The sequence below is a fragment of the Kitasatospora sp. NPDC086801 genome (assembly GCF_044745805.1).
Classification (GTDB): Bacteria; Actinomycetota; Actinomycetes; order Streptomycetales; family Streptomycetaceae; genus Kitasatospora.
In genome coordinates this window covers 115344-172371 of record NZ_JBIVAX010000015.1, presented here as the reverse complement: position 1 = coordinate 172371, position 57028 = coordinate 115344, and the positions used below count along the sequence as shown (strand labels likewise).

The window sequence follows — 57028 nt, the reverse complement described above, 5'->3', positions numbered from 1 at the left end:
CGCCACAACGCCACCGCGTCCGCCCGGAACTCCGGGGTGTACTTCCGCCCTGCCATATGAACCATCTTCCCGGACCATCAAGATCCGCCATCAGACTGTCCACATCACAGGGGTCACCTCAGCATCACGTGCCCCCAGGGCCGGGGACAGAACGAGACCACCCGAGCATGCCTTCCCACATGCGGGATCCGGTCCTGTTATGTGTTAGCCTCCGTGTTTTGGTTCGCGTCGGCTGATCTGGGGTGATCCCTGTGTCGAAGGTCGCGGGGCTGCCGTCGGATGTTGGGCATGCCGAGGGCCCGGCGCGATGGCCGGGTGCTCCTGGGTCCTGGGTCGTTGGTGGTCAGGGGCGGCTTCGTCTGTCAGGTGGCCGGTCGGGGTAGTGCCACCAGGCGGCTGAACGCCGCGGTCAGTTCGTGACGCCAGGGCCAGGTGGCGGCGATCCGTAGGCGTAGGCGGCGGGCTCCGCGCGTGATCCGGGCGGCAGCGTGCAGAAGGCGGTAGCGGAGCTTCTTGGGCTCAGCGGTGGCCAGCTCGCCGTCCAGCAGCAGGGTTCGCGTCCAGGCCAGCAGGTCGATCGCGGTCAGGGACAGTTCCAGCCAGGCCTGGTTGATGGCGAAGTGGCGGGAGGGGAAGCGGCCGAAGCCGGTGGTCTTGCCGCAGCGGATGTGGTCCTCGACCCGGGCGTGAGCCCGGTGGCGGACCTCCAGGTACTGGATCGAACCGCCGCCGGCGAGGGGCGTATCGGTGAGGAAGACCTGGTGGCGCATGCCTTCGTCCTGGTCGAACAGCGACAACTGGGCGCCCGGATGGGGACGCTCGCGGCGGACGATGATGCGGGTGCCGTCCGGGTATCCGGTGAGGTCGACCAGGCCGGACAGCTCAGCGACCTCGGCGCCGGCACGAAGGGCCCCGTCCTGCTCCAGTGCGGGATGCCAGGCCTGGTCGGGCAGGACTCGGATGGCCTTGCGGACCTGTTCGGTGACGGCGTGCCCGACGGAGAAGGTGGTCTGGATCCCGCGTTGTCGCAGGGCGCGTAGGTGGGCGAGGAAGGCTTTCGCGCTGCCCGCGCTGTCGGCGCGGATGAGGACCGGGGTGCCGTGTCGGTGGGCGTCGGGAATCTGCGCGAGGGCTTGATCGAGGACGGTGATGTGGTCGGCTGCGGTGTTCGCCCCGGCGTTGCCCGGCCGCAGGACGCCCGCGAGGGCCTCTCCGGTGTTGTCCAGGAAGCAGAGCATCGGGTGGTAGCCGAAGCCGCGTTTGTAGGTGGCGGCGGACTGTTCCTTCTCGGAGTGGCAGGTGACCAGGGTGGCGTCGATGTCCAGGACCAGGCCCGGTAGTTCACGCCCTCCGGCATGTGATGGGGGTATGGGGTGGGCGGTCTCGTCCGCTTGCAGCCAGGCGACCTCGCGGGTCCTGGCCCTGGCTGCCCGCAGTGCGTTCAGGGCGGCGGCGTCGATACCGGCCAGCACTCGCCAGGCGGTCGGGGTGGAGGCGACGGGGCCGAACACGTCGCGCTGGTCGCGCAGCACGGCCAGATCGGCGATCGCCTCGCCTCCGTCGGCGAGCATCACCGCCAGGTCCACCGCGACGCGGCCGGGATCATGCCCGGTCCTGCGCGGCCGCAACCGGTGCAGGGCATCGCTGAATGCGCTGGTCAGCGAGGTGGCGTCGGCCAGATCCGCGAGCAGACGCGAGCCGGCGTGATTGACCACCCCCTGCCCGTCGGCGCTGACGACGAGCTTGGGCCGTGACCGGGTAGTGTGCACGCAGAAAGTGCCTTCCTGCTGGTACGACTGGGACCTTAGACAAGCCTCATCGTTGCAGCTCAGAAGGCACTTTCGCTTTTCCGATCATGATCCGGACGCGACCCCGGATGAAACGCGCAGGCTAAGCGGCATTGGGTCTTGGAGCGTCGCGTAGAGGTAAATGCCATGCACCGGCGTGACGTACTGTTCCGGCGACGAGGGAAGCAGCGCGACGCGCTCTGCGCTCAGTGTCCGGTCGTCATGTACCTGGAGTTCGTAGTCGCGAAGGTCATGGTTCCAGTCCCGGGCCATGTTGCTGACCGGCACGAGCAGTTCGCGCCAGTCGGTCGACACGATAAGGGCACGGATGCGGCCAGGCGCGACCTGCTTGTCACGCTGGAGCAGCTCAGCGTACTTCGCGACCTCGTGCAACGCCTCACGCGACGTGGACGTCGCACGCTTCAACTCGATGATTACCCACAGGCCGTGTCGATCGCGAGCGAGGATGTCAATCCAACCCCTCGTACGGAGCGGCGCGTCGCTCAGCGCAAACTCGCAGCGGACCAGGGCCAGTCCTGATTCGAGAACGTCCAGCAGTTCCGCCAAGAAGTCCCGGAGCTGATGTTCGAGTAACGCGGTCATGAGCGAAGACAGTAGCGGGCTGACAAGGAGCCCGAGGCAGCGGCAACTCGCCCCCGCCGACGCTGCTTGTCATCCTGGCTGGGGTGACGACCCTCTGGCTGCGAACTCTAGTGGTGTGAGCGCGGGCTTGGGAGCTCGATAGGCCCGGCGGAGGTGAGGGCGCGGTCGACGGCGTCGCGGGCGGCCTGGGTGGTGAGGTGGCCGTGGATGTTCGCGGTGGTGGACAGGGTTGCGTGCCGGAGCGTCTTGGAGACCACCGTGAGGGGGACGCCGACGGTGATGGAGATGGTCGCGGCGAGGTCGTGGACGGTGGCCCGGGGGCGCCGAACTCGCTGCACAGGTAGTGGAAATGTCTGAGGACGAAGGCCGGGTGGCGGGGGCCCAGCACTCGGTCGCCCGCCGGTGGACAGCGGTGGAGCCCAGCCGATTGTAGGCCCGCCGCTGGCATAGGACCGGCCACAGGCCTCGTCAGCGGGTGCGGGTCCACCAGTTGACGAGGTCCAAGACCACCGTTGGGAGGACAGCGGCCAGCCCGAGGACAAGCCGACGCATCGCCAGCTCCCAGATCGAGGCGGTGCGCGGGGCAGGCTTGCGGACGGAGGGCTGGTCGGTTCGGGGCTGGAAGGTAAGGCTCATGGGAAGTCTCCTTGGTAGACGCGGGGTTTGGTCTGCCGGGCCCGGCGGGATTGAACTCTGCCGCTAGCGGTGCACCGCCGTCCGAGGTCGCGGGTGCATCGGGCAGACCGAGGCTCTACGCTGCTGGTGACGCGTCTGTCGGCCCGCTGCCCGCTGTGCCCGAAGCGGGCAGCACCGGCCGGCGCCAGTGGCGGGAGCGAGAGGGGCGACCCAGGTGGGTGTGGAGCAGGACGCGCTGTACGGGCGCCTTCGCAGGCTGCAGGCAACTGCCCGCAAAGCCAGGCGGGCCCAGCAGCGGCCCTACAGCCAAGTTGCCCTGGAGAAAGAGGTACGCAGGAGCGGTCACCCGGGCGCCGAACAGTTCGTTGGCAAGCGGGTCAGCGACTGGGCGCCGGATGACCAGGACAAGTTCAAAGTGCCGCAGGTGGGGAGCGATGACGCCGTATTGGCCCTAGTCTGCGTCTGGTCCATGTGGGCAGGCGAGAAGCTGGACACGCGCGAGTGGCGCAAGCTGTTGGAGTCGGCCCGCACCGAGCACGTCGCGGAACGCGATTCCCGCAGGGCCAGCACCGCCGCCCGCCCCGAGGCGCCGCACGAGGACTCCCTGCTCAGCGTCGGGCCGACGCTGCTGGAGGTCCACCCTGCTGTCCTGCCCGGCACAGGCAGCGCACAGCACCCGTTGCTCACCCCGTACCTGTCACGCAGTCATGACACGCTGCTGCGCCAAGTGCTCGCCCCGGCCCTGGAGGCCGAACTGTCCGTGCTGGTGATGCTGACCGGAGAGTCCTCGACCGGCAAGACCCGCGCCAACTACGAGGCCGTCCTGGAGCTTGCGCCCGCCCGGCCACTGCTGCGCCCCGCTACCGCTGACGACCTGCTTGCTCTTGTGGCGGATGGTCGGATCACCACCGGGACGGTGCTGTGGCTGAACGAAAGCCAGCGGTTCTTCTACGACTCTGCCGGCGCGCGGGCGGCTGCGGCCCTGCGCGGGTTGCTGGAGCGGCAGCCCGGCATCGTAGCCGTGGGAACCCTGTGGCAGGACCCCTACTGGGACGAGCTCACCAGGCAGGGAGTGTCCGGGGACCCAAACGCCCAAGCGCGCGCACTGCTCACCGGGCCACACACCCGTCGGATCGCGGTGGCCGCCGAGCTGTCGCAGGATGACCGAGCTGCCTGGCAGGTGCTGGCTCGACAGCACTCGGACGACCGGCTGAGCCGCGCTCTCGCGGCCGGTGTCAATGACGGACGAGTGGTGCAGCACCTCTCTGGAGGGCCGGAGTTGCTGGCGGCATACCTGGATGGTCCTGGTCACTCCTTCACCCATACCGAACACGCGCTGCTCACCGCAGCACTGGATGCCCGCCGGCTCGGCCACAAGTCGCCGCTTCCCGCCATGCTGCTGGCCGACGCTGCAGACGGCACACTGTCCGCCCGGCACCGCTCCGAGGATCCGGCCTGGGCGCAGCACGCACTGTCCGCTCTCAGCAAGGGAGTTCGTGCGGACGGCAGCCGCACTGACATCCGGTGTGCGCTCTCCGCGCTGACAGCCCTACGCGCCCGTTCCGGAACCACAGCCGTCTACGACCCCGCCGACTACCTGGACCAGCACATCCGGAGTCAGCACGCCGACCAGTTGGGCAGCACGGCTCTGTGGGATGCCATGCTCAGGCACACCGCGGCGGCCGACGATCTGCACCGAATCGGGTCCGCGGCCCGCTCGCGTGGACTGACGAAGCTGGCGGTCCAGTTCGAGATCAGGTCCATCATGGCCGGTGACCCAGTTTTCGTCCGCCGCCTGTTCGACGACATCTCCAGCTTCGGCGACCCTCAAGGCGACGGCCTTCGCTGGATCGCGGAGCAAGTCGACCCCACTGATCGGGACGCAGTGAGCCGACTGCTGCACGACACGCGGGCGAGGGAAGCGCCCGAGGTACGCGCGAGGCTGCTGAGCCGGATTGTTTCGGGGGCCCCGCATGGAGATCTGCGTCGCATCGGTCGGGTACTCGACGTGTTGCGAGCCGAAGGCGAAGGAGAGGCGGTAGCCGGAGTCCTCTCCCAGATCGTTGCAGCGCTCGATCCGGCCAACGGTACTGCGGTGGTTGAGTTTCTGGACGTTCTGGTGGAGCTTCGAGAAGGGCCCAGTGCCACGCAGATTCCGTCGCGCCGCGAGATGCTCATGAGGATGCCCCCTCTCGAAGGGTACGAGTTGTCGCAGGAGCTGCGGGCCGTCGCTGCCGAGGCGCTGGCCGCGCTCCTGGCCCGTGGCGCAGTAGCCGAGGTTGACCTGTCGGAACCACGGAATGTTGCCATGATGCTCCGTCATCTGCGCATCGCAGGAGCGGAGGAGGCAGTTGCCGAGCTACTGGCCCGTGATCCGGCCTCGCACGTCGACCTCGGCCAGGCTGCCGAAGTCGGCCTGCTGTGCGCCGAGTTGGCTACCTCAGGGGCGAGCGAGGCCGCCGATGTGTTGCTGGCGCGCGACCCCGCAGCCCACGTCGACCTCGCCTGTCCGTACTCCGTGGCGCGGGCCCTGGACGCCTTCAGAGCCGCGGGCGCAGACGAGGCCGTGGCGGCTCTGCTCGCTCGCAACCCGGCCTCGCACGTCAACCTCAACCATCCGCTGGACATCGCCGAACTCCTCAGGTCCCTCCGCGAGGCCGATGCGCAGGCCAGCCTCGCGGCACTGCTGGCACGCAGCCCCGAGCAGCACCTCCCGCTGGACATGCTCGACTCGGACAACTACAGCTTCTCCGTCCTGCTGGACGAGTTGCACGCCGCTGGAGCCGACGCATCAGCAGCCGCGCTGCAAGCTCGGGGCGCATCGCTCCTGCTGTCTATCAGCCGCACGGATCTCGGCGCCTTCGTGGAAGCGCTGGACGAACTGCGCGACATCTTCTCGGACGAGGCCATGGCTGCCTTGCTGGCCCGGATTCCCATCGACGCTCTTGACCTCAGCGACCCTCGCCCCGTCGCACAGCTGATGCATACCCTCCGTAACAGCATGTCGTTCACAGCCCTGGATGCCTTGCTGGCCCGTGACCCCGGCGCCTGCGCCGACATCTCTGAGGCGGAGCACTTCGAGGACCTCGAGTGGGCCCTTGAGGTGTGGGACTGCCACGAGGCGGCGGACGCCATGAGAGTTCGAGCGGCTGCGCACGCTGATCTCAGTAATACCTACCAGGTGGCGGGACTCATTGGCCGGTTCCGGCAGGAGGCCAAGCCCGAGGCCTTGGCCATCCTGCTCGCCCGTGATCCCGCGGCCCATGTTGAGCTCACCGCCCCGAGCGCTGTGGCCCGGCTGCTGAATGAGCTGCGATACGCCGGCGCTGAGGCGGCAACGGCCACCCTGCTGGCCCGCGACCCCGCCGCCAAGGCCGACCTGTCCTCACCCCTCACCAGAGTCGGCCCCTTGGTGAAGGAGTTGCGCTTGGCCGGCTTCGAGGAGGCGGCTCATCGGCTCGCCCGCCGCGCCGAGAACGCGGGCCTCGACAAACCCGAGGGCATCCCCCTCCACGGTCGAGAGCCGGACGGCAGCCCAACGCCTCCCTGGACATGGGACGGTGTTCTCCGGGAGACGCTGCGCCAATTCAGCGATCTGGCCTTGTCGGTTGGGTAGGCCCAGGCTCACAACCGGTATATCCGCGTGCCGAGCGCGATGGCGAGAGGTCACCGCGGCCGCCGTGTCGTTGGGCCGGGGGCCCGCTCGTAGGCGGCCTGGTCCGCCACGGTGGTGCGGCAGTGCTTCTGACCGCCGTGGCGGGCGACGTGGGAGCAGCGCTGACCTCTCGCCCAACCAGCGCCGATCCGGAGCGGGGCCTGTGGAGGCCGTCCCGCGTCGCAGGGTCGTAGCTGGGGGAGTGGCGGGTTGCGCTTCCCTAGGCCACGGATGACGCAGTGCCAGGGCCAGCAGCGGGACGGCGACGGCCGCGTGGATCACCGGGAGGACGAGGTACGTTCCGCGCCAGCCGAGGTGGTCGGCGAGGCCAGCGGTGATCGGGGGCGGGGCCGAGCCAGCGTCAGCCGGTTTGCCGTGCGCCGCGGTTGTCAGGTAACCGTCCACCGAGCCGGGTCCGTAGAGGTCGAGGAACGCCTTGAAGTCGGCCGGCAGCCGGCAGCCGAGGTACCGCTCGCTGGCCTCCCAGATCGCGGGCCTGGCCCAGCCCCAGCACAGGGGTTCCCCGAGCTGCACGCGGAGCTGCTCCAGCGTGGTTTGGCCCTCCAGGTGGGGGCGGGCGCTTGCTGCGGTCAGCACTGCCACAGGAACACGGCTTGTGTGCAGGGCTCGCACGCGAAGGCGTATGCCTCGCCGCGACCGCCGAAGTTCATCGCTGTGGCGTGGTCCCGTTCCTCCTTGAGCTGGACGACGAGCCTCATTTGCCGCGCGCAGGTCTGGCAGGCAGGGGTTTCGTCGTTCTGCAGCCAGGCGGGCTGCCCGCCGAGTTGGCCGAGGACGTCCAGAGGAGCCCGGCCCGGCTGGCCCGCCCACTCGTTGCAGGCCTGGCCGTAGTCCGCTGCCGTCGACGGCATCTCGTACGCCACGGCGCTCACCGCGCCGAGCAGGACCGGCTCCTGGTCGTCTTCCTCATCCAGCGTGGGCACCGGGATCGGCTGGAGCGCGGCCGCAGGGAAGACCAGTGCTCGATTGCCGCCCGCCTGCGGATCCCACTCCTCGCACATGCCCGGATCGTTCTGGCACATGAACAGGGCGAGTACGTCCCGCCCCTCGGCGGTGCCCTGGCCCGCGTGGCGGCCAAGGTCGTCCAGGAGTACCTGGGCGAGGAACTGCATCGGTCCGTCGCAGGTGGCGTACTGCGGCCAGGTAGTCCCGGCCGGGGCCAGCGGCACGCCGCCGGTGCGGGTGATCGCGCCCGGACGCTCTCGGGCCGGTCGGGCTGGTGATGCCGCCCGGAAGGACGGTGGGGAGGCGGGTGGGAGGCGGGCCGGTGGGCCGGTGGGGCCGGTGTCAGGGGGTGTGGGGGCGGGTGGGCCTCAGATCCGCGGTCAGGAGCGTCAGGAGCTCCGCCGGTGCCTCGATGAAGCGGTAGTGGCCTCCCTCCAGGAGTTCGAACGTCGCTTCGCCGCAGGCCGACCAGCCGGTCATCAGTGAGGGTGCGATGCCCGTGTCGTCGGTCCAGCCGATGGCGGTGATCGGGCACGGCAGCCGGACCGGCTCGGCCACGTGGTACCGCTTGTTCATGTCGACGTCGTTCCGCAGGACGCCGAGGTAGAGCGCGAGCAGGCTCGGTTCCAGGGTGCCGCCCAGTTCCGTGACGAGCTGGCGCAGTTCGCCGGCCAGCTCGTCGTCGTCCATGCCGAGGAAGCGGCCGTAGGGGCCGTCCTGCGGCGCGACCTCGGCGGAGACGAACACCCGGGTCGGGGCGGGGCAGCCCCTTTGGACCAGCCGTACGGCGGTCTCGTACGCCGCCAACGCGGAGCCGCAGTGCCCGAACAGTGCGTAGGGACGGTCCAGGTAGGGGCGCAGCGCTTCGCAGAGGTCGTCGGCCATCGCCTCGTAGGTGGTGTGGGCGGGTTCGCGCATCCGGTTCTCCCGGCCCGGCAGTTGCACGGGGCAGACCTCGACGCCGTCGACCGATGACGGCCAGTGGCGGTACATGCTCGCTCCGCACCCGGAGTAGGGCAGGCAGAACAGCCGTGCCGGTGCCACCGGCGACGGCTCGCGCAGGAACCACTTGTTGCGGGTACGGGCCGTCGGAGCGTCCACTGATGACCTTCCGGGTGGGGTTTCTTCTCGGGTGCGGCTGCGGTGGTGCACGCCCTAGCGGGTCCGTGCGGTGATCGGCAGGTGCGTGAAGCCCGCGATGATGTTCGAGCGCATGCGCCGCGGCGGCCCGGCGAGTTCGAAGCCGGTGAACCGGCCGAGCAGTTCGGCGAACAGGATCCGCAGGGCCACCCGTGCGACGGTGTGTCCGATGCAGTAGTGCGCGCCGACGCCGAACGCGATGTGCTTGTTGGGGCGCCGTCGGATGTCGAAGGTGTCCGGGTCGGTGAACACGGTCTCGTCGCGGTTGGCCGACCCCAGCCACACGACGACCGCGGCCCCCGCGGGGATCGGCACACCCCGGATCTCGACGTCCCGGGTGGCGTGGCGCATGAAGTGCTGGGTGGGCGAAGCCCACCGCAGGGACTCCTCCACGCCGCTGCCGAGCAGCTCCGGGTGTGCCGCCCAGTCGTCCAGGACCGCCGTCCCGGCCAGTTCGACCATCGCCGCGATCGGTGGCTGGGCGGTGGTGACGGTCGCACCGAGCAGCAGGCTGTAGCAGTTGGACACGATCTCGCCCGGCGACAGTCGGCGTCCGTCCAGGTCCATGGTGAGCAGCACGCTGATCAGGTCGTCACCCGGTGTGCGCCGACGCGCGGTGACGATGTCCTGGAAGTAGGCGAACAGTTCACGGTGGGCGGTCACGAGGGTGGCCTGTGGCCCGGCGGCGAGCTGGAACTCGGGGTCGTCCGCGGCGATGCAGGCGTGGGCGAGCCGGACGAGCCGCGGCCAGTCCTGTTCCGGTAGCGCCATCATGGTGCCGATCACCGCCATCGGCAGGGTGGCCATGGCGGCGGCGAAGTCGAACGGGCCGCCGTCGGCCAACGGCCGGAGCAGCTCGACGATGACCCGGCGGATGGCCTCCCGGTCGTTCTCCACCGTTTTGATCGACAGCGCCTGTTGCAGCGGACCGCGCAGGTGCGCGTGCCGGGGCGGGTCGGTCGCGGCCATCTGCCGGCCGCCGGCCGGGTCGCCCTTGCCGAGGAGGTTGAGCAGGGTGCCCTGTTCGGAGGTGAACGTGTCGTGGTCGCGGAGTACCCGGTTGGCCTCGGCGTAGCCGACGATCGACCAGTAGCCGATGTCGCAGACCGGCTGCCAGCTCACCGGGGCGTGGCGGCGCAGCCGTCGCCACGCCCCGTGAGCCCCGCCCGAGTGGTAGAGGTCGGGGTCGATCAGATCGACCGGCTGCGGGGCGAGGACCGGGCATCGCGGGGTCGGGGGAACCGCCGTCATCGGGGCTGCTCCTCCCGTGCCCCGCCCGCCGGGTCCCCCGTCGGGCCGTCCGTCGGGCCGTCCACCGGGCCGTCCGTCGGGCCGTCCGGGCCCGCCGTCCGCATCCGGGCGGTGAGGGCCGTCGCCAGCTCGGCGACGGTCGGCGACAGGTACAGGATCTGCGCGGGGAGGTCCACGTCGAACTCGCGCTGGGTGGCGACCAGGAGGTCGGTGGCCAGCAGGGAGTGCCCGCCGAGGTCGAAGAAGTCGTCGTCGACGCCGACCGGTTCGACGCCGAGGACGTCGCCCCACAACTCGGCCAGCCGCGTCTGCACCTCGGTGACGGGCGGGACGTACTCGTTGGCCACGTTGCGCGGTACCCGGGTGGCGGTGGGCAGGGCCCGGCGGTCGATCTTGCCGTTGCGGTTCACCGGCAGCTCGGGACGGACGAGGATCGCCCAGGGGATCAGGTAGCCCGGCAGCCTGTCCCGCAGCTCGTGGCGCAGTCGCCGACCGAGGTCGGCGTTACCCGCCGGGTCGGACTGCGCGGGCACGACGTAGGCCAGGAGCCGGGTGCCGCCCGCCGGGTCGGCCTGCGGCAGCACGACCGCGTGCCGCACCTCGGCGAGCCGTTCCAGCTCGACCTCGACGGCGCGCGGTTCGGCGCGGTAGCCCTGGACCTTGACCTGGTCGTCCGCGCGTCCGACGAACTCCAGCGTGCCGTCGGGCAGCCATCGCACGAGGTCGCCGGTCCGGTACATCCGGGCCCCTGGCTCGGTCCCGAACGGGTCGGGCAGGAACCGTTCGGCCGTTGCGGCCGGGCGCCCCAGGTAGCCGCGGGCCAGGCCCGCCCCGGCCACGTACAGTTCGCCGCACTCGCCGACGGGCACCGGCCTGAGGTCGCCGTCGAGCACGGCGACCCTGGTGCCGCTGATCGGGCGGCCGATCGGCACGCTGCGCAGCTCCGGGAGGGTGCTGCTGGTCCAGCAGGTCGTGTACGTGGTGTTCTCCGTCGGCCCGTAGCCGTTGGTGAAGAGCAGCTCCGGGTAGCGGGCCAGCAGGTGCTGGACGTGGCCCGGCGAGGCCACGTCACCCCCGGTGAGGACGTGCCGCACGTCGGCGAACGCCTCCAGGTGGGAGCTCACCATCTGGTGGAAGAGCCCGGTGGTCAGCAGCAGGACCGTCACGCGCTCGGCGCGGACGACACGCGCCACGTGCTCCAGCGTGATGGCGACCGGGGGGAAGAGGACCAGTCGGCAGCCGTTGACGAGGGGGGCCCAGATCTCGAACGTGGACGCGTCGAACGCGACCGGCGCGAGGTGGAAGAAGACGTCCTCGGCGCGGACGTCCACCCAGTCCGCACCCCGGACGAGCCGGTCGATCGCCCGGTGGGGCACGCCGACGCCCTTGGGCTCGCCGGTGGAGCCCGAGGTGTAGCTGACGTAGGCGAGCCGGTCCGGGTCGCCGGGGCGGGCCGCAGCCACCGGCCCGGTGGCCGGCTCCTGCGCCGGGCCGCCTTCCGTCACCGTGACGACGGTGTCGGGCAGCTGCTCCCCCAGGGCCTCTCCGGCGATCACCATGCCCGCGCCGGCGTCCTCGAGCAGCAGCGCGTGGCGGCCGGCCGGGTCGTCCGGTTCGAGTCCGAGGTACGCCCCGCCCGCGATGAGGACGGCGAGCAGGGCCACGATCAGCTCCGGCGACCGCGGCACCAGCACGCCCACGACGTCCTCCTGCGCCAGTCCGGCCGCTCGCAGCCGCCCGGCGAGCCGGTTGGCGCGGTCGTTGAGCTGCCGGTAGGTCAGGGTCCGTCCGTCGCAGGTGACGGCGGGCGCGTGCGGGGCCCGCTCCGCCTGTTCGGCGACCAGCTCGTGGATGGCCCGCGCGTCGAACGGTGGCCGTCCGCTGCCGACGAACGCCGGGATGTCGGAGGTGAGGACCGTCTTGGTCAACTGCTTCCCGCTTTCCTGTGCTGAAGTGTCCCCGTCGGGGTTGAACGCGCGACCGCGTGGGCCGTCGCCGTGGCCGTCGCCGTCGCGGTAGCCGTCGCGGTGGCCGCTGCGCAGCACGTGGTGCGCGGTGTCACCGGGTGCGTCCACCGCCTCAGACCGCCGGCACGTGGAAGAAGGTGTCCCGCGCGGCGATGCGGCCCTGCGGCGTCATCCGGAAGAAGTCCGCGAACCGCAGCTCGACCTCACCGCCGTCGTGCAGCACGCCGCGGAACAGGCCGTGCACCGCCACCTCGTCGTCGGTCGTGACCACGGTGGCCAGGGTGTGCACGCCGGTGCGGATCACCCGCTGGTCGCGGTAGAAGCGTTCCAGTTCGGCGTGCCCGACCATGGGTTGGTACCCGGGGCGGTGGTAGCGGGCGTCCGGGGTGAACAGGGCGACCAGCGCGGGCACGTCCCCGGCGTCGACGAGCTGGTAGTACCGGCGGACCTGGGACACCCCCAGCGCCCGGATCGCCGGGTCGGCCGGGGCCGTCAGGGGTGCCGGGGCTGTCGGGGTTGCCGGTGGTGCCGGCGTTTCGTCGGGATGGGGGAGGGTGTGGACCATGCCGAGGTGCTTCCTGTGATCGCTGTCAGAGTCGTGGACGTGGTGAGAGGCCCGGTACGGCCGCGGCGTCCGGGGCGTCCTCGAGCGCTTCGACCAGGCGCGCCGGCGTGGGTGCCTGGAACAGGGCGCCGAGGGTGAGTTCACGGCCGAACCTCACCCGCACCCGGTTGACCAGCCGGGTCGCGAGCAGGGAGTTGCCGCCCAGCGCGAAGAAACCGTCGTCGACGCCCACCGCGGGCCGGCCGAGCACCTCGGCGAACAGCGCGCACATCGTCTGCTCCGCCGGGGTTCGCGGTCCGGGCCCGGACGGTGCCGGCGCGAGGTCCGGGACGGGCAGCGCGGCCCGGTCGATCTTGCCCCTGGGGGTCAGGGGGAAGGCGTCGAGCGTGACGATCGCCGAGGGCACCATGTAGTCCGGCAGCACCGCGCAGGCGTGCTCCCGCACCGACGCCGGGTCGAGCCCCGAGTCCCCGGCCGGGACGACGTAGCCGATCAGACGCCGGCCGGGCGAGGCGCCCGGGCCGGCGACCACGGTCGCCTGGGCGACGGCGGGATGCCCGGCCAGGACCGCCTCGATCTCGCCGAGCTCGATGCGGAAGCCGTGGAGCTTGACCTGCTCGTCCGCGCGGCCGAGGAACTCGAGTTCCCCCTCGGCGTTCCAGCGGACGACGTCGCCCGTGCGGTACATCCGCTCACCCGGGTCGCCGAAGGGGCACGGCAGGAACTGGCCGGCCGTCCGGCGGGGGTCGTTCAGGTACCCGCGCGCCACGCCCGCACCAGCGACGTACAGCACGCCGGCCACCCCCGGCGGCACCGGCGACAGCGCCTCGTCCAGGACGTACACCCGCCTGTTGTCCATCGGCCGGCCGAGGGGGACGACGTCGGGCACGGCCTGACCGGGGCGCAGCACCCTGCGCGTGGTGAACGTGGTGGCCTCGGTCGGGCCGTACCCGGCGACCACCACGGAGTCCGGACACCGTGCCAGGACGCGCCGGACGGCATCGGCCGGCACGATGTCACCGCCGGTCCACACCTGGCCGACCCCGGCCAGCGTGCCGGGGGACTCCTCGGCGAACACCCGGAACAGCCCGGCCGTCAGCCACAGCGCCCCGACCCGGTGGTCGACGATGAGCCGGTGGAGGTCCGCGAGCGCCAGCTCGCCGGGCGGGGCCACGACGACCCGGCCTCCGTTGAGCAGCGGCACCCACCACTCGTAGGTCGAGGCGTCGAAGGCGTGCGGGGAGTGGGCGAGGACCCGCGGGCCGTCCTCCTCGCGCCAACAGTGCTGCGCGGTCAGGCTGATGACGTTGCGGTGGCTCAGGGCCACCCCCTTCGGGGTGCCCGTGGACCCGGAGGTGTACAGGACGCACGCCAGGTGGTCCGGGCGCAGCGGCACGACGGGGTCGGTGGCCGGATCGTCGGCGAGGCCGGGGTCGGCGTCGACGACGACGACCGGGGTGCCGTGGGACAGTGCGTGGTCCCGGGTGGCCCGGTGGGTGAGCAGCACCGACGCCCCGGTGTCCTCCAGGACGCGGCGCAGGCGGGCCGTCGGGGCCCGGGTGTCCAGCGGCACGTAGGCGCCGCCGGCCTTGCTGATCGCCAGGACCGACACCACCACGTCGGCGGAGCGTTCCATGAGCACGGCCACCGTGCTGTCGCAGCGGACCCCCAGGGCGATGAGCCGGTGGGCCAGCCGGTTGGCCCGGGCGTTCAACTCCGCGTAGGACAGGGTGGTTTTGCCGCACACCACGGCGGTCGCGTCGGGCGTGCGCGCGACCTCGGCCGCGAAGGCCAGCGGCACCGTCGGGTGCGGCAGCGGCTGCGTGGTGCGGTTGACGGCCACGATGGTCCGCTGCCGTTCCTCGGGGGTGAGGAGGTCGGGCAGACCGATCGGCCGGTCCGGGTCGGCGGCCACCGCGTCCAGGAACCGGAGGAACCGCTGCTGGTGGGCGGTGAGTTCGGCCTCGGAGTAGAGCGCGGGGTTCGCGTCGACGTCGAGCCGGGGCGCGGTGCCGTCGGAGCGGTCGTAGACGGAGAACGAGACGTCCTCGACCGGCCCGTTGGACAGGTTGTGCGCGGTGGCCCGGACGCCCGCGAAGTCCAGGTGGTAGTAGAAGGACATGATGTTGACGAGGGGCCCGAACAGGACCCGCTCCGACCGGGCCGGATCCAGCTCCCTGCGCAGGTCCTCGCTGCGGTGGCGCTGGTGCCCGCGCAGCGCGGCGACCTCCTCGGCCACCTGCCGCGCGAGTGCGGACAGGCCCTCTTCCGGGTGCACGCGCAGCCGCAGCGGCACGACGTTCGCCACCATGCCGGGGACGGCCTGCACGGAGGAGCCGGTGCGCCCGGTCACCGGCATGCTGAGCACGATGTCCCGTTCGCCGCCGAGGCGGTGGAGGTACGCGGCGACCGTTGCGGTGAACGCGCTGGGCCAGCTCGCCCCGGCGGGTCGTGCGGCCCGCCGCAGCGCGGCCACGGTGGGTGCGTCGAGGGTGCCGGTACGGCGCAGGAAGCCGTCCGAGGCGGCCGCCGAGCGGCTGGCGAGGCTGACGGGATCCGGCCGGCCGGCCAGCCGGGCCGCCCAGAACGCCCGGTCCTGTTCGGGCTGTTCCGACGCGTGGTAGGCGGCGTCGTGCGCCAGCAGAAGGCTCAGCGGCCCGAAGGCCGGCCCTGCCCCGCCCCGGCCCTCGACAAGTCTGGTGTAGGTCTTGGCGACGCGGCGCGCGATGAGCGACATGCTGAAGCCGTCGACCACGATGTGGTGGACGCGCTGGTACCAGAGGAAGCGGTCCGGCGCGATGGTGAACAGGGCCTGGCGGAACAGCGGGTCCCGGGTGAGCCCGACCGGTGTGGACAGGTCGGTGCGCATCCAGCGCTCGGCCGCCCGCAGCGGATCCGGTGTCGAGGTGAGGTCGACGTGGTCCATCGACCAGTCGGGCGACGGGGTGACGACCTGCCGGGGGCCCTCGGCACCGTCGGTGAGGCGAACGCGCAGTGACTCGGTCTCGTCCACCACGCGCCGCACGGCCGTCTCGAACAGCTCCGCGTCGATCGGCCCGGGGATGTCCACGTACTCGCCGGTGTTGTAGGCGGGGCTGCCGGGGCGCAGGTGGTGGGCGAACCAGATGCCGGACTGCGCCGACGACAACGGCAGCTCGTGTCCGTCGCTCATCCGAGCTCCTCCAGGATGGCCGACAGCGCGTCGGCGAAGGGCGCGACGTGGGGCGGCGACAGCATGTCGTGGTGGTTGCCGGGCGCCTCGACCACGCTCAACTCCCCCCGGGTGCGTTCCCGCCACCGGGCGGGGACCACGACCGGGCCGGCGAGCGTGGGGTGGGCCTCGGCGCTCGTGAACAGGTGGATCGGTGTCCGCAGCCGTGCCGTCGACCGGTAGCGTCGGGCGGCGTCGCCGTTGGTGGTGAAGACCCGTACCATGCGCCGCAGTTGTTCGGTGCGCACCCGCAGGGGAAGGCGCTCACCGGCGTGCGCGTCGTGGAGCAGCAGGGAGAGGGCGTCCTGCTCGTCGAGCCCGTCGAGCCCGTCGAGCCCGTCGAGCTCGTGGAGGTCTCCGACGGCTCCGGTGGCTCCGGTGGGCAGCCCGGAGGCGAGCGCGAACCGGGCCGTCCCGTGCGCGTCGTGGTCGTCGGACCCACCGGTGGGCCCACCGGTGGGCCCACCGGTGGACCCGTCGGTGGATCCGTCGGTGGATCCACCGGTGAACGCGGGTGCTCCGACGTCGATGATCCCGAGGAACCCCGGGGGGTTCCCCTGCTCCTCCAGCAGGCGGGCCATCTCGAAGGCGACCAGCCCGCCGAAGGACCAGCCGGCCAGCAGGTACGGGCCGTCGGGCAGTACGGACCGCAGCTCCCGCAGGTAGCGCTGTGCCTGTTCCTCGACGGTGGCCAGTGGCGGCTCGTCGGTGTTGTAGCCGACGGCCTCCAGGCCGTAGACGGGCCGGCCGCCGGTGAGGGGTTCGGCGTGCCGTTCGGTGCCTGCTGCGGTACCTGGTCCGGTGCCTGCTGCGGTGCCTGGTTCGGTGAGGCGTTCGGTGAGGTGCTCGGCCAGGTGGAGGAAGGAGCACACGTCGCCGCTCTGCGGGTGCACCAGGATCAGCGGCGCCCTGCGGCGGTCTCCGTTGGCCAGCGGAACCACGAGCCGGCGCAGGGCCTGCGACGCGTTGGGCAGTTCCGCGCACAGACCCTCGACGGTGGGATGGCGGAACACCGTGTTCAGCGCCACGGTGACCCCCCACTCCCGCCGGATCGCCTCCACGAGCTCGACCGCCTTGAGGGAATGCCCGCCCAGGGCGAAGAAGTCGTCCCGGACGCCGACCCGCGGGGTGCCCAGCACGCGCTCCCAGATCCTGGTCATCAGGAGTTCCAGCAGGTCCCGCGGCGGTAGCCCGCCCGCCTCGTGGCCGTGGCGGGCGGGCGCGGGCAGGGCCCCGCGATCCACCTTGCCGTTCGTGGTCAACGGGATCCGGTCGAGTGCGGTCAGCGTCGTGGGCACCATGAACTCGGGCAGGGTCTCGCGCAGGGAGCGCCGCAGGATCGCCAGGTCACCGGGGCGGTCCTGCCACACCAGGTAGCCGGCCAGTTCGGCGTCCGTCCCGCCGCCCCGCACCGTCACCGCGGCCCTGGCGACACCGGGCTGCGCGCACAGCGCGGCCTCGATCTCGCCCAGCTCGATGCGGTATCCCCGGATCTTCACCTGCTCGTCGGTGCGGCCGAGGAAGACGAGGCTGCCGTCCGGCAGGTACCGCGCCAGGTCGCCGGTCCGGTACAGCCGGCCGCCGTCGGCACCGAACGGATCGGGCACGAAGCGCTCGGCGGTCAGCCCCGGCCGGTTGGCGTACCCGCGGGTGACGCCGACCCCGCCGATGTGGATCTCACCCGGCACGCCGACGGGCACCGGGGCGCCGGCCGGGTCCAGCAGGTAGATCCGGAGGTTGCCGAGCGGCCGGCCGATCGGCACGGACCCTCCCGGCCGGGCCAGGTCCCGTTCGGCGTCCACCCGCCGGGTGACGCAGCCGACGGACGCCTCGGTGGGACCGTAGCCGTTCCACAGCGTGGAGACCCGGTCGAGGAGCCGCCGGGCCAGGGCGGGCTGGAGCGGTTCGCCCACGCAGATCGCCTGGAACCGGCCGCCCTGCCATCCGCCGTCCAGCAGCAGGAGCCAGGTGGCCGGTGTGGCCATGAGCGTGGTGACGCCGAACTCGCGCATCATCTCCGTCAGGCGCGGGCCGTCGACCGCGACCTCCGACGGGGCGATCACCACGCTCGCGCCCCAGGCCAGGGGCATGAGCACCTGGGGGACGATGACGTCGAAGGAGATCGAGGCCACCGAGGCGACGACATCGGCCTCGCCGAGGTCCAGCTGTCGGCCGCGGACCACCAGGTAGTTGACCACGCCCTCGTGCGGGACCAGCACGGCCTTGGGGCGGCCGGTCGAACCGGAGGTGTAGATCGAGTACGCCAGGTCGGCGGGCGTCGCGAGCGGTGGCAGCCGGTCCTCGGGCAGGGCCGCGATGAGCCCGGCCTCGTCGTCCGTCCACACCGTCGCGGCGCCGTGCCGCGGCAGCCGGTCGGCCAGGGAGCGCTGGGTGAGCAGCAGCGGCACTTCGGCGTCGGCGAGCATGAACGACATGCGCTGCGCCGGGAGGTCCGGGTCCAGCGGCAGGTAGGCGGCGCCCGACTTGAGGACGGCCAGCAGGGCCACGACCAGGTCCGCCGAGCGCGGCAGGCACACGCCGACCAGGCGTTCCGGCCGCGCTCCCCGGGCTCGCAGGTGCCGGGCCAACCGGTTGGCCCGGCAGTCGAGTTCCCGGTAGGTCAGCCGCTGGGCACCGCAGCGGACCGCCACCGCGTCGGGGGTCAGCCGGGCCTGTTCCTCGATCAGCTCGTGGACGCAGAGGTCCGCGGGAAAGGGTTCGTCGGTGGCGTTGGCGGCCACCAGCAGTGCTTCGCGCTCGGCCTCGGTGAGCAGGTCCAGGCGCGAGACGGGGCGGTCGGGATCGCCGGCCGCGGCGTCCAGCAGCCGGAGGTAGTGGCCGACCAGCCGTTCCACGCTCGCGCGGTCGAACAGATCGGTGTCGAAGGCCACCGTCCCGGTGGTGCCGGCTGTCCCGGTCGTGCTGGTCGTGGCGGTCGTGGCGGTCGTGGCGGTCGTGCTGGTCGTGGCGGCCGGCCGGTCGGCTATCACCAGGCTGAGGTCGACCTTGGCCGTGCCGTTGTCGACCTCGATCTGTTCGACCTCCGCCCCCACCAGCCGGAGGGAGGCGGTCGGGTCGGACAGGCCGGCGAACATCACCTGGAACAGCGGGTTGCGGTCGAGACCGCGGGCCGGCCGCAGCTCCTGCACCAGCCGTTCGAACGGCACGTCCTGGTGCGCGTAGGCGTCCACGGCGGTCCGGCGGACCCGGTCGAGCAGCTCGGCGAAGCTCGGATCGCCCGAGAGGTCGGTGCGGATGACCACGGTGTTGATGAACGAGCCCACCAGTGGGTCGAGTTCCGGACGGGTCCGGCCCGCGACCGGGGTGCCGACCGCCACGTCGGACTGCCCGCTGTAGCGGGCGAGCAGGGCCTGGAACGCGGCGAGCAGCGTCATGAACATCGTCGCGCCGTGCCGCCGGCCCAACAGCCGCAACCGCCCGGCCAGTTCCTCGGGCACCGTGAAGGTGATCCGCTCGCCCCGGCCCGCGCGGACCGGGCCGCGCGGACGGTCGGTGGGCAGGTCCAGCGGCGAGAGCCCGGACAACTGTGCGCTCCAGTAGTCCAGTTGGCGCTGGAGACGGTCTCCGGAGAGCCGGGCCCGCTGCCAGTGGGCGAAGTCCGCGTACTGGATCCGCAAGGGGGGCAGCTCGTGCTCGCGACCTTCCAACCGGCTCCGGTACATCGCCGACAGGTCGTCCCACAGCAGCGGCATCGACCAGCCGTCGACCGCGATGTGGTGGACGACCACCACCAGGACGTGTTCGTCCTCGCCGACCCGCAGCAGTGATGCGCGCAGCAGCGGGGCGGTGGCCAGGTCGAACGGGCGCAGGATCTCGGAGTGAACGAGATCGAGGGCCAGCTGCGTCCGGCGTTCCGCGGGCTCGGTCCGGAGGTCCGTGACGGGCAGGTCGAGCGGCCGGGCCGGCTCGACCGAGGGGCGGGGGAGCCCGTCCTGCTCGGGGAAGGCGGTGCGCAGGACTTCGTGGCGCCGCACCAGCTCGGTGAGACTGTGGCCGAGGGCGGCCACGTCCAGCGGGCCGTGCAGTCGGAAGACCTCGTGGACGTTGTACATCGCGGTTCCGTCGGACAGCTGCTCGATCAGCCACATGCGTTCCTGGGTGAACGACGTCACCTGCGCACCCTCGGGGCGGGGTGGGACCGCGGCCTCCGGCTCACCCCCGGCGGCCCTGCTCCGGGCCGCGCGGACGCGTTGATCGAGCAGAGCCCGGGTGGCGGCCGGCGTGGAACCGGTCGAGGGAGTGGCTCCGGGTGTGGGACCGGTCGGTCGGCCGGGCTCGGGTCGACTGTGCTGTGCCTTCACGGGTGACAGGCCTTTCCGGCGGGAAGCGGTTCCGCTTCGGCGGCGGCGCCGAGGTCCGCCAGCAACGCCGCGTCGATGCCGCCGGCGAGTTCGGCGACGGTCGGGTGGTAGAACAGCAGGGCGACCGGCAGTTCGAGGTCGAGTGCCCGGCCGAGTCGGGACATGACCTTCGAGGCGAGGAGCGAATGGCCGCCCAGCTCGAAGAAGTCGCTGTGCACGCCGTCCGGGGTGACATCGAGCACCTCGGCCCAGGTCTCCAGCACGAGCAGCTCGGTCTCGGTCTCGGTCCTGGTGGCGGGAGCGCCTGCCTGGTCGGCACCGGACTGCGGGGCCGCGGGCCGCGGGGTGGGAGTGGTGGGAGCGATGGGAGTCGAGCGGCTCACGCGGAGGCCGGGAGGGGTCTCCCACGCCGATATCGGCCGTTCGGGGCTGTCGGCGAGATGGTCGAGCAACGCCCTGAAACCCTCGGAGAGTTGCCGCACCGTGTCGCGGTCGAAGAGGTCGGTGGCGTAGCGGACGACGCCGGTGAAGCGATCACCGTGGTCCGTCATGGAGACCTCGATGTCGAACTTCGCCACGTCGTTCGGTATCTGATGGTCGCTCACCTCAAGTCCCGGAAGGCCGGACGGGAGCGCGGGCGGATCCTCCAGCTGGAACATGACGGTGAACAGCGGGTGTTGGCCGAGATCGCGTTCGGGCCGCAGCTCCTGCACCAGTCGTTCGAAGGGGACGTCCTGGTGGGCGTAGGCCTCCACCGCGCACCGCCGTACCCGGGCGAGCACGTCGGTGAAGCCGGGGTCGCCCGACAGGTCGGTGCGCAGGACGAGCGTGTTGACGAAGAAGCCGACCAGCGGCTCCACCTCGATCCGGGTCCGCCCGGAGATCGGCGTCCCCACCGTCACGTCGGCCTGTCCCGTGCAGCGCGCGAGCAGGACCTGGAAGGCGGCCAGCAGCGTCATGAACGGCGTCACCTCATGGGTGCGCCCCAGGGTGCGGATGCGGTCGGCGAGTTCTGCGGGGATCTCGATCTCGACCTGGTCGCCCCGGCCTGACCACGCCGTGGGGCGGGTTCGGTCCGTCGGCAGCGCCGACGGGCTCAGGTCGGCCAAGCGCTCGTGCCAGTAGGCGAGTTGGTCCAGCAGTGCGGTTCCAGCCTGGTGGCTCCGTTGCCAGTCGGCGAAATCGGCGTACTGGACGGGCAGCTCCGCCAGGGCGATCGGCCGGCCGTCGACGGCGGCGCCGTATCCGGCGGAGAACTCCTGCCACAGCACCGACAGCGACCAGCCGTCGCAGGCGATGTGATGGATCACCAGGACCAGCAGGTGGTCGTCGGGGGCGGTGCGGATCAGTCGGGCCCGCAGCATCGGAGCGGTCCCGAGGTCGAACGGGGTCGCCAGGTCGGCGGCCACCAGCTCCCGGGCCCGCTGCCAGGCCTGCTCCGCCGAGGTGTGCGTCAGGTCGGTGATCGTCGGGACGAAGGTCTCGACCGGCTCCGTGGCGTGGCGCGGGCCGTCCTCGGAGTCGACGATCCTGCCGCGCAACACCTCGTGACGCCGCACGACGTCGGTCAGCGCCCGGACGAGCGCCCCCTGGTCCAGCCGGCCGCGCAGGCGAACCGCGGTCGGGACGTTGTGGTCCGGCCGACCCGGTCGCAGTCGATCGAGGAACCACAGCCGTTGCTGGGCGAAGGACAACGGGGTCGGAGCGTGCGCGCGCCGATCGGAGCCAGGCATGACGGATCCACCTTTCACGGCGATCGGGAACGCTTCAGCGCCCCGGAAATCCCCTCGCCGATTCGCTACTTGGCGAACAGTACGGCGGATACTAGGTCGCTCCCGTCTCACTCCGCAAGATCGAGAACAGGGTTGCAGGCATCAAGACAATATTTACGCCAGTCCACCGGAATCCTTATGTAGATCGAACACGCTCGACGGCTAGCATCGGCGCGGCCGGTCATGGAACCGTCTCTGACGTGCTGTCATGACGCTGATCGGTGAACCCACTTCCGTGGACGGGCGCCACGTGGTAATTCTTCTGTCCGCCAGGGGCGGCCGAATGGGGCCCCTTTAGTGTCGGGCCTTCATCGTTCCGAATGAGATCGGTGAACCCGTTGCATGAACTCATCCGTTGTCTATGAACTCACCCCCGTTGCATGAACTCGGAGAAGTCGTGATGCAGCAGCAGAGCCTGGTGGGTTCATTCGTCTCGCACGCCACCAGCCACCCCGGTGATCCGGCGCTGGTATGGCACGGAGAAGAGACGACCTACCGTGAACTCCACCGGCTGGCGGAGCGGGAGCGCGCCCGGATCGCCCGGCTCGCCCGGGGCGAGGACGAGCCGATCGGCATCCTGGCCGCCAAGTCGCCCCCGGCGATCGCCCTGGTGCTCGCCTGCCTGCTGGAAGGGCGGCGCTTCCTGCTGCTGCCGGCGCCCACGCCGGAGGGGAGAACGCCCCACGCGTTGGTCGAGCGGGCCGGAATCCGGCACGTCCTGTCGCCGGAGAGCCCCCGGACGCCCGGACCCGGGCCGGGTGACTCGGACCAGTCGGCGGAACCGAAGGCGCCGCGCCGTACGGAGCCCGCCGACGCCTCCTTCATGTTCACCACCTCCGGTTCCACCGGGCGGCCGAAGGTCGTGCCACTGAGTACGGGGGCGGTGGACCGCTTCACCACCTGGGCCGGCGAGCGGTTCGGCATCCGTCGGGGAACGACGGTCCTCAACTACGCCCCGCTCACCTTCGATCTGTGCCTGCTGGACATCTGGACCACGCTCAAGTACGGCGGCCGCGTCGTCCTGGTCGATCCGGCCCGGGCCACCCAGCCGGGCCACCTGCTGGACCTCGTGTCCCGCCACGCGGTCCAACTCGTCCAGGCGGTACCGATGTTCTACCGGCTGCTGGTCGACGCGGCCGCGGAGAGCGGCCGGCGGCTCGACACGGTCGAGCACGTCGTCTTCACCGGTGACAGCATGCCCGCCCGCTGCCTGGCCGAACTTCCGCAGCTGTTCACCGGCGCGCGGTTCTACAACGTCTACGGCTGCACCGAAACCAACGACAGCTTCCTGCACGAGGTCGACGGCACCGAGCCGGCGGACGGCCCGGTGCCGATCGGGCGCCCGCTGCCCGGAGTCCACGCGGTGGTCGTCGGTGCCGACGGCGGGATCCTGACCGGACCGGGAACCGGCGAGCTCCAGGTCGCGACGCCGTTCCAGACCGACGGCTACCTGGACCGGGAACAGGACGCGGACAAGTTCGCGACCCACCACCACGACGGGGAGACGCGGCGCTACTTCCGCAGTGGCGACCTCGTGCGGCGTGACCGGGACGGCCGCATCACCCTGGAGGGCCGGAACGACCACCAGGTCAAGGTCCGCGGCGTGCGGGTCAACACCCATGAGGTCGAGCAGGTGCTGCTCGACCATCCCGACGTCGTCGAGGCGGCCGTGGTCGCCGTGCCCGACCCGGTGGCCGGCCGCCTGCTGCGCAGCGTGGTCCGCCGCGCCCCGGACAGCCGGCTGAACTCGCTGGCGCTGCGCCGGCACTGCGCACAACGGCTTCCGCTCACCGCGGTCCCCTCGACCCTGCTGATCGTGGACGACCCGCTGCCCAGGACGTCCACCGGAAAGATCGACCGCACGCCCCTCCAGCGCGCCTGCTCCCCGTCCCAGCCAAACGAAGGAACGGCCACGTGAAACACGCCGCGGTAGTCACGCAGTTCATCATCGAGGAGTTCCTGCCGGACGTCGGCGCGAACGAACTGGACGCCGACTACGACCTCGTGGACGGCGGGGTCATCGACAGCCTCGGCCTGCTCAAGACGATCGCCTGGCTCGAGGACTGCTTCGACCTGCGCGTCGAGGAGATCGACCTCGACCTCGACCCGGACAGCTTCCGCTCGGTCGGCTCGATCAGCCGGTTCATCGAACGGGCCCAGCAGCACCGGACGGACTCCCACTAGCCATGCACGAGGTGCTGCGAGCGCTGATCGACCGGGACCGCACCGTCGTCGACCAGGAGATGTGGGGGTCCTTCTGGGACCAGCTGCGTGACGGCGCCCTCCGCTCCGGCGAGACGGTGGCGCTGCTGTCCTCGCTGTCCACCCGGATGCCCGATCGGGACACGCTGGTCGCCATGCTCCGCTCGCTGGACGAGCGCCGGCCGGTCGTCGCCGCGCGGCTGGACGACACGGCCAACATCGTCGGCACCGGAGGCGGGCCGGCCACGTTCAACATCTCCACCGCGGCGGCGTTCGTCGCCGCCGCCCTGGGCGTGCGCATCGTCAAGACGGGATCCCGCGCCTACACGAGCACCTGCGGCTCCCACGATCTGCTCGACCGTCTCGGCATCGGAACGACCACCTCGTACGAACAGACCGACGCCCTGCTGGACCGCTTCGGCATCGCCTTCCCGGGGAACTTCGTCTACCCGCGAGAGGTGGCGCTGCTGGCCCGGAGCATCGTGCCGATGGACCTGCGGATGATCGGCGGATTCATCAACTCCGTCGGCCCCTTCCTGGCCGCGGTGCCGGTCTCCGCCCAACTCGTCGGTGTCTCGGACCATTCGCTGCTGCCGACTCTGGGGGAGGTCGCCGCCACCGTCGCCGACCGGAGGATCTGGCTGTGCTCCAACGAGCTGGGGATCGACGAGCTGGTCAGCTCCGTCGACAACGTCGTCCTCACCAATGACGGCACCGACGCGATCCGACTTCGGGCCGAGGCTCCCGGGGCTCCCAAGGCTCCCGGAAACGGCACCGGCACCGGCACCGGCGCGATCGCCGAACTACGGCCGACCGGAGCGGGAGAGGACGTGGTCGACCACTTCCTCGGCGTGCTCTCCGGAGGCGGGACGGGTCTCGCAACGCGGACCGTCTGCCTGAACGCCGCCGCCCTGGCCGTCGCGAGCGGGCTGATCGGCGGGTGGCCGGAGGCGATCAGGGCGGCCGAGGACGCCCTCCGCAGCGGCGCCGCCCGCGACCTCGTCGACCGCTTGCGCGCGCACCCGGCGCGCCGCGTGACAACCACGGCGCGTGCGCGGTGAGCGGGTTCTTCGCACGCCGGCCACCGGACCAGCCCGGCCTGGCGATGTTCCTCAACGCCGGAGATCCCCCGCTGCCCGTCCTGGCCGACGTCATGCGGATGCTCGACGACTGCCGCGTGGACTGCCTGGAGCTGGCGGTGCCCTTCCCCCACTCGGTCACCGACGGGCCGGTCATCCGCCGATCGGCGCAGCGGGCCCTGGCCGACGGCGGCGGCGGACTCGACGAGGTGCTCGACTTCCTCAGCGGGATCCTGCCCCGGCTGCGCCACCTGCGGGTGGCACTGCTGGCCGACTGGAGCCACACGGTCAGAGGCCTGACCGTGCCCGGCTTCGTCCGGCGGGTCGCCGACTCGGGCGTCGACGGCCTGCTGGTCCACGGCCTGCCGCCGCGGCTACGGGCCGGCTACCTCGAAGCGGTGCAGGAGGCGGGGCTGCCCGTGGTCGCCACCTGCTACGCCGCGTCGACGGCCGAGGTGAAGGCCGCGGCCGCCGAGTCCGCCACCGCGTACCTGTACCTGGTGGCCCACTACGGTCGCAGCGGCGGCAAGCTCACGGTCGACCGCCAGGAGCTGGCCGACGCGCTGGCCGCACTGCGCAGGACGACCGCCGTGCCGATCGCCGTCGGATTCGGCGTCCGCTCCCGGGCGGACATCGACCTGCTGCACGGCCTCGGCGCCGACGCCGCGGTCGTGGGCAGCGCGGGGGTCGCCCGCATCGAGCACGCCCTCGCCGAAGGGACCGACGTGGTCGAGGAGTTCCACACCTTCGTGCACACCGTTTCGCCGTATTCAGCAAGCCGCTCATTCAGCAAGCCGCTAGGAGGCACATCCGATGATCGTCCGACGCCTTGACGAGGTGAAGACCGTGGACTGGGGCAACGGGCTCAGCCGCAGGTTCCTTCTCGAATCCGACGGCCTGGGCTACACGATGACGGACACCACCGTCCGTGCCGGCACCAAGTCGAGGCTGGAGTACCGCCGCCACCTGGAGGCCTGCTACTGCATCAAGGGAACGGGCCAGGTCGTGGACGCACGCGGCACGTCCCACCCGATCGAGCCGGGCACGCTGTACGCGCTCGACCTGCACGACGCCCACTTCCTGATCGCGGACCAGGACGAGGACCTCCGCCTGGTGTGCGTGTTCTCGCCCGCGTTGCGCGGCGACGAGCGCCACAACCTGGACTCAGCCGATTTCTCCGAGTACTAACAGGACTGACAGATGATCAGGTGGAACGCCGACCAGACCGCTCTGGGTGAGGGGATCGCCCAGTGGTGCGAGGAGCTCAGCTCGGGCCATCTCGAAGGGGACGCGGAAGGCGCCTTCCCGTGGGACAAGTGGAAGCTGATCCAGAGGTCCGGAATCCTCGGACTGCCGTTCGACGAGCAGTGGGGCGGGCTGGGCCAGGATCTGGTCACCACCATGCACGTGCTCGAACAACTCGGTACCGGGTGCCGCGACGGCGGACTGAACTTCTCGGTCGCCACCCACCTGGTCAGTGTCGGAGTCCCGCTGCAACGGTTCGGCTCGCCGGAGCTCAAGGCGCGCCACCTGCCGGGGATCTGCTCGGGAGAGACGATCGGGGCGCACGCGATCAGCGAGACCGAGAGCGGCTCCGACGCGCTGGCGATGAGGACCACGGCCACCCGCGAGGGCGACGGCTTCGTGCTGCGGGGCGGCAAGTCCTTCGTCACCAACGGCCCGGTGGCCGACGTGTTCGTGGTCTACGCGCGCACCCACCCGAAGGGCGGCCCGCTCAGCATCTCCGCCTTCGTCGTGGAGCGGGACACCCCGGGGCTCGTCGTCGGGCCACCCGTCGCCACCATGGGGCTGCGGACCGCGCCGCTGAGCGAACTGCACTTCGACGACTGCAGGATCCCCGCGTCCGCCGTGATCGGCCGGGTCGGATCCGGGTTCCTGGTCCTGGACCACGTGATGAAGTGGGAGATCCTCTGCTCCTTCGTCATCAACACCGGGCAGATGCGGTACCGGCTCGACCGCTGCGTCGAGTACGCCAAGGAGCGCGTCCAGTTCGGCAAGCCGATCGGCTCGTACCAGTCGATCTCCCACAAGATCGTGGAGATGGGGATCGGCTTGGACACCGCGCGGAAATGGCTCTACGACACGGCGGTTCGGCTGACGGAGGGCGAGAACGTCACGAGGGACATCGCCGTCAGCAAGCTGCTCGCCAGCGAGAGCAACCTCTCCTCCGCACTGGCCGCCGTGCAGATCTTCGGCGGCAGCGGGTACCTGGCCGAGTACGGACTGGAGAAGGACGTGCGCGACGCGGTCGCCGGCCCGATCTACTCGGGCACGTCGGAGATCCAACGCAACCGCATCGCCGCCATGTTGGGGTTGTGACGCCTGATGCTGGTCAAGATCTGCGGAGCCGCCTCGGCCGAGGACGTGGCATCGCTCGACAGCGCCGGAGCCGACCTCGTCGGCCTGTGGCACGGCGTTCCAGGGGGTCGCGCGGAGCTGACGCTCCATCAACTAGAGCTGCTCGCAGACTCCGTGCACCGAACGGAGCGACTGCGTCCGGTCCTCGTGACCTTCCTCAACGACGCCGGGGCACTGCGCGCGGCGACGGCCGCCGCCCGGGTGCGGTGGGTCCAACTGCACGGCTACCAGCCGCCGGGTCTGGTCCGCGCCCTGAAGGGCACCACGGACCTCACCGTGGTCAAGGTGCTGCACCTCGGTACGGACACCCGCGCGGAGCGGTCCCTGATCGCGGCGTACGAGCGGGCGGGCACGGACCTCTTCCTGCTGGACGCGGTGGCCGGGGACGGCCGGATCGGCAGCACCGGGCAACCGGCGGACTGCGGGGCCGTCATCGAGATCGCGGACCGCCTCTCGCGGCCCTTCCTGCTGGCCGGCGGCATCTCGGCCGACAACCGGGAGGACTACCGGGCGGTGGTGGACCACCCCCTGTTCCTGGGCATCGACGTGGACACGGCGGCCAGGGACCTCGACGGACGGCTGAGCACCGACCGGGTCACGGCCCTGCGGCGCGGCTGGCGAGTGACGGACGGCACCGGGGCGGCCGGGCCCTCGTTCGGATCACGTCGGATCAGCGCGCGGTGTGATCCGCAGGAGAGGGCCTAGATGACGGCCGAGTTCATCGAGGCGCTGCTGGACGCCCGCCGACCGGTGATCATGGAGCTCAAGCGGCAGGACGCCGCAGGGCACGACCTGTTCGGCGACAGGTCGGCCGCCCGTCTGGTCGCCGACTACCAGGACGTCGGCGCACCCTGCCTGTCCGTGGTGACCGGGCGGTGGTTCGGCGGCACCCGGGAACTGCTGCGGGAGGTCGTGGAAGCGACGGACCTGCCCGTGCTGCAGAAGGACTTCATCACCCGCCGGAGCCAACTGCACCAGGCCCGCGAGAGCGGCGCGTCCGCGATCCTGCTCACCGCCGCGCTGCTGCCGCGCGCCACCCTGGGCCATCTGGTCGACCTCGGCCTGCGCCTGGGCCTGACACCGTTCGTCGAGGTCACCACCGAGGAGGAGATCAGCCGCGTGCCACGCGCCGAGGAGTGCGTGGTCGCGGTGAACAACAAGGACATCGCCGACCGCGAACGCGGCGCGGGCGACCTCGGGCGGAGCTCGTCACTCCTGCCCGCAGTGCTGCGCAGCGGCACCCGGTGCCCGGTGAGTGCCGGGGCCATCCGCTGCCCGGATGACGCCGCCCGCCTGCTCGGGGAGGGCTTCGCCGGTGTGCTCATCGGGACGGGCCTCCTGCGCGCCGCCGGCCTGCCGGAATGGCTGGACGGCCTCGACGCCCGCCTCGACGCCCGTCCTGGGCCCCGTCCCGATACCCGTCCCGACGCCGGCCGCGAGTCGGCTCCCCCCGTCCGCCGCCCGGCGGACCCCTCAACCACCGACACCTGGAGGTAACGGCATGACCAGCGAAGCGCCCGAGCAGTGGAAGGTCGTCGTCAACGACGAGGAGCAGTACTCGATCTGGTCCGCCGACCGCGAGTCGCCGGCGGGCTGGCGCGAGGTCGGCGTCCGGGGCGCGAAGGAGGAATGCCTCGCGCACATCGAACGCGTGTGGACCGACCTGCGCCCCCGCAGCCTGCGCCTGCGGTCCGTCCCGGAGGACGGTGCGCAGTGAATCGGACGCTCGCACCGCACGGTGCGCGCCCGGTGACCGAGCCCATGCTCTCCACCACCCTGAACCTCCCGGGGTGTCAGGCCCGGGGCTGGGTCGTCGTCGACTCCATGGTCGACGGCCTGGCCATGGGCGGCACCAGGATGACCCGGACGGTGACCGAGCAGGAGCTGACCGGGCTCGCCAGGGCGATGTCCCACAAGCTGGCGCTGGTCGGCCTGCCCATCGGTGGCGCCAAGGCCGGCATCGCACCCGATCCGGGCGCCACCGTCGAGCGGCAGGCGGTGATGCGGGGGTTCGGCCGCGCCGCGGCCCCGCTGCTGCACGGCGGGGTGTACCTGGGGTGCGACCAGGGCACCACCTACGCCGACCGGCAGCTGGCCTTCGAGGCCGCCGGGTACGACGTCGCCAACCGCCCCGGCACCACCCGCCTCACCGTCGGCTGGGCCGAACTGTGGGACCACATGGCCGACATCACCGGGTTCGGCGTGGCCGTCGCGGTGCTCGGCGCCCTACGGGCCTCGGGTGCGCGGGCCCCGCAGCGCATCGCGATCCAGGGCTTCGGCACCGTCGGGCGCGCGGTGGCCGGGCACCTGGCCGCCCACGGTCACCGGGTGGTGGCGGTGGCCGACGTCCGGGGCACCATCGAGGACCAGCGCGGACTGCCCGTCGCCGAACTCGCCGCGCTCACCAGCAGCGACGGCACGATCGACCGGAGCCGGCTGCCCGCCCGGGTCACGGTCCACGGGCCCGGGCAGGCGTGGCTGCACGTCGACGCCGACGTGCTGGTGCTGGCGGCATCCGCCTCCGCGGTCGACGAGGAGGCGGTGCCGGCGGTCCGGGCCCGCCTGGTGGTCGAGGGCGGAAACCTGAGCTGCACGGCACCGGCCCGCCGGTTGCTGCGCGAGGCCGGCCACACCGTCCTGCCGGACGTGGTGGTCAACGTCGGCGGAGCGGCGGCAACCGGGTGCGTGCTCGCCGGGCTGGCCCCGTCCGACCTGCCGCTCCCGCACCTGTCCGAGTGGCTGCGCGCCTGGGTCTCCAGCCGGATCGCCGGGAACTGCGAGCTGGTGCAGGAGCTGAGCGCCTCGGGCAGCGCCGATCCGGTCGCGCAGCTCCTCGGGTCGCGCGCGGCCCCGGCCGGCGCCTCCGAACCGGGGGCGCCGCCCGAGCGGTGATCCGGCCGGAGGGCGCGCCCTCGGGACGGGCGACGCATCGGCCGACCGGGCCCCCGGCCGGCCGTGCTGTCCGGCGGGGCGGCGGGGCGATGCGGGTGGGGGCCTTGGGTGGCGAGGTGCCGGCCGGGGCCGAGGGCGCTCGGGGCGGTGCGGGGTGCACCGGCTGGTCGGCGCCTCGGCGGCGGCTGGTCGGTGCGGGGCGGTTACACCTGTTCCAGGCGGATCGCCGCGGCCGGGCAGACCGCGGCGGCGTCCTGGACGGCCTGGTGGAGGGCGGCGGGCGGTTCGGCGTCGAGGAGGAGGACGATGCCGTCCTCCTCGCGCTGGTCGAAGACCTCGGGGGCGGCGAGTACGCAGTGTCCGGCGCCGCAGCACTTTTCCTGGTCGATGTGGATGAGCATGGCTTCCCTTCGGGACGTGAGTGGTTCGGACTGGGGGCGCGCTACCAGGCGAGGGGCAGTTCGTGGACGCCGTAGATGAGCATGTCGCCGCGGAACCGGATCTCCTCGAACGGTACGGCCAGGCGCAGTTCGGGCAGTCGTCGCAGGATGGTGTTGAGGGCGATCTGCAGTTCCAGCCGGGCCAGCGGCTGCCCGAGGCACTGGTGGACGCCGAAGCCGAAGGCCAGGTGGAGGCGTGAGTCGCGGGAGAGGTCGAGTTCGTCGCCGCGCGGGAACTTCTCCTCGTCCCGGTTCGCGGCGCTGACCATGCAGATCACGCCCTCGCCCGCCCGGATCAGGACGCCGCCGACGGTGACGTCCTCGGTGGCGACCCGGGTCAGGCCGGAGTGCACGATGGTCAGGTAGCGCAGCAGTTCCTCGACGGCGCCGGTGACCGACTCCGGGTGCTCGCGCAGGTGGGCGAGCTGGGCGGGGTTCTGCAGCAGGGCCAGGATGGAGAGCGCGGTCATGTTCGCCGTGGTCTCGTGTCCGGCGACCAGCAGCAGCCGGCCCATGGCGCCGATCTCCTCGGTGCTCAGCTCGCCGCGGGCCACCAGGCGGCTGAGGATGCCGTCGTCGGGTTCGGCGCGCTTGGATTCGGTGAGCTTGACCAGGTAGTCGACCAGGTTCTTCTGGGCGATCTGCACCTCTTCGGCCGAGGAGTCGCGGCGCAGCAGGACCCGGCTGCAGTCCTGGAAGAAGTCGTGGTCCTGGTACGGGACGCCGAGCAGCAGGCAGATGACCAGGGACGGCAGCGGCAGGGCGAACTCGCGGACCAGGTCGCCGGAGGAGCGGCCGGCGGTCAGCTCGTCGAGCAGTTCGTCGGCGATGCGCTGGATCTCGGGGCGCAGCGCCTCGACCTTCTTGATCATGAACTCGCCGGTGAGCATCCGGCGCAGCTGGGCGTGCTCCGGGTCGTCCATCCGGATGAAGGTCCGCTGGCCGGTGCTCAACTGCCGGGCCCCGGCGCTGATGAACGGGAAGCCGGGCCGTTCGGCGTCCGAGCTGAAGCGGGCGTCGCTGAGCACGGCCTTGATGTCGTCGTGACGGGTGACCAGCCAGCTGGGGGTGCCGTCCCAGAGCGCGATCCGGCTGATCGGCTCCTCCTGCTGGGCCTGCTGGTAGGCCGGCGGCGGGTCGAACGGGCAGCCGCCACGGGCGGCGGGGTGGGTGAACCGGGGGTTCTGAGCGGCGGTGGCCATCATGGGCTCCCTTCGCGGAGCGGATTTGCCGGTGGCGCCGAGCGGATGGGCCTGCGGTGCCGTGGGGTAGCGCCCGGGACCATTGCGTGCCCTAAGCAACTAACTCACCGTCACGCTAACTCGCGGTCAGTGGTGGCGAAAGGGCCCATCCGGTGGCGAACGAATCTGTCCGGAAACCGGTCAGTGGTCGAGGCGGGAGCCACGCCCCGAACGGGGTCGCTACAGTTCCCCCATGCCGGACGCAACAGACAATCCGACCGCCACCTCCGAGCTGGAGGCGGTGCTGGCCTCGCTGGCCTACCTGCTGACCCGTTCGCAGGAGCACGAGCGCCAGACGGCGCGGGCCGGCATCAGGGCGGCGCGCTCGGACGTCTACCTGCTCCGCGCGCTCGCCGAGGCCGAGGAGGCCAGCCGGGTGGGCGACCTGGCTGCCCGGTTGATGGTCAAGCCCTCCCACGTCACCCGGCAGATCGACCGGCTGCAGACCCAGCAGTTGGTGGAACGCACCCCGGACGAACTGGACCGTCGGGCCCGCCAGGTGGCGCTCACGGCCGAGGGCCGGGCGATGCTCAACCGTCTGAAACAGGCCAACATCGCCGGTCTGGCCAATGCGCTGGACGGCATTCCGGCGCCGGACGTCGTCGCCACGGTCGGCGTGCTGCGCCACCTGGTGGACCGGTACGTGCGGCAGGTCCGGATCACGATGCTGTCCGAGGACGCCACGCCCTCGAACCGGGCGGACGTGAGGGGCGGGAGTGCCGACCCGGGTCCGTCCCACTGCACCTGACGCGGGGACGGGAAGGCGGTCGGTGAGCGGGCCGGAGCCTGGGCGCGAGGGGCGCGGGGGCGTGTGGGGCGCGGGGCGTGCGGGCGCGGGACTCGGAGGGGCGCCGGGGCGGGCGCCCCTCCTGAGGTCAGGACCGTGCGGCGATCAGGGCGGCCAGTCCGTCCAGCCCGCGGTCGAGGGTGTCCGGGTCGACCTGGCTGACCGAGAGCCGCAGCTGCCGCTCCCCGCCCGCGCCCGGGTAGAAGTGCGACATCGGGGTCCAGATCACCCCGTACTCCGAGGCCGAGAGTTCGAGCAGGGCGTCGTCCACCGCGCACGGCACCGTGAGCACCAGGAAGAACCCGCCGCGCGGCTCGTTCCAGCTCACCCCGCTGCCGGGCGGGAAGCGCCGGGCCAGGCCCGCCAGGACGAGGGCGAGGTTGCGCCGGTAGAGCGCGGCGACCTCGGTGTTGGCGGCCCGCAGGCTGTGGCCGTGTTCGAGCAGCGCCCCGCCGATCACGGCCTGGGCGATCGGTGAGGTGTTCACCGTGGTCATGCTCTTGATCATGCCGAGCAGGTCGGCCAGCAGGTCGGTGCCGCCCGCGCCGTCCGCCACCAGCTGGTCCGCCACCACGTACCCGACCCGGGCGCCCGGGAGGGCCGTCTTGGCGAAGGAGCCGAGGTGGACGACCCGCCGTTCGGTGTCCAGGGCCTTGAGCGAGGGCAGCCGCTCCTCGCCGGCGAAGACGCAGTACGGGTTGTCCTCCAGGAGGAGGAAGTCCTCCTCGGCGGCCAGGGCGAGCAGGTCCCGGCGCAGCTCCAGCGGCAGGCTGGCCCCGCTCGGGTTGGCGACGTCCGGTACCAGGTAGAGGGCGCGCGGGCGCAGCCCCTCGGCCCGGGCGGCGGCCAGCTGGCGGCGCAGGTCGGCGAGGTCCACCCCGTCCGGGCCGTCCGCCACCGGCCGCACCGGCAGGTCGGCGAGCAGCGCCGCGCCGGTCAGCCCCACGTACGTGGGCGAGACGGCCAGCACCACGTCCTCGGGGCCGCGGCGCAGCGCCCGCAGCACCAGGAACATCGCCTCCTGGCAGCCCACCGTCACCACGATCGACTCGGCGGGCACCTGGATGCCCTCGTCCACCGCGAGGTGGGTGGCGATCAGGTCGTGGATGATCCCCTTGGTCCGCCCGTACTGGAGCACCTGCCGCCGGGCCGCCTCCTCGGAGAGGCCGCGTTCGGCGCGCAGGTGGGCGACGTAGCGGTCCAGGTGGCGGTGGACGGCGTCCAGTTCGAAGAACTGCTCCGCCGGGCGGCCCGCCGCGAAGGAGACCGCGTCCGGGTAGCGGATGGAGATCTCGTTGAGCAGGTTCATCGAGGTCATCGCCGGGTCGGCGAGGGAGGGGTGCAGGTCGGCCCGCAGCAGGCCGTGGGGTGGGGCGGTGGTGGTCACGGGGCACTCCAGGTGGGGCAGGGCATGGGGGTGGTGCGCAGCGCGGCGGCCGCGCGCAGGTCGGCGCAGCCCGCGAGGCCGAGCGCGTGCCGCAGCTCCGCGGCCAGCAGGGCGAGCACCTGGGCGCAGCCGGCCTCGCCCCGGGCCGCCAGGCCCCAGATCATCGGGCGTCCGAGCAGCACCCCGGACGCCCCGAGGGCCAGGGCGGTGAGCACGTCCGAGCCGCCGCGCACCCCGCTGTCCAGCAGCACCTGGCAGTCGCGGCCCGCCAGCGCCTCGGCGACGGCGGGCAGCGCGGTGATCGAGGGGACGGCCCGGTCGAGCTGGCGGCCGCCGTGGTTGGAGACCACCACAGCCTCGGCGCCGAGTTCGGCGGCCCGCACCGCGTCCGCCGGGTCGAGCACCCCCTTGACCACCAGCGGAAGGCCGGTGTGCTCGCGCAGCCAGGCGAGATCCGCCCAGGTGACGGCGGGGGAGAGCAGTTCGGCGGTGTGCGCGGCCACCGCCGAGACGGCGGTGGTGGCCTGGTGGGCGCGCCCGGCGGCGCCGTCTTCGAGCAGGACGGCGCGGACGTCCGCGGGCAGGGCGAAGGCGTTCCTGGCGTCGCGCAGGCGGCGGCCCATGAACGGCACGTCGGCGGTGACGACCAGGCACTCGCTGCCCGCCGCCTCGGCCGCCGCGACCAGGTCGAGCAGGCGCCCCCGGTCGCGCAGCCAGTACAGCTGGAACCAGAGCGTGGCCCCCGTCGCGGCCAGCTCCTCGAAGCCGACGCTGCTGAGCGTGCCGACGGTGAACGGCACCCCGGCCGCGGCCGCCGCCCGGGCCGAGGCCAGCTCGCCCTCGGGGTGGAACAGCCGGTGGTACGCGACGGGCGCCACCGCCACCGGCAGGCTCGCGCGACTGCGCACCAGGGTGGTGGCGGTGTCGCAGGCGGAGACGTCGGCCAGCACCCTGGGCACCAGGGCCAGTTGGTCGAAGGCCGCCCGGTTGCCGGCGAGGGTGCGCTCCCGCTCCGCGCCGCCCGCCAGCCAGTCCCAGACCTCGGGCGCGAGCACGGCCCGGGCCAGCTCCTCGTACTCGCCGACGGAGAGTGCCGGGGTGGAGAGTGCCGGGGTGGAGAGCAGCTGGTGACCGTGCGTCGGGTCGGGCCGGGGCCCGGTCGGGGCCGGCGCGCTCATCCGGCCACTTCGCTGGCGCTGCGCTGGAGTTCGACGGCCTCGTAGAGGGCGCGGACGTTGTTGCTGCCGAAGGTGCGGGCCCGGATGCGCTCGATCACCTCGAAGAAGAAGGTGCCGCGCGGGTGCTGGGAGCGGGTGAAGATCTGGAACAGCTGGCCGTCGTGGTCCTGGTCGACCAGCAGGTGCAGGGCGCGCAGCTGGTCGAGGGAGTGCCGCAGCGGCGTCAGACGGGCGGGCAGCGCGTCGAAGTACGTGCCCGGGGTGCGCAGGAACGGCACGCCGAGCTCCGCCATCGCGGAGACGGAGTGCACGGCGTCGGCGGAGGAGAAGGCCACGTGCTGCACCCCGGCGCCGCCGTGGTCGGCGAGGAAGGAGGCGATCTGGCCGCCCGCGTCCGGGCTGAGCGGCTCGATCAGGGTGAGCGTGACGCTGTGGTCGGCGCTCTGCACGACCGCGGAGTCCATGCCGAGCGCACCGACCTCGATCCGCTCCTCGAAGATCATCCGGAAGTCGAAGACCTCGCAGTACCGGCGGACGGTCGCGCGCAGCTCGCCGGAGGGGACGCAGACCGCGAAGTGGTCGACGGAGCGCAGGCCCACCGTGCTGGAACCGCGTTCCTGATCGTGCCCGGCCGGGGCGGCGTCCGGCAGGCCGGGGATCCGGTCGGCGGGGACGTCGGGGCCGCGCTCGACCAGGGTGTGCACCACGTCGCCGAAGGCGCCGACCACCGCCGTGACGCAGCCGTGCGCGGCCTGCGGCGGGCGCAGCCCGTCGGCGCCCCGGCCGGTCAGGGTCCGGTAGGCGTCGGCGGCGTCCGGCACCCGCAGGGCCAGCGCGCCCACGCCGTCGCCGTGCCGGGCCAGGTAGTCGGTGGCCGGGTGGCCGCCGGCCAGCGGCTGGGTGAGCAGCAGCCGGATGGTGCCCTGCCCGACCAGCGCCGAGAGGCAGCGCTCGGCGGCCTCGCCGCGCTCGGTGGGCGGGACGAGCAGCTCGAAGCCGTACTCGCTGGTCAGCCGGGCGGTCTCGGCGGTGAGGTCGGACAGGTAGAACTCGACGTGGTCCAGTTCGAGGGGGAGCGGGGCGGCGGTGGGCGAGGAGCGGTCGGTCATCTGAGGAGCTTTCTGGTGAGGAGGAGAGGAGGTGGTGAGGGGGACCGGGCGATCAGGTGCGCTGGAGGTCCGGGGCGCCCCCGGGCTCGGCGGTGCGCTCGGAGCCGGCCGGGGCCTCGGATTCGGCGGAGGCCTCGGAACCGGCCAGGCCCGCGGGCTCGGTGGAGCTCTCGGGTTGGGCGGCGGCCCCGGGCTCGGCGGCGGCCTCGGATTCGGACGGTGCCCCGGGCTCGGTCGGTGCCCCGGGCTCGGTCGGTGCCTCGGGCTTGCCGAGGAGGTGGACGGCCGCGAGCAGGGCGCCGAGCACCATCACGGCCAGGACGACCCGGAAGTCCAGGCCGGCCACCAGGCCGGAGCCGACGCCGACCGCGAGGGCCTGCGGGGCGGTGAGCGAGAGGTTGACGGCCGCCTGGGCGCGGCCCATCAGCTGGGGCGGGGTGGCCGCCTGGGCGGCCGTGGCGAGGCCGACCATGGCGGCCGGGATGCCCGCCCCGGCGATCACCAGTCCGGCCGCCACCACGGGAAGGGACGGCGCGAGCAGCAGGATCGTGCCGAGGCCGAACACCACCGACCCCGCCATGACCGTCCGGCGCGGCCCGAGCCTGCCGATCAGCAGACCGCCGACCACCGAGCCGCCCAGCGCCCCGACCGCCTCGGTCGTCTCCAGCACGCCGAGGAACTGCGGCGGGCGGTGCAGGCCGTGCTGGGTCAGCGCGAACAGCACCGGCTGGAGCAGGCTCAGGACGAAGCCCGTGACGGCGGTGGCCGCCACCAGCGGGCGCAGCCCGGTCGCACCGCGCAGGTGGGCGAAGCCCGCCAGCACCTCGGTGCGCCACCGGCGGCCCGAGGGTTCCGGCGTGGGCTCGTCGGCCCGCAGGCCGAGGAAGGCCAGGGCCGCCAGCAGCAGCACGCCGAGGTCGGCCAGGGCCACGGCGTGCCCGCCCAGCCAGCTGTAGAGGCCCGAACCGAGCAGCGGCGCGACCAGCGTGGTGCCGGCCCGGGCGCTCTGGGTGAACCCGGCTGCCGCGCCGAAGTCCTGACGGTCCGTCAGGATCGTGCGCAGCAGGGCGCTCTGCGCCGGGGCCAGCACGGCCCCGGCGAGACCGCAGAGCGAGGCCGTGCAGTAGATGATCCAGACCCGGTCCGGGCCGTCGACGAGCAGCAGGGGCGTCAACCCCGCCGCCACCGTCAGGTTGACCCCGACCAGCAGCGGTCGGCGCCGGACCCGGTCGGCGAGCAGGCCGCCCAGCGGCAGGAGCAGCAGCGGCGCGGCGAAGCAGAACAGCACCAGTCCGGCAGCGGAGTTGCTGCCGGTCAGCACCTTGGCCCAGATGCCGAGGGCGATGGAGAGGGCGCTGTCGCCGAGGACGGACAGGGTCTGTCCGACGAGGTAGCGCCGGAACTCCGGGCGGGCCAACAGCGGGTGCATCGCGGTTCCTTCGCTGCGCCGACGGCGCTTGGGGGTGCAGGGAGTGCCCGCGGGGCGCGGGGTGCGGGGTGCGGTCAGGGAGCGGCGGGCGCGGTGGCGGTGAAGCCCTCGATCACCGCGTCGTTGGCGTCCTGCTCGCCGACGGCGATCCGGATGCCCTGGCCGGGGTAGTAGCGGACGGCCACGCCCCGGCGCTCCAGCTCCGTCCGCAGGGGGAGCTGGTCACCCGGCGCGACGACCCACAGGAAGTTGGTCAGGCTGGGCGCCACCGACCAGCCCAGCCGCAGCAGTTCGGCGCGCAGGCGCTCCCGCTCGGCGGCGATCCCGGCGATCCGCCGGTCCACCTCGTCCTGGGCCGAGACGGCGGCCAGCAGGCCCGCCTCCTGGAGCCGGTTCACCGCGTACGGGACCTGGTGGTCCCGCACCCGCTGGGCCACGGACTCCTCCGCCAGCGCGTAGCCGATCCGCAGGGCGGCGATGCCGTGTGACTTGGAGAGGGTGCGCAGCACCACCAGGTTCGGCCACTCGGCGATCCGGTCCGGCACCGCCGGGGCCGCCCAGTCCCGGGCGAAGTCGACGTACGCCTCGTCCAGCAGGATCAGCGCCGTGGCCGGCACCCGGCGGAAGAAGTCCGTCAGCTCCGCCCAGGAGTAGACCGTGCCGGTCGGGTTGTGCGGGTTGCACAGCACGACGATCCGGGTGCGTTCGTCCAGCCGCTCGGCCATCGCGGCCAGGTCGTGCCGGGCGTCGGGTCCGAGCGGGACGGCCCGGGCCTCGGCCCGGGCGATCTCGCAGAACAGCGGGTACGCGTCGAAGCAGGGCGCCGAGTGCACCACGTTGTCGCCGGGCCGGACGACGGCGTGGAAGAGGTCCAGCGCCACGCCCGCCGAGCCGTGGCCGACCGCGACCTGGCCGGCCGGGACGCCCTGCCAGTCGGCGATGATCCCCTCGATCCGCTGCGGGCGGAAGTCCGGGTACCGGTGCAGGTCGCCGGCGGCCGCGGCCAGGGCGGCCACGACGGACGGCAGCGGCGGGCCCGGGTGCTCGTTCTGCGCCAGCAGGTGTCTGGCGGTGGGGGCGGCGGCCATCAGTCGGCCTGCAGGACGTACAGCCAGGAGTGCGGGGTGGCCAGCGCCTCGACGCGGTCGATCCGCAGCCCGGCGTCGGTGAACAGCTCCTCGTACGTCTCCTTGGTGTGCAGCGGCACGCCCATCATCGCGTGCGCCAGCTCGAAGCCGACCGAGAAGACCGGCAGGGCGCTCTGGGACTCGCCCGGGCCGCGCAGCATGGTGTCGCCGAGCACGAAGGTGCGGGCCTTCGGGAAGGCCTCCCGCATCCGGGTGAAGATCGAGGAGCGGGTGGTCGGGTCGGCCAGCAGGTCGTGCAGCAGGAAGAAGCTCATCACGGTGTCGACCTCGGCCACCTCGGCGGCCTCGGCGTCGTTGTCGATCTGGGTGCCGAGCAGGCCCAGCACGTCGGCCCGGACGGCGGTGACCCGGTCCTGCATCCCGGCCTCGGCGATGTCGCGGCGGGCGATGTCGGTGGCCGGGCGGCTGATGTCGATGCCCAGGCCCCGGGTGCCCTCGCGCTGCCCGACCACCCGGCGCACCCGGGCGGAGGTGCCGCTGCCCAGGTCGGCGATGGTGCGGAAGTCGATGCCGGAGAGCACGTCGGTCAGCTGCGCGGCGAACAGCGACTGGTCGCACTGGGCGGAGCCGAGGGCGACCATCGCCTCGTCGCGGACGATGTCCTCGTTGTAGCGGTGCGTCCCCGTGCTCAGGTGCCCGGCGCGGCCGAACACGTCGTGGTACCCGCCGACGGCCCAGGTGAAGTAGCCGCGCGCGGCGGCGACTTCGAGGCCCACCTCGGTGGGCAGGTAGGTGGCGCCGTCGGCCTTGACGTAGCCGCAGTCGGCGGCGGCGCGCAGGACGGCCTCCGTCCGGGCGGTGTCACCGGACCGGGCGGTGGCCTCGGCGGCCGAGAGCGGCTCGCCGCGCCCGAGCTTCTCCAGCACGCCGATCCGGTCCAGCGCGAAGATCACGTTCGCGGCGATGAAGCCGTTGTAGGCGTCGGTCGACGTGATCGGCGACGGGGTGACGCCGCGCCAGGTGTCGGGGATGGCGGCAGTGGTCATGGTGGTGTCCGTTTCTCGGTGGGCGGGCCGGGTGTGGCCCGCGCGGTGGGTGCAGGTCGGTGGCCTGCGGTCGGAAGGGGGTCGGACGTCAGTGAGCGGGGAAGCGGGCCGGGAAGCGGGCCGGGAGGTGGGTCAGGAGGCGGGTGCGGGTCGGGAGGTCAGGTGGGCGGCGAGCACCGGGCCGATGACGGCCAGCGCCTCGGCACCGGTCATGGCGCCGTGGGTGCTCGGCACCTCGTGGACGTCGATCCGGCCGCCCACGTGGGGGCGCCAGCCGTCCGGGTCGGGGGCGTCGGCCGGGCGGTCCTTGGCGGCGGTGAAGACCACCGCGTCGCCGTCGTAGCCGGGCAGCGGGGGTGTGTGCGCCAGCTCGGCATTGGCCTGGAAGACCGCGACCACCCGGGCCACCGCGGCGCCGCTGAGGCCCGCGAGCGGGCCCTCGCCGTGCCGGACCAGCTCGGCGTAGCCGTCCTCGTCCTCGGGCCAGGCCGTGATCTCCCCGGCCGGGTGGCCGAGCGAGTCGAGGATCACCGCCAGCTGCGCCGGGTCGTCCCGCCACTGCTCGGGCCCGGCCTCGCCGGCGCCGGGGTAGGCGTCCAGCAGGGCCAGCAGCCGGACCTCCTCGCCCTGGTCGCGCAGCAGCGCGGCGATCGCGTGGGCGATGGCCCCGCCGAAGGACCAGCCGAGCAGGGCGTACGGGCCCTCGGGGCGGACGGCCCGGATCTGCGCGAGGTAGCCGCGCGCCAACTCCGCTACGGAGGACGGGCGTTGGCTCGGATCGGCCAAGCCCGGGGCCTGGAGGCCGTAGATCGGCTGCTCGGCGTCGAGGTGGCGCAGCAGCCCGGTGTACACCCAGCTGATGCCCGCGGCCGGGTGGACGCAGAACAGCGGCGGGCGCGAGCCGCGGGTGCGGATCGGCAGCAGGACGGGGAAGCTCTCGGCGCCCGGCCCCTGGGCGAGCCGCTCGGCGAGCCCGGCGACGGTCGGCGCCTCGAACACCGTGCGGACACCGATCCCCTCGCCCGCGCCGACCAGCTCCCGCAGCCCGGCGACCAGCCGGCCGGCCAGCAGCGAGTGCCCGCCCAGCTCGAAGAAGTTGTCGTCCACGCCGACCCGTTCGAGCCCGAGCACGTCGGCGAACAGCCCGCAGAGCACCTCCTCCTGCGGCGTGCCGGGCGCCCGCCCGGCGCCGAGCCGGGCGGCGGTGTCGGGGGCGGGGAGCGAGCGGCGGTCGACCTTGCCGTTGGCGGTGAGGGGGAGGGCGTCCAGGGCCACGATGGCGGAGGGCACCATGTAGTCGGGCAGGGTCTCGCCGACGTGGGCCCGCAGGGCGGCCTGGTCGACGGGCTGCCCGGGCCGGGCCACGGCGTAGCCGACCAGGCGCCGGTCGCCGGGGCGGTCCTCGCGGACCAGGACGAAGGCCTGGGCGAGGGAGGGGTGCCGGACGAGGGCGGCCTCGATCTCGCCGGGTTCGATGCGGAACCCGCGGACCTTGACCTGGTGGTCGGTGCGGCCGAGGTACTCCAGGGTGCCGTCGGCCCGGCGGCGGACGAGGTCGCCGGTGCGGTACATCCGGCTGCCGGGGGCGCCGTACGGGTTGGCGACGAAGCGCTCGGCGGTCAGGCCGGGCCGGTTGAGGTAGCCCCTGGCCAGGCCGGCGCCCGTGATGTAGAGCTCGCCGACGACCCCGGCGGGGACGGGTCGCAGGGCGGCGTCGAGGACGTGCAGCCGGGTGTTGCGGATGGGCCGGCCCAGCGGCGGTGCGATGCGGCCGGACAGCGGGGTGGTCATGCTGGCGCAGACGGTGGACTCGGTCGGCCCGTAGGCGTTGACCATCCGCAGGCGGGCGGACCAGTGCTCGACGAGGTCGGGCGGGCAGGCCTCCCCGGCGACGGCCAGGGTGTCGACGTGCGCGAGCGCGTCGGGGGGCAGGACGGCCAGCGCGGTCGGCGGCAGGGTGACGTGGGTGACGCCCTGTTCGGCGATCAGTTCGGCCAGGGCGGGGCCGGGCAGCAGCTGGTCGGCGGTGCCGAGGACGGCGCGGGCGCCGGTGAGCAGGGCCATGCTGAGCTCGGCGACGGCGGCGTCGAAGGAGGGGGAGGCGAACAGCAGGACGCGGCTGTCGGGGGTGGGCGCCAGACTCTCGCGCTGGCTCTCGATCAGGGAGGCGAGGCCGGTGTGGGGGACGACGACGCCCTTGGGGCGGCCGGTGGAGCCGGAGGTGTAGATGACGTACGCGGCGGCGTCGGGGGAGGCGGCGGGCTCGGTGGCGGTTTCGGCGTCGGGTTCGGCGTCGGTGAGGTCGTTCGCCGGGTGGCCGGAGGTGTCGAGGTCCTCGACCAGCAGGCGCGGGACGGCGCTGCCGGCCAGCGGGCCGGCGGCCACCGCGCCGGTGGTGAGCACCAGGACGGGGGCGGTGTCGGCGAGCATGTAGGCGATGCGGTCGGCCGGGTAGCGCGGGTCGAGCGGGAGGAAGGCCGCTCCGGCCTTGAGGACGGCGAGTTGGGCGACGATGAGCTCGATCGAGCGGTCCAGGGCGATCGCGACGAACCGTTCGGGGCCCGCGCCGTGTTCGGCGAGCAGGCGGGCGAGGCGGTTGGCGCGTTCGTTCAGCTCGGCGTAGCTGAGCTGTTCGGCGCCGAACGCGAGGGCGACGGCGTCGGGGCGGGCGGCGGCCTGGGCCTGGAAGAGCGCCGGGAAGGTGGCGGGGACGACGGGGTGGTCGGTGTCGTTCCAGGCGGTGAGCAGCCGCCGGCGCTCCTCCGGCGCCAGGATCTCCACCTGGCCCACCCGCTGGTCCGGGTCGGCCAGCACCGCGCGCAGGGCGCGCTCGAAGCGGGCCGCCGTCGCCGCCGCCGTGGCCCGGTCGAACAGGTCGACGGCGTACTCGACCGTCAGCTCCAGCCCGGTGGGCGCGCCGTGGTGGTCGAAGGTCTCGCCGAAGGCGAAGGTCAGGTCGAACTTGGCGAGGTCCGAGTCCAGCGCCTCGACCCGGCCCGGCAGGCCGCCGAAGCGGATCTGTCCGGCGTCGCCGCCGGAGGTCAGCATCACCTGGCAGAGCGGGTGCCGGGCCGTCGAGCGCGCCGGGTTGAGCAACTCGACCAGGCGCTCGAAGGGCACGTCCTGATGCCCGAAGGCGTCCAGGGTGGCGACCCGGACGCGCTCCAGCAGCTCCCGGAAGCTCGGGTCGCCGGACGTGTCGGTGCGCAGCACCAGGGTGTTGACGAAGAAGCCGACCAGGTCGTCGAGGGCTTCGTCGGTGCGCCCGGCCACGACGGTGCCGATCGGCAGGTCGGTGCCCGCGCCGAGGCGGCCCAGCGTGGTGGCGAGTGCCGCCTGCATGACCATGAACACGCTGGCCCGGCTCTGCTGCGCCAACTCGACCAGGGTGGCGTGGAGTTCAGCGTCCAGGTGGAGCTCCACCGCCGCGCCCCGGCGGGTCGGCGTGGTCGGGCGGGGGCGGTCGTAGGGGAGTGCCAGTTCCTCCGGGAGCCCGGACAACGCCTGCTGCCAGTAGTCGAGTTGCTCGGTCAGTAGCGCGGTGGGCTGCTGCGGGGTGCCGAGGAGTTCGTGCTGCCAGAGGGTGTAGTCGGCGTACTGCACCGGCAGTGGCTGCCACTGCGGTGCGGTGCCGGCGAGGCGGGCTTCGTAGGCGGTGGTGAGGTCCCGCAGGAGGGGGGCGACGGACCAGCCGTCGGTGGCGATGTGGTGCATCAGGACGAGCAGGACGTGTTCGTCGTGCGGGAGGGAGAGCAGTGTGGTGCGGACGGGCAGGTCGTGGGCGAGGTCGAAGACCTCTCCGCCGGCCTCGGCCAGAGCGGTCCGGAGCTCCGCCTCGGTGGCCACCGACACGGTGTGCAGGGGGAGTTCGGGGCGCTCGACGATCAGCTGATGCGGCTGGCCGTCGATGGTCGGGTAGACGGTGCGCAGCACCTCGTGGCGGCCGAGGACGTCCGTCAGCGCCGCCTGGAGGGCGGGGGCGTCGATCCGGCCGGTCAGGCGCACCACGCACGGGGTGTTGTAGAGCGCGCTCGGGCCCTCGAACTGCTCGATGAACCAGAGGCGTTGCTGCGCGGGGGAGAGCGGGACGCGCGCGGGCCGGTCGACGGGCCGCAGGGCCGGGCGGGCCGCGCCGGAGGCGGGCAGTGCGGCGGCCAGGGCGGCGACCGTCGGGTGGTCGAAGAGCGCGCGGATGGGCAGTTCGGTGTCGAGGGTGGTGCGGATGCGGCTGACCAGTTTGGTGGCGAGCAGGGAGTGGCCGCCGAGGTCGAAGAAGCGGTCGTCGATGCTGACGGTGGTCAGTCCGAGGACGTCGGCGAAGAGTTGGCAGAGGGTCTGTTCGGTGTGGTTGCGGGGGGCGCGGCCTTCGGTGGTGCCGGTGTAGTCGGGGGCGGGGAGGGCGCGGCGGTCGACTTTGCCGTTGGCGGTGACGGGGAGGGTGTCGAGGATGACGACGGCGGCGGGGAGCATGTAGCTGGGGAGGGTGTCGGTGACGGCGGCGCGCAGTTCGCCGGGAGTGGTGCTGTCCGTGGAGGTGGTGACGTAGACGACGAGGCGTTTGTCGCCGGGTTGGTCTTCGCGGACGTGGGCGAGGGCTTGGCCGACGGCGGGGTGGGTGGTGAAGGCGGTTTCGACTTCGCCGAGTTCGATGCGGAAGCCGCGGATCTTGACCTGGTCGTCGGCGCGGCCGAGGAATTCCAGGACGCCGTCGGTGGTCCAGCGGGCGAGGTCGCCGGTGCGGTACATCCGTTCACCGGCGAGGAAGGGGCAGGCGACGAAGCGTTCGGCGGTGAGGTCGGGGCGGCCGGTGTAGCCGCGGGCGAGTCCGGCGCCGGCGATGTAGAGCTCGCCCGCCACGCCGGCGGGTACGGGCTGTAGTGCGGTGTCGAGGACGTACGTCCGGGTGTTGGCCAGCGGACGACCGATCGGCACCACACCGGGGACGGGCTCGCCGGGGGCCATGGTGAAGGTGGTCTTGATGGCCGTCGTCTCGGTGGGCGCGTAGACCGCGACGACGGAGGTGTCCGGGCATGCCTGGAGGAGCCGCCGGACGGAATCGGGCGGGACGACGTCGCCGCCGGTCCACACCTGCCGGACGGCCCGGAAGGTCTCCGGCGCCTCCTCGGCCATCAGCCGCAGCAGGCCCGAGGGCGCCTGGACCAGGGTCACCCGGTGGGCGGTGATGGTCTCGGCGAGGCGCCGGATGTCCAGTTCGCCGGGCTCGGCCAGCACGATCGCCCCGCCGGTGACCAGCGGCGCCCAGATCTCGGTGGTGGAGGCGTCGAAGGCGGTGGGCGAGTGCAGCAGGACGCGTTCGTGGTGGCCCGCGCGGAAGTGCGGGTTGACCAGCAGGTCCACCACGTTGCGGTGGGTGACGGCGACGCCCTTGGGCAGGCCGGTCGAGCCCGAGGTGTACATCACGTAGACCAACTGGCCGGGGTGCACGGGCACGGCCGGGTCGCCCGCCCCGGGGGCCGTGGCGAGCAGCGCGTCGGTGACCTCGACGGTGGTGAAACCGCCGGTGGCGAGCACCGGATGCCCGTGGTGGGCCGGGTCGGTGAGCAGCAGGCCGGTGCGGGTGTCGGTGAGGATGTGCTGGAGCCGGTCCAGCGGGTAGCGGTCGTCCAGCGGGACGTACGTGCCGCCCGCCTTGGCGATCGCGAGGACGGCCGTGAGCAGCCCGGCGGAGCGCTCCATCAGCACCGCCACCGGCTGTTCGGCGGTCAGGCCGCGCGCCAGCAGCAGGGCGGCGAGGCGGTTGGCGCGGCCGTTCAGTTCGGCGTAGCTGAGCTGTTCGGCGTCGGTGATCAGGGCGGGGGCGTCGGGGGTGGCGGCGGCCTGGGCCTCGAACAGCCGGGGCAGGCTGGTGTCCGGCACCGGTGCCGTCGGTCCGTTCCAGCCGGTGAGCAGGTGCGCGCGTTCGGCGGGGTCGAGGATCTCGATGGCGCCGATCCGTGTGTCGGGGTCGGCCGTGGCGGCGCGCAGGACGCGCAGCAGCCGCTCGGCGAGGGCGCTGGCGGTGGCGTGGTCGAAGAGGTCGGCCGCGTAGTCGACGGCGCCGCGGACGCCGAGGCAGTCGCCGTCCGCCGTGAGGTGCTCGACGAAGTTGAAGTTCAGGTCGAACTGGGCCTGGGCCTCGCCGGCCTCGACCGGCCGGGCCGACGCCGGGCCGAAGGCGAGGTCGCCGGCCCGCTCCGTGTTCAGGGTGACGATCGACTGGAAGAGGGGGTGGCGGGTGGTGCGGGTGGGGTTGAGGTGTTCGACCAGGCGCTCGAAGGGGATGTCCTGGTGGTCGTAGGCGTCGAGGTCGGTGCGGCGGACGCGGTCCAGCAGTTCCCGGAAGCTCGGGTCGCCGGTGGTGTCGGTGCGCAGGAGCAGGGTGTTGACGAAGAAGCCGACCAGGTCGTCGAGGGCTTCGTCGGTGCGCCCGGCGACGACGGTGCCGATCGGCAGGTCGGTGCCCGCGCCGAGGCGGGTGTAGAGGACGGCGACGGCGGCTTGCAGGGCCATGAACAGGCTGGCGTTCTGCGCTCCGGCCAACTCGGCCAGGGCGGTGTGCAGTTCGGCGTCGAGCTCGAACTCGGCGGCCCCGCCCCGGCGGGTGGGCGTGGCCGGGCGGGGGCGGTTGTAGGGGAGTGCCAGTTCCTCCGGGAGGCCGGACAACGCCTGCTGCCAGTAGTCGAGTTGAAGGGAGACGACGCTCTCGGGGTCGTCCTCCACGCCGAGGAGTTCGCGCTGCCAGAGGGTGTAGTCGGCGTACTGCACCGGCAGCGGCTCCCACTGCGGCTCGGTGCCGGCGAGCCGGGCCTCGTACGCGGTGGCGAGGTCGCGGAAGAGCGGGGCGACGGACCAGCCGTCGCTGGCGATGTGGTGCGTCAGCAGCAGGAGGACGTGCTCGCCCGGCGCGGGGAGGGCGTACAGCCAGGCCCGGACGGGGAGATCGGCGGCGAGGTCGAAGACCTGCCCGGCGTCCTCGCGCAGCCGCGCGGACAGCTCGCTCTCGTCGGCCACCGGCACCCGGTGCAGCGGCGGGCGCCCCTCGTCGAGGATGTGCTGGTGGGGCTGGCCGTCGGCGGTGGGGAAGACGGTGCGCAGCACCTCGTGCCGGGCCACCACGTCCCACAGCGCGCCTTCGAGGGCGGCGGCGTCGAGCTCGCCGGTCACCCGGAGGGCGAACGGCGTGTTGTAGAGGGCGCTCGGGCCCTCGAACTGCTCGATGAACCAGAGCCGCTGCTGGGCGAACGACAACGGGATCAAGGTCTGCCTCCGACTGGCGACTTACGGCTGTTGTGGCTGCTGTGACGGGTGGGGTACGGCGGTCGCGGGACGTGGCGGGCCGCGCCGCCGGCCGGGCCGGCGGCGGGCGCGCACCCTGCTGTGGACGGGGCCGCGGGGTGGGCGGCAGGTCAGGCCGGGCCGCCCGGGCGGCGCATCGGCCGCAGGGCCGGGCGGGCCTTCTTCGGCGCGGCTGTCTGCTCGCGCCCGGGCAGGACGGCGGCCAGGGCGGCGACCGTGGGAGCGTCGAACAGGGTGCGGATCGGCAGCTCCGTCCCGAGGGTGGTGCGGATGCGGCTGACCAGCCTGGTGGCGAGCAGCGAATGGCCGCCGAGGTCGAAGAAGCGGTCGTCGATGGTGACGGTGGTCAGTCCGAGGACGTCGGCGAAGAGTGTGCAGAGGGTTTGTTCGGTGGTGTTGCGGGGGGCGCGGCCTTCGGTGGTGCCGGTGTAGTCGGGGGCGGGGAGGGCGCGGCGGTCGATTTTGCCGTTGGCGGTGACGGGGAGGGTGTCGAGGATGACGACGGCGGCGGGGAGCATGTAGCTGGGGAGGGTGTCGGTGACGGCGGCGCGCAGTTCGCCGGGAGTGGTGCTGTCTGTGGAGGTGGTGACGTAGACGACGAGGCGTTTGTCGCCGGGTTGGTCTTCGCGGACGTGGGCGAGGGCTTGGCCGACGGCGGGGTGGGTGGTGAAGGCGGTTTCGACTTCGCCGAGTTCGATGCGGAAGCCGCGGATCTTGACCTGGTCGTCGGCGCGGCCGAGGAATTCCAGGACGCCGTCGGTGGTCCAGCGGGCGAGGTCGCCGGTGCGGTACATCCGTTCACCGGCGAGGAAGGGGCAGGCGACGAAGCGTTCGGCGGTGAGGTCGGGGCGGCCGGTGTAGCCGCGGGCGAGTCCGGCGCCGGCGATGTAGAGCTCGCCCGCCACGCCGGCGGGTACGGGCTGTAGTGCGGTGTCGAGGACGTACGTCCGGGTGTTGGCCAGCGGGCGGCCGATCGGCACCACGTTCGGTACCGCCGAGGCGGTCGGCATCGGGAACTGGGTCGCGCACAGGGTCGTCTCGGTCGGCCCGTACAGTGCCCGCACCGCGATGCCCGGGACGGCCTCCAGCACCCGGCGGACGGCGGGGGCGGAGACGACGTCCCCACCCGTCAGCACCTCGCGCACGCCGGTGAAGATGCCCGGGTCCTCCTCCGCGATGACGCGGAACAGCCCGGCGGTGACGTGCACGTGGGTGAGCCCGTGGGCCCGGACCAGCTCGCGGATGGCGGAAGCGTCCAGGTCGCCCTGCGGCGCGACGACCACCTGGCCGCCGGAGAGCAGCGGCGCCCACAGTTCGTAGGTCGAGGCGTCGAAGGCGTGCGGGGCGTGGAAGAGCACCCGCAGCCCGTCGGGGTGGTGCCAGCACGGGTCCGTCGCGAGCTGCACCACGTCCCGGTGGGTGATGGCGATGCCCTTGGGCACCCCGGTGGATCCGGAGGTGAACATCACGTACGCGAGCTGCTCAGGGTGGAGCCCGGCGGGCTGGGCGCGCCGCTTGCGCGGGCCGTCGAACCAGCCCTCGGTGAGCGGCAGGACGGGGCAGGGAGCGTCGGTGGCCAGCGGGTGGCCCTGGTGCGCGGGGTCGATCAGGACGAGCGCCGCCCGCGTCTCGGCGGTGATCTGCCGCAGCCGTTCGGCCGGGTGCCGGTCGTCCAGCGGGACGTAGCTGCCACCCGCCTTGGCCACCGCGAGGATCGCCGTCACCAGGTCGGCGGAGCGGTCCATCAGCAGGACCACCGGCGTGTCGGCGCCGGCGCCCGCCTCGGCGAGCTGGGCCGCCAAGTGCTCGGCCCGGGAGTCCAGTTCGGCGTAGCTGAGCTGTTCGGCGTCGGTGATCAGGGCGGGGGCGTCGGGGGTGGCGGCGGCCTGGGCCTCGAACAGCTGCGGCAGGGTGGCCTCGGGCACCGGTGCCGTCGGTCCGTTCCAGCCGGTGAGCAGGTGCGCGCGTTCGGCGGGGTCGAGAATCTCGATGCCGCCGATCGGGGCGTCGGGATCGGCCGCGACGGCGCGCAGGACGCGCAGCAGCCGCTGGGCGAGGGCGGTGACGGTGGCGTGGTCGAAGAGGTCGGCCGCGTACTCGACCGCCACCGACAGGCCCGCCTGCGGGCCCTGCTGGGTGAAGCGGAAGGACAGGTCGAACTTGGCCACGTCCAGCTCGAAGGGGTGGTCCGCGCAGGCCAGGTCGCCGAGGGCGGCGGGCACCGCCGGGCCGCTCTCCAGGGCGACGAGCGACTGGAAGAGGGGGTGGCGGGTGGTGCGCGGGGGGTTGAGGTGTTCGACCAGGCGCTCGAAGGGGATGTCCTGGTGGTCGTAGGCGTCGAGGTCGGTGCGGCGGACGCGGTCCAGCAGTTCCCGGAAGCTCGGGTCGCCGGTGGTGTCGGTGCGCAGGAGCAGGGTGTTGACGAAGAAGCCGACCAGGTCGTCGAGGGCTTCGTCGGTGCGTCCGGCGACGGGGGTGCCGAGGGGGAGGTCGGTGCCCGCGCCGAGGCGGGTGTAGAGGACGGCGACGGCGGCTTGCAGGGCCATGAACAGGCTGGCGTTCTGCGTGCCTGCCAACTCGGCCAGGGCGGTGTGCAGTTCGGCGTCGACCTCGAACTCGGCGGAGCCGCCCCGGTGGCTGGGCGTGGTCGGGCGGGGGCGGTCGTAGGGGAGTGCCAGTTCCTCCGGGAGGCCGGACAACGCCTGCTGCCAGTAGTCGAGTTGCTCGGTGAGCAGGGCGGTGGGCTGCTGCGGGGTGCCGAGGAGTTCGTGCTGCCAGAGGGTGTAGTCGGCGTACTGCACCGGCAGTGGCTGCCACTGCGGTGCGGTGCCGGCGAGGCGGGCTTCGTAGGCGGTGGTGAGGTCGTGCAGGAGGGGGGCGACGGACCAGCCGTCGGTGGCGATGTGGTGCATCAGGACGAGCAGGACGTGTTCGTCGTGCGGGAGGGAGAGCAGTGTGGTGCGGACGGGCAGGTCGTGGGCGAGGTCGAAGACCTCCCTGCCGGCCTCGGCCAGAGCGGTCCGGAGCTCCACCTCGGTGGCCACGGGTATGGTCCGCAGGGTCGGCCCGGCGGCCTCGGTGACCAGCTGGTGCGGCTGGCCGTCGGTGGTCGGGAAGACGGTGCGCAGCACCTCGTGCCGGGCCACCACGTCCCGCAGCGCGCCTTCCAGCGCGGGGCGGTCGACGGCGCCGGTCAGCCGGAGGGCGACGGGCGTGTTGTAGAGCGCGCTCGGGCCCTCGAACTGCTCGATGAACCACAGGCGTTGCTGCGCGGAGGACAGCGGGACTCGCCCGGGCCGGCCGACCGGCCGCAGGGCCGGGCGGGCCGCGCCGGAGGCGGGCAGCACGGCGGCCAGGGCGGCCACCGTCGGGTGGTCGAAGAGCGCGCGGATCGGCAGTTCGGCGCCGAGGGCGGTGCGGACGCGGCTGACCAGCTTGGTGGCGAGCAGGGAGTGGCCGCCCAGGTCGAAGAAGCCGTTGTCGATGCCGACCGCGGCCAATCCGAGGACGTCGGCGAAGAGTTCGCAGAGCGCCTGCTCGGTGCCGGTGCGCGGGGCCCGGCCGGCGGCGGCGCCGCTGTAGTCGGGGGCCGGCAGGGCGCGGCGGTCGACCTTGCCGTTGGGGGTGACGGGCAGCGCGTCGAGGGCGACGATCGCGGCGGGCACCATGTAGCCGGGCAGGCGGTCGGCGACGAAGGCGCGCAGTTCGTCGGGCTGGACCGGGCCCGTGACGTACGCAACCAGGCGCTTGTCGCCCGGCTGGTCCTGGCGGACCATGGCGACGGCCTGGCCGACGGCCGGGTGGGCGGTGAACGCGGCCTCCACCTCGCCGAGTTCGATCCGGAAGCCGCGCAGCTTGATCTGGTCGTCGGCGCGGCCGACGAACTCCAGTTCGCCCGTGGTGGTCCGGCGCACCACATCGCCGGTGCGGTACATCCGGCCGCCGGGCTCGCCGAAGGGGCAGGCCACGAAGCGCTCGGCGGTCAGGCCGGCGCGGCCGAGGTAGCCCCGGGCCAACCCGGCGCCCGCGACGTACAGTTCACCCGCGACGCCCACGGGGACCGGGCGCAGCCCGGCGTCCAGCACGTACGCCCGGGAGTTGGGCAGTGGCCGCCCGATCGGCACCGCGGTCGGCACCTCGGCGGCGGTGGCCATCGGGTGGCGGGTCGCGAAGGTGGTCGTCTCCGTCGGCCCGTAGCCGTTCACCACCCGCAGCCCGGGGCAGTGCTCCAGTACCCGCCGGATGGCGGCCGGCGAGACGATGTCCCCGCCCGTCCAGACCTCGCGCAGCCCGGCGAAGGTCTCCGGGGCCTCGGCGGCCAGCACGTTGAAGAGCCCGACCGTCATCCAGGCGGCGCCGACCCGCCCCCGGCCGATCGCGGTCGCCAGCTCGGCGACACCGAGCCGCCCGGCCGGGGCGACCACCACGCGGCCACCCGAGAGCAGCGGCACCCAGAGCTCGTAGGTGGAGGCGTCGAAGGCGGCGGGGGAGTGCAGCAGGACGCGCTCGTGACCGCCGCCGGAGAACGCCCCGCCGAGCGCGAGGTCCACCACGGACCGGTGGGTGACGCCGATGCCCTTGGGCACGCCGGTCGAGCCGGAGGTGTGCATCACGTACGCCAACTGGTCGGCGCTCAACGGCAGTCCGAGGTTCGCGGCGGTGTCGTCACCCTGGGGATCGAGCACGGTCAGCCCGGCCGTCGCGGGGTGCGCCCGGTGGGCGGTGTCGGCCAGCACCAGCTGGGCCCCGGAGTCCGCGAGGACGGACCGCAGGCGTTCCGCCGGCTGTGCGCCGTCCAGCGGCACGTAGGCGCCGCCGGCCTTGAGCACGGCCAGGATCGCCACCACCAGGGCGGCCGAGCGCTCCATCAGCAGTGCGACGGGGGTCTCCGGGCGGACCCCGGCCTCGACCAGCCGCACCGCCAACCCGTTGGCCCGTGCGTTGAGTTCGGTGTAGGTCAGCTCGACGTCGCCGGCCGTGAGCGCGACCGCGTCGGGCGCCGCGGCGGCCTGCGTCTCGAACAGCTCGGGCAGTGCGGCCTTCGGCAGCGGCGTGGTGGCGCCGTTCCCGTCCGTCAGCAGCCGCTCGCGCTCCTCCTCGGTCAACACCTCGACGGTGCCGACGAGTTCGGCCGGGTCGGCGACGATCCGGTCGAGCAGGGCGAGGAAGCGGTCCAGCAGGGTGCGCGCCTCGGCGGGGGTGAAGGCGTCGGGCTGGTGGTCCAGGCGCAGGTGGAGGCCGTCGCCCGGGGTGAGGGCCAGCAGTAGCGGGTAGTGCGCGCTGTCGACGTCCTCGACCAGGGTGACGTGGGTGGCGCCGCTCGGGTCGGCCTCGTCCAGGGCGGACGGGTCCGGGTAGTTGCCGTACACCGTGACGGTGTCGAACAGGCTTCCCATCGCGGCGAGTTGCTGGATCTCGGTGAGGCTGAGGTGCTGGTGGTCCAGCAGCGCGGACTGCTCGTGCTGGAGGCGCAGCAGCAGCTGCCCCCAGCTCTCGGCCGGGTCGAGGGTGACGCGCACCGGCACGGTGTTGATGAGCAGGCCCACCATCCGCTCCACGCCCGGCAGGTCGTGCGGCCGGCCGGAGACGGTGGTGCCGAAGAGCACGTCCTCGCGCCCGGTGAGGCGGGCCAGCAGCACGCCCCAGGCGGCCTGGACTAGGGTGTTGAGGGTGACGCCGTAGCGGCGGGCGGTGCGGGCCAGCGCCTCGGTGGCCGCCGGGGTGAGGCCGGTGTGCAGGCGCAGCGGCAGTTGCGGGGTGGCGGCGGAGCGGCCGGGGGCCAGCAGGGTGGGCTCGTCGGCGCCCGCGAGGGTCTGGGCCCAGGCGGTGCGGGCGGCGGCGCCGTCGCGCCGGGTGATCCAGCGCAGGTACTCGCGGTAGGGGGCGGCCGGGGGCATCGGCTGCTGGAAGTACAGGCCCCACAGCTCCTCGGCGAACAGCGGGGTGGACCAGCCGTCCAGCAGGATGTGGTGCGCGGCGGCGATCAGCCGGTGGCGTCCGGGGGCGAGCGTGAGCAGGGTGTAGCGCAGCAGCGGCGGCCGGGCGAGGTCGAAGCGGCGGCCGTACTCGGCGGCGGCGATCCGGGCGGCCTCGGCCTCCGGGTCGGGGTGTGCCGTCAGGTCGAGGACGGTGAAGGGCAGTTCGACGGCGTCCGGCACGGCTTGCACGGGCGGGCCGTCGGGGCGCTGGTGGAAGCCCGCCTTGAGGTTCGGGTGGCGCAGCAGCAGTGCCTCGGCGGCGGCGCGCAGCCGGTCGGCGTCCACCGGGCCGGTGAGGTCGAAGGTGCAGACGGAGGTGTAGACGTCGGCGCTGTCGGTGTCGTAGGCCGCGTGGAAGGCCATGCCCTGCTGGAGCGGCGAGGTGGGCCAGACGTCCAGCAGACGGGCGGGGGCGTGGTGTTCGGCGAGCTGGTCCAGCTCGGGTTGGCCGAGCGTGACGAGCGGGAAGTCGGAGGGGGTGTGCCCGCCCGCGTCGGGCCGGTCGGCGTGTGCGGCGAGTGCGCGCAGCGCGGTGAACCACGCCTCGGCGAGCGCGCCCACGCGCTCCTCGGCGAGCAGCCCGGTGGCGTAGGACCACTGGGCCACCAGCAGCGGGCCCTGCGGGGTGTCGACGGTGGTGGCGTCCAGGCCGAGCACCCGGCCGAGCGCGAGGCCGGTCGCGGCGCCCTCGCTCATCGCCTCCGTCCCGGCGAGCACGTCCTCGGCGGTGACGCCCTCGGGGGCGAAGCGGCCCAGGTAGTTGAACTCGACCTGCGGATCGGCGTACCCCTCCAGCACGGCGGCGGTGGCCGGGTTGAGGTGGCGCAGCAGGCCGAAGCCGATGCCGTTGTCCGGGACGGCGCGCAACTGCTCCTTGACCCGGCCGAGGGCCCGGCCGAGCTCGGGCCCGGCGGCGGTGACCTCGGGCCAGGGCAGCGCCCCGGGGGCGAGCCGGACGGGGTAGACGGAGGTGAACCAGCCGGCGGTGCGGTGCAGGTCGACGCCGTCGACGATCTCCTCGCGGCCGTGGCCCTCCACCGTCACCAGCACGGCGCCGTCCGGACCGGTGGTCGTCGCGCCGCGCCAGTGGCCGAGGGCGAGCGCCAGCGCGGTGAGCAGCACGTCGTTGACCTGCGCGTGGTAGGCGGCCGTGACGCGGGTCAGCAGGGCCCGGGTGGTCTCGGCGGGCAGCACCACGCGCAGGACGCCCTCGGTGGCGTAGGTGTCCTGGGCCGGGTCGAGCGGGCGCGTGCCGAGCAGCGGGTCCGGGGTGGCCAGGGCGGCCTCCCAGAGGGGGAGTTCGGCGGCCCGGCGGTCGGTCCGGGCCTCGGCGGTGAGCCGCTGGGCCCAGCGGCGGAAGGAGGTGGGCACCGGCGCCAGTGCCACGGTGCGGCCCTCGCGGGCGGCGGCGAGCGCGGCGAGCAGGTCCTCCTCGACGATGCGCCAGGTGACGCCGTCCACCGCCAGGTGGTGGATCACGAGCAGGAGCTGCGAGGGCAGGCCGGGCCCGGCCTCGAACCGGACGGCCTGGAGCATCCGGCCGTCCTCGGGCGAGAGGCGCTCGCGGGCGGCCTCGGTCTCGGCGCGCAGTGCCTCCTCGGTGGCCGGGCCCGCGACGTGCCGCAGCGCGGTCCCGGCGGGGACGGCGCCGGGGGCGGGGACGTGCAGCGTCCAGGGGCGCTCGACGAGCGGGGAGGTGCGGGCGCGGAAGACGTCGTGGTGGTCGAGCAGCGCCTGGAGGGCCGTGGCCACGTGTCGGCGCCCGCTCCCGGCGGGGAGGGTGAGCAGGGTGGACTGGTAGAAGCTCTCGACGGCGCCGTGCTGCGCGGCCAGCCAGTGCACGATGGGCGTCGGCGGCACCTCGCCGAGGCCGGCCCCGGCGGGCTCGGCGACGACTGGCCCCTCCAGCGGGCGGGCGATCCGGGCCAGGGCCTCGACGGTCGGGAAGAGGAACACCTCGCGGGGGGTGAGCTGCAGGCCGGCGTGCCGGGCCCGGGAGACGAGCCGGATGGCCACGATGGAGTCGCCGCCGAGCTCGAAGAAGGAGTCCGTGACGCCCACTCCGGGCAGGCCCAGCACCTCGGCGAAGAGGCGGGCGAGGGTGTGCTCCAGCTCCCCGGCGGGGGCCCGGCCGCCCTCCTCGGCGGCGGCGAAGACCGGCGCGGGCAGGGCGCGCTTGTCCACCTTGCCGTTGGGCGTGAGCGGCAGCCGGTCGAGCACCACGACGGTGGGCACCATGTGGTCGGGCAGCCGCTCGGCGCAGTACCCGCGCAGTTCGGCCGGGTCGGCGGCGCCGACGGTGTAGCCGACCAGGCGGCGCTCGCCCGGGCGGTCCTCGCGGACCAGCACCACGGCCTGGCGCACCTCGGGGTGGGCGGAGAGGGTCTGCTCGACCTCGCCGAGCTCCACCCGGAAGCCGCGGATCTTCACCTGGTCGTCGGCCCGGCCGACGAAGTCCAGCTGTCCGTCCGGCCGGTGGCTGCCGAGGTCGCCGGTGCGGTACATCCGGTCGCCGGGCTCGCCGAAGGGGCAGGCGACGAAGCGCTCGGCGGTCAGGCCGGGGCGCCCGAGGTAACCCCGGGCCAGGTGCGGGCCGGAGACGTACAGCTCGCCCACGGTGCCCGGCTCGACCGGGCGCAGCCGCTCGTCCAGCACGTGGATGCGCACGTCCTGGCAGGGGTGGCCGATCGGGGGCTGCTCCTCGCCGGTGAGCGGCTCGCTCATGGTGACGATGACGGTGGTCTCGGTCGGCCCGTAGCTGTTGAGCATCAGGCGGTCGCGGCCGCAGCGGGCGGCCAGCTCGCGCGGGATGGCCTCGCCGCCGCCGATCAGGGTGCGCAGGGAGGGCAGCGGCACGTCCGGCAGGGTGGCGGCCATCGCGGTGGCGATGTCGGCGTGGGTGACGCCGTACTGCTCGATCAGGGCGGCCAGCGGCTCGCCGACCAGCTGGCTCTGCTCGCGGGGGAGCACCAGGGCGGCGCCGGTGGAGAGCGCCACGGCCAGGTCGGAGACGGAGACGTCGAAGCTGAGCGAGGCGGCCTGGAGCACCCGGCTGCCGGGGCCGACCCCGGTGGCGGTGACCTGCGTGCCGATCATGCTGGGCAGCCCGGTGTGGGTGACGGCCACACCCTTGGGCACCCCGGTGGAGCCGGAGGTGTAGATCACGTACGCGGTGTTCCCGGCGCTCAGCGGCCGCACCCGCTCGGCGGCGGTGAAGGGGGTGCCGGGCCGGGCGGCCAGCTCGGCGAGGTGCCCGGGGGAGTCGAGCAGCAGCCGGGGGGCGCCGGTCTCGGGCAGTTGGGCGGCGGCCTCGGCGGTGGTGAGCACCAGGGCGGCGCGGGAGTCGGTCAGCATGTGGCGCAGCCGCTCGGCGGGGTAGGCCGGGTCGGCGGGCAGCCAGGCGGCGCCGGTCTTGGCCACGGCGAGGATCGCGGCGACGGCCTCGGGGGACTTCGGCAGGGCGAGCGCGACGATGTCCTCGGTGCCCAGGCCGCGGGCCGCGAGCACCCGGGCCAGCCGGTTGGCGTGGGCGTCCAGCTCGGCGTACGTGAGAGTGGTGCCCTCGGCGTACAGGGCGGGGGCCTGCGGGGTGCGGGACGTCTGGGCGTCGACCAGCGCGGTC

34 protein-coding genes (1 of these 34 running past the window's edge) are annotated in these 57028 nt (G+C 73.1%); 12 read left to right on the top strand and 22 right to left on the bottom strand.

Features of this window, described 5'->3' with window-relative positions:
- Positions 1-362 precede the first annotated feature (362 nt).
- The 4 genes from ACIPLC_RS18735 to ACIPLC_RS18720 form a co-directional block, all read right to left on the bottom strand.
- Positions 363-1769: an IS1380 family transposase gene (locus ACIPLC_RS18735; RefSeq protein WP_400474095.1), complete on the bottom strand. Its 1407-nt coding sequence runs from the start codon at positions 1767-1769 to the stop codon at positions 363-365.
- Between the two features lie 84 nt (positions 1770-1853).
- The gene (locus ACIPLC_RS18730; RefSeq protein ID WP_400474094.1) at positions 1854-2390 is read right to left on the bottom strand and encodes an endonuclease NucS domain-containing protein; all 537 of its coding nucleotides are present in this window, start codon (positions 2388-2390) and stop codon (positions 1854-1856) included.
- A 107-nt stretch (positions 2391-2497) separates the two neighbouring features.
- Positions 2498-2728: a hypothetical protein gene (locus ACIPLC_RS18725; RefSeq protein ID WP_400474093.1), complete on the bottom strand. Its 231-nt coding sequence runs from the start codon at positions 2726-2728 to the stop codon at positions 2498-2500.
- Between the two features lie 130 nt (positions 2729-2858).
- Entirely contained in the window at positions 2859-3026 is a 168-nt protein-coding gene (locus ACIPLC_RS18720) for a hypothetical protein (protein ID WP_400474092.1), read from the bottom strand.
- Between the two features lie 220 nt (positions 3027-3246).
- Here ACIPLC_RS18720 and ACIPLC_RS18715 point away from each other — a divergent pair, with 220 nt between their 5' ends.
- Positions 3247-6642, top strand: a complete 3396-nt coding sequence (locus tag ACIPLC_RS18715; RefSeq protein ID WP_400474091.1) for a hypothetical protein — start codon at positions 3247-3249, stop codon at positions 6640-6642.
- 629 nt (positions 6643-7271) lie between these two features.
- On the opposite strand, the gene ACIPLC_RS18710 is transcribed toward ACIPLC_RS18715, so the two are convergent.
- The 8 genes from ACIPLC_RS18710 to ACIPLC_RS18675 all read right to left on the bottom strand — a co-directional run bounded on the left by ACIPLC_RS18710 (position 7272) and on the right by ACIPLC_RS18675 (position 21836).
- The gene (locus ACIPLC_RS18710; RefSeq protein ID WP_400474090.1) at positions 7272-7871 is read right to left on the bottom strand and encodes a DUF1963 domain-containing protein; all 600 of its coding nucleotides are present in this window, start codon (positions 7869-7871) and stop codon (positions 7272-7274) included.
- A gap of 118 nt (positions 7872-7989) precedes the next feature.
- A complete protein-coding gene (locus ACIPLC_RS18705) occupies positions 7990-8748 on the bottom strand; it encodes a thioesterase II family protein (protein WP_400474089.1) in 759 nt (252 codons plus the stop codon).
- A 54-nt stretch (positions 8749-8802) separates the two neighbouring features.
- On the bottom strand, positions 8803-10038 hold the full coding sequence (locus ACIPLC_RS18700; protein ID WP_400474088.1) for a cytochrome P450: 1236 nt from the start codon (positions 10036-10038) through the stop codon (positions 8803-8805).
- Positions 10035-12113 (bottom strand): amino acid adenylation domain-containing protein, encoded by a 2079-nt coding sequence (locus ACIPLC_RS18695; protein ID WP_400474087.1) that lies wholly within the window; start codon positions 12111-12113, stop codon positions 10035-10037. The genes ACIPLC_RS18700 and ACIPLC_RS18695 overlap by 4 nt, the downstream gene beginning before the upstream one ends.
- Positions 12114-12117: 4 nt before the next feature.
- Positions 12118-12570 (bottom strand): nuclear transport factor 2 family protein, encoded by a 453-nt coding sequence (locus ACIPLC_RS18690; protein ID WP_400474086.1) that lies wholly within the window; start codon positions 12568-12570, stop codon positions 12118-12120.
- Positions 12571-12595: 25 nt separating this feature from the next.
- The gene (locus ACIPLC_RS18685) at positions 12596-15742 is read right to left on the bottom strand and encodes an amino acid adenylation domain-containing protein (protein WP_400474085.1); all 3147 of its coding nucleotides are present in this window, start codon (positions 15740-15742) and stop codon (positions 12596-12598) included.
- Entirely contained in the window at positions 15739-19914 is a 4176-nt protein-coding gene (locus tag ACIPLC_RS18680; RefSeq protein WP_400474084.1) for an amino acid adenylation domain-containing protein, read from the bottom strand. The genes ACIPLC_RS18685 and ACIPLC_RS18680 overlap by 4 nt, the downstream gene beginning before the upstream one ends.
- 185 nt (positions 19915-20099) lie before the next feature.
- Positions 20100-21836 carry a condensation domain-containing protein gene (locus ACIPLC_RS18675; RefSeq protein ID WP_400474083.1) on the bottom strand — a complete coding sequence of 579 codons (1737 nt, stop codon included), beginning with the start codon at positions 21834-21836 and terminating at the stop codon, positions 20100-20102.
- A 439-nt stretch (positions 21837-22275) separates the two neighbouring features.
- Here ACIPLC_RS18675 and ACIPLC_RS18670 point away from each other — a divergent pair, with 439 nt between their 5' ends.
- Genes ACIPLC_RS18670 through ACIPLC_RS18625 form a run of 10 tightly spaced genes read left to right on the top strand, consistent with a single transcriptional unit; the run spans position 22276 to position 30427 of the window.
- A complete protein-coding gene (locus ACIPLC_RS18670) occupies positions 22276-23793 on the top strand; it encodes an AMP-binding protein (RefSeq protein ID WP_400474082.1) in 1518 nt (505 codons plus the stop codon).
- On the top strand, positions 23790-24059 hold the full coding sequence (locus ACIPLC_RS18665) for an acyl carrier protein (protein ID WP_400474081.1): 270 nt from the start codon (positions 23790-23792) through the stop codon (positions 24057-24059). Before ACIPLC_RS18670 ends, ACIPLC_RS18665 begins: the two co-directional genes overlap by 4 nt.
- A gap of 2 nt (positions 24060-24061) precedes the next feature.
- Positions 24062-25138, top strand: a complete 1077-nt coding sequence (locus ACIPLC_RS18660; RefSeq protein WP_400474080.1) for an anthranilate phosphoribosyltransferase — start codon at positions 24062-24064, stop codon at positions 25136-25138.
- Positions 25135-25989, top strand: a complete 855-nt coding sequence (trpA, locus tag ACIPLC_RS18655; RefSeq protein ID WP_400474079.1) for a tryptophan synthase subunit alpha — start codon at positions 25135-25137, stop codon at positions 25987-25989. Before ACIPLC_RS18660 ends, trpA begins: the two co-directional genes overlap by 4 nt.
- Positions 25970-26344, top strand: a complete 375-nt coding sequence (locus tag ACIPLC_RS18650) for an ectoine synthase (protein ID WP_400474078.1) — start codon at positions 25970-25972, stop codon at positions 26342-26344. Before trpA ends, ACIPLC_RS18650 begins: the two co-directional genes overlap by 20 nt.
- A 12-nt stretch (positions 26345-26356) precedes the next feature.
- Positions 26357-27496 (top strand): acyl-CoA dehydrogenase family protein, encoded by a 1140-nt coding sequence (locus ACIPLC_RS18645; RefSeq protein ID WP_400474077.1) that lies wholly within the window; start codon positions 26357-26359, stop codon positions 27494-27496.
- A gap of 6 nt (positions 27497-27502) precedes the next feature.
- Entirely contained in the window at positions 27503-28240 is a 738-nt protein-coding gene (locus tag ACIPLC_RS18640; protein WP_400474076.1) for an N-(5'-phosphoribosyl)anthranilate isomerase, read from the top strand.
- Positions 28241-29032: an indole-3-glycerol-phosphate synthase gene (locus ACIPLC_RS18635; RefSeq protein ID WP_400474075.1), complete on the top strand. Its 792-nt coding sequence runs from the start codon at positions 28241-28243 to the stop codon at positions 29030-29032.
- A 4-nt stretch (positions 29033-29036) separates the two neighbouring features.
- Positions 29037-29252 carry an MbtH family protein gene (locus ACIPLC_RS18630; protein ID WP_400474074.1) on the top strand — a complete coding sequence of 72 codons (216 nt, stop codon included), beginning with the start codon at positions 29037-29039 and terminating at the stop codon, positions 29250-29252.
- Between the two features lie 32 nt (positions 29253-29284).
- Complete coding sequence (locus ACIPLC_RS18625; protein ID WP_400474073.1) at positions 29285-30427, top strand: Glu/Leu/Phe/Val dehydrogenase dimerization domain-containing protein; 1143 nt, start codon at positions 29285-29287, stop codon at positions 30425-30427.
- 203 nt (positions 30428-30630) lie between these two features.
- On the opposite strand, the gene ACIPLC_RS18620 is transcribed toward ACIPLC_RS18625, so the two are convergent.
- Positions 30631-30828 (bottom strand): ferredoxin, encoded by a 198-nt coding sequence (locus tag ACIPLC_RS18620; protein ID WP_400474072.1) that lies wholly within the window; start codon positions 30826-30828, stop codon positions 30631-30633.
- Positions 30829-30869: 41 nt separating this feature from the next.
- Positions 30870-32069 (bottom strand): cytochrome P450, encoded by a 1200-nt coding sequence (locus ACIPLC_RS18615; protein ID WP_400474071.1) that lies wholly within the window; start codon positions 32067-32069, stop codon positions 30870-30872.
- A gap of 232 nt (positions 32070-32301) precedes the next feature.
- On the opposite strand from ACIPLC_RS18615, the gene ACIPLC_RS18610 reads away from it, so the two are divergent.
- Entirely contained in the window at positions 32302-32856 is a 555-nt protein-coding gene (locus tag ACIPLC_RS18610; RefSeq protein WP_400474070.1) for a MarR family winged helix-turn-helix transcriptional regulator, read from the top strand.
- Between the two features lie 127 nt (positions 32857-32983).
- Here ACIPLC_RS18610 and ACIPLC_RS18605 read toward each other — a convergent pair whose 3' ends face one another.
- The 8 genes from ACIPLC_RS18605 to ACIPLC_RS18570 all read right to left on the bottom strand — a co-directional run.
- Positions 32984-34213, bottom strand: a complete 1230-nt coding sequence (locus ACIPLC_RS18605; RefSeq protein ID WP_400474100.1) for a PLP-dependent aminotransferase family protein — start codon at positions 34211-34213, stop codon at positions 32984-32986.
- A gap of 65 nt (positions 34214-34278) precedes the next feature.
- Complete coding sequence (locus ACIPLC_RS18600; protein WP_400474069.1) at positions 34279-35460, bottom strand: alpha-hydroxy acid oxidase; 1182 nt, start codon at positions 35458-35460, stop codon at positions 34279-34281.
- Positions 35457-36569 carry a 4-hydroxyphenylpyruvate dioxygenase gene (gene hppD, locus ACIPLC_RS18595; protein ID WP_400474068.1) on the bottom strand — a complete coding sequence of 371 codons (1113 nt, stop codon included), beginning with the start codon at positions 36567-36569 and terminating at the stop codon, positions 35457-35459. Before hppD ends, ACIPLC_RS18600 begins: the two co-directional genes overlap by 4 nt.
- A gap of 52 nt (positions 36570-36621) precedes the next feature.
- Positions 36622-37998 carry an MFS transporter gene (locus tag ACIPLC_RS18590; RefSeq protein WP_400474067.1) on the bottom strand — a complete coding sequence of 459 codons (1377 nt, stop codon included), beginning with the start codon at positions 37996-37998 and terminating at the stop codon, positions 36622-36624.
- A 74-nt stretch (positions 37999-38072) separates the two neighbouring features.
- The gene (locus ACIPLC_RS18585; RefSeq protein ID WP_400474066.1) at positions 38073-39086 is read right to left on the bottom strand and encodes a pyridoxal phosphate-dependent aminotransferase; all 1014 of its coding nucleotides are present in this window, start codon (positions 39084-39086) and stop codon (positions 38073-38075) included.
- Positions 39086-40132: an SAM-dependent methyltransferase gene (locus ACIPLC_RS18580; RefSeq protein ID WP_400474065.1), complete on the bottom strand. Its 1047-nt coding sequence runs from the start codon at positions 40130-40132 to the stop codon at positions 39086-39088. Before ACIPLC_RS18580 ends, ACIPLC_RS18585 begins: the two co-directional genes overlap by 1 nt.
- Positions 40133-40264: 132 nt before the next feature.
- Entirely contained in the window at positions 40265-47389 is a 7125-nt protein-coding gene (locus ACIPLC_RS18575) for an amino acid adenylation domain-containing protein (RefSeq protein WP_400474064.1), read from the bottom strand.
- Positions 47390-47538: 149 nt separating this feature from the next.
- Positions 47539-57028, bottom strand: partial view of an amino acid adenylation domain-containing protein gene (locus ACIPLC_RS18570; protein ID WP_400474063.1) — the 3' portion only. Its footprint extends 47 nt past the window's final position; the window shows 9490 of its 9537 coding nt (coding positions 48-9537); its start codon lies off the right edge, out of view — the gene reads right to left on this strand; it ends in the stop codon at positions 47539-47541.

Bases quoted from the DNA above. Each gene is read 5' to 3' on its own strand.
- ACIPLC_RS18730 (WP_400474094.1), bottom strand. From the start codon at position 2,390: ATGACCGCGTTACTCGAACATCAGCTCCGGGACTTCTTGGCGGAACTG.
- ACIPLC_RS18720 (WP_400474092.1), bottom strand. From the start codon at position 3,026: ATGAGCCTTACCTTCCAGCCCCGAACCGACCAGCCCTCCGTCCGCAAG.
- ACIPLC_RS18700 (WP_400474088.1), bottom strand. From the start codon at position 10,038: ATGACGGCGGTTCCCCCGACCCCGCGATGCCCGGTCCTCGCCCCGCAG.
- ACIPLC_RS18690 (WP_400474086.1), bottom strand. From the start codon at position 12,570: ATGGTCCACACCCTCCCCCATCCCGACGAAACGCCGGCACCACCGGCA.
- ACIPLC_RS18685 (WP_400474085.1), bottom strand. From the start codon at position 15,742: ATGAGCGACGGACACGAGCTGCCGTTGTCGTCGGCGCAGTCCGGCATC.
- ACIPLC_RS18675 (WP_400474083.1), bottom strand. From the start codon at position 21,836: ATGCCTGGCTCCGATCGGCGCGCGCACGCTCCGACCCCGTTGTCCTTC.
- ACIPLC_RS18670 (WP_400474082.1), top strand. From the start codon at position 22,276: ATGCAGCAGCAGAGCCTGGTGGGTTCATTCGTCTCGCACGCCACCAGC.
- ACIPLC_RS18660 (WP_400474080.1), top strand. From the start codon at position 24,062: ATGCACGAGGTGCTGCGAGCGCTGATCGACCGGGACCGCACCGTCGTC.
- ACIPLC_RS18650 (WP_400474078.1), top strand. From the start codon at position 25,970: ATGATCGTCCGACGCCTTGACGAGGTGAAGACCGTGGACTGGGGCAAC.
- ACIPLC_RS18645 (WP_400474077.1), top strand. From the start codon at position 26,357: ATGATCAGGTGGAACGCCGACCAGACCGCTCTGGGTGAGGGGATCGCC.
- ACIPLC_RS18640 (WP_400474076.1), top strand. From the start codon at position 27,503: ATGCTGGTCAAGATCTGCGGAGCCGCCTCGGCCGAGGACGTGGCATCG.
- ACIPLC_RS18635 (WP_400474075.1), top strand. From the start codon at position 28,241: ATGACGGCCGAGTTCATCGAGGCGCTGCTGGACGCCCGCCGACCGGTG.
- ACIPLC_RS18630 (WP_400474074.1), top strand. From the start codon at position 29,037: ATGACCAGCGAAGCGCCCGAGCAGTGGAAGGTCGTCGTCAACGACGAG.
- ACIPLC_RS18620 (WP_400474072.1), bottom strand. From the start codon at position 30,828: ATGCTCATCCACATCGACCAGGAAAAGTGCTGCGGCGCCGGACACTGC.
- ACIPLC_RS18615 (WP_400474071.1), bottom strand. From the start codon at position 32,069: ATGGCCACCGCCGCTCAGAACCCCCGGTTCACCCACCCCGCCGCCCGT.
- ACIPLC_RS18610 (WP_400474070.1), top strand. From the start codon at position 32,302: ATGCCGGACGCAACAGACAATCCGACCGCCACCTCCGAGCTGGAGGCG.
- ACIPLC_RS18605 (WP_400474100.1), bottom strand. From the start codon at position 34,213: ATGACCTCGATGAACCTGCTCAACGAGATCTCCATCCGCTACCCGGAC.
- ACIPLC_RS18600 (WP_400474069.1), bottom strand. From the start codon at position 35,460: ATGAGCGCGCCGGCCCCGACCGGGCCCCGGCCCGACCCGACGCACGGT.
- hppD (WP_400474068.1), bottom strand. From the start codon at position 36,569: ATGACCGACCGCTCCTCGCCCACCGCCGCCCCGCTCCCCCTCGAACTG.
- ACIPLC_RS18590 (WP_400474067.1), bottom strand. From the start codon at position 37,998: ATGCACCCGCTGTTGGCCCGCCCGGAGTTCCGGCGCTACCTCGTCGGA.
- ACIPLC_RS18585 (WP_400474066.1), bottom strand. From the start codon at position 39,086: ATGGCCGCCGCCCCCACCGCCAGACACCTGCTGGCGCAGAACGAGCAC.
- ACIPLC_RS18580 (WP_400474065.1), bottom strand. From the start codon at position 40,132: ATGACCACTGCCGCCATCCCCGACACCTGGCGCGGCGTCACCCCGTCG.